Source organism: Streptomyces prunicolor NBRC 13075, from assembly GCF_000367365.1.
Classification (GTDB): Bacteria; Actinomycetota; Actinomycetes; order Streptomycetales; family Streptomycetaceae; genus Streptomyces; species Streptomyces prunicolor.
In genome coordinates, this window is sequence record NZ_BARF01000001.1 from 1 (window position 1) to 45279 (window position 45279).

The following is a 45279-nucleotide window of genomic DNA, read 5'->3' on the forward strand; positions in this document are numbered from 1 at the left end:
GGCGGGTGCGGGGGGTTGCTCCGCCGGCATCGCGGGCGGCGGGGTCGTAGCGGCGAAGGGGGCCGGGGTGGTGCCGGGCGCCCCTGGACCTCGTACCGCTGCCCGCGCGGCGGCGGCGCCACCGCCCGGTGGGACAGGGGCGGCGGCGACATTGTGGGCGGGAGCCTGGACCTGAACGTGCGCCTGCGCCTGGGAGTGGGCTTCGGGTCCGGGGACGTAGCCCATGGCAGGCGCACCGCCACCACCCGCGAAGTTGACGCCCCGTTCCAGCCGGTCGAGGCGGGCCATGACCGACTGTTCGTCGCCGTAGGCGGCGGGGAGCATCACTCGGGCGCAGATGAGCTCGAGTTGGAGGCGGGGGGAGGTGGTGCCGCGCATCTCGGTCAGGCCGGTGTTGACGAGGTCGGCGGCGCGGCTGAGTTCGGCGGCGCCGAAGGTGCCGGCCTGGGCCTGCATACGTTCCAGTACGTCGGTGGGGGCGTCGATGAGGCCTTTGTCGAGGGCGTCCGGGACGGCGGCGAGGATCACCAGGTCGCGGAGGCGCTCCAGCAGGTCGGCGACGAAGCGGCGCGGGTCGTTGCCGCCATCGATGATGCGGTCGACGACCTCGAAGGCGGCGGCGCCGTCACCGGTGGCGAAGGCCTCGACGACGGAGTCGAGGAGTGAGGCGTCGGTGTAGCCGAGCAGCGAGGTCGCCATGGCGTATGTCACACCGTCGGTGCTCGCCCCCGCGAGCAACTGGTCCATGACGGACATGGAGTCACGCACGGAGCCGGCGCCGGCGCGCACGACGAGGGGCAGGACGCCGTCCTCGACCGGGATGTTCTCCTGCCCGCAGACCTGGCCCAGGTACTCGCGCAGGGTGCTGGGCGGCACGAGCCGGAAGGGGTAGTGGTGGGTGCGTGACCGGATCGTCCCGATGACCTTCTCGGGCTCGGTGGTCGCGAAGATGAACTTGAGGTGCTCCGGCGGCTCTTCGACGACCTTGAGAAGGGCGTTGAAGCCGGCCGACGTGACCATGTGGGCCTCGTCAATGATGTAGATCTTGTAGCGGCTGCTCGCGGGGCCGAAGAACGCCTTCTCGCGCAGCTCACGGGCGTCGTCCACACCACCGTGCGACGCGGCGTCGATCTCGATGACGTCGATGGAACCCGGTCCGTTGCGCGCGAGGTCCGTGCAGGACAGGCACTCGCCACAGGGGGTGGGTGTGGGTCCCTTCTCGCAGTTCAGACAACGGGCCAGGATGCGCGCGCTCGTGGTCTTGCCGCAGCCTCGCGGCCCGCTGAACAGGTACGCGTGATTGACCCGGTTGTTCCGCAGCGCCTGCTGCAACGGGTCGGTGACATGTTCCTGCCCGATGACCTCGGCGAACGACTCCGGGCGGTAACGGCGGTAGAGCGCGAGAGACGACACGCGTACGAGGTTATAGGCGCCCACTGACAACGGGGGCCGTCCACAAGATCCACAGGGGCGGTCCCGACCCCGGGAACGCAAGCGCCCCCCACGCACCCGCCAGAGCCAACCTACCCTTGCTGCCTTCCGGCCCTGGGGGAGTTCAGTCAGATAGCGCCGCGTGAGGGGCTCCGCACAGGCTACAGGATCTGAGCGGGGGGAACGAGTTCGCGAGCACTCCTCAACGTCTTGTATTGTTTGCCGCGGAGGATTCGCCTAGTGGCCTAGGGCGCACGCTTGGAAAGCGTGTTGGGGGCAACCCCTCACGAGTTCGAATCTCGTATCCTCCGCCAGTGCCTCACCGGGCACGATGTCGAAGGGCCTCACCGTTCGCGGTGGGGCCCTTCGTCGTGCACCGGTTGCATTTCTGGTTGCACTTACATGATTCCATTTCCGACATTTCACTGACCTGTCGGCCCTCTCGCGCCGCAATTGAGGCGGCCCACAAGCCGCCGACGCCCACCAAGGGGGAACTTGCCCCTTGCGGCACCCGCGGATCACGGGGATACGCCATCCTTGAACCCGGCCCCGCTACGAAGCTCCCTGGTCTGACGAGGTGCACGTCGCATGAAGTCCCGATCCACGCTGGCGACATGGCTCGGCAGCCTCGACAGTTCTCGTCTGGCACGCGTGCTCGGGGCACGGCAGGACGCCGTGTCGCCTCCGGAGCCGCGTTCACTGGGGGAACTGGCGGATCGTCTTCAGCGCCCGGGATCGGTGGCGCTGGTCCTGCCGCGGCTCGCGCTGCCACACCTCCAGGCGGCCGAGGCGCTGGCGGCACTGGGGGTGCCCGCATCGCGCGATGCTCTGGTGAAACTGCTGGGAGTCGTGGACGACGCAACCACCCGCGAACTCGACGCCGTACTGGAGGCGCTGGCCGATCACGCTCTGGTCTGGCCGGACGGCGCGGGGCAGCTCCGTATGACCGGACCGCTGCGGCAGGCATGGGACACACCCCTCGGGCTGGATGCTCCGCTGGAGGAACTGCTCGCGGGCACGACCTCCGACGAACTGCGCGGCATGCTGGTGGCACTGGGCGTCAAGCCGCCTGGCAGCAAGTCGCAGCGAGTGACCGCCCTGGTGGAGCACCACAGCGACCCGGAGCAGATCGCCTCCGTGGTCGCACAGGCCCCTGCGGCTACCCGGGAACTGCTCGAACGCCTGGCGCGGGGCGCGGCGAGGCAGCCGGAGTTCGTCGTGTTCGGGTCTCCTGGGCCCGGCCTCGAACCGGGCGCGCGGTGGGCGCTGGACCGGGGGCTCCTGATTCAGGACCGGCATCGCTACGGGCCGGCCCGTATGCCCGCCGAGGTGGCACTCGCGTTGCGCGGAACCGGCCGGCACGCTCCGTTCGTGCCCATCCCACCGCGTCCCCGGCTGGTATCCGTCACCCGGGCGGAGGTGGATCGCGAGGCGTCGGCCGCGGCCACGACCTTCGTTGCCCATGCCGCCTCGGTCCTGGCGGTCTGCTCGGCAACCGCACCGGTCCGACTGAAGTCCGGCGGGGTGGGTGCGCGTGAGCTGGCGCGGATCGGCAAGGCCGCCCAGGCCGACGACACCGTCGTGCGCCTCACTCTCGAAACCGCGTACGCCGCCGGGCTGCTGGGCCGGGACGGCGATCGTGTGGCCGCCACCGAGGCGTACGACGCCTGGGCGGAGCAGGAACCCCCGAAGCAGTTCGCCGTGCTGCTCCGGGCATGGCAGAACCTGCCGCTCACCCCGACTCAGGCGCGCGACGAGGACAACAAGGCACTGCCCGCCGTCGCGGGAGCACCTCCCTGCGGCGGCTGTGTGCAGGCCCGCCTCGGGCTGTTGGCCGCAGCCGCACAGCTCCCGGCCGGGCAGGGCACCAGGGTCACCTCGGAGCTGGGGTCACTGATCGCCTGGCATCGCCCGCTCGCCGACTCACTACCCCAGGACGGAACGCCGTTCGCCGCTGTGCTCCGTGAGGCCGAGTTCCTCGGCGTACTCGCGCGTGGCGCCCTGTCCGGTCTCGGCATCCACCTGCGGACCGGCGATACGGAGGGGCTGAGCATCGAGTGCCGGCGGCTGCTCCCCTCGGCCACGGCGGTGGCTCGGATCGGCGCCGACCTCACTGCCGTCGTCACCGGCACGCCGTCCGCGCGGCTGGCCGCACTCCTGGATTCCGTCGCCGACCGCGAGACCAGCGGCACGGCATCGGTGTGGCGGTTCAGCGCCGGCGGCATCCGCCGGGCCCTGGACGCCGGCCGCATCCCCGAGGACATCACAGCCGACCTGGCCGCTGTCGCCGTCGGGCCCCTGCCACAGCCTCTGTCATATCTGATCGCCGACATCGCGCGCGGCCACGGACGCGTGCGCATCGCCCCCGCCGCCTGCGTCCTCCACGGCGACGAGCCCGCGCTCCTGGCCGAACTCGCCGCCCACCGCGGGCTCGCCAAGCTCGGACTGCGGCAGCTGGCACCGACGGTGCTGGTCAGCCGCAGCCCGATCGCCACGACCCTCGCCGCGCTCCGGGCCGAGGGATACTCCCCTGTCGCCGAAACAGCCGAAGGCACGGTACGCATCGAGAAAGCCCGGCCTCAGCGGGCCGCCGCTCCCGTTCCCACTCCACGCGGCAGCAGTGCGAGGGACCGCGGCCGGATCGCATCCGCACGCGCGGCGAAGGCAGCCGCCGCCGTCGACCCGAACACCTTGGCTACCCGGCTGCTGGCCGCCCCGCCCACGACTCCCGAGCCCGCGCCGTTCGACGGAGGAGTGCCCTTCGCCACGGACACAGAAGAGATCGTCGCAGGGTGGGCGAAGCGCCTGCCGTACAGCGACATCCGCCAGCTCGCGCATGCCATCGATGTCGGTCAACCCATCACCGTCGAATACGTCGCCACCTCGGGCAAGCAGACTGTGCGTACCCTCAGCCAGCTCGAACTCGACCCGCCCTACTTGGAAGCCTGGTGCCACCTTCGGGACGCCGAGCGCGTTTTCACCCTCTCCCGCATCCACAGCGTCATGCCCGAATGAAAAGGGTAATGGTATCGGTAGAGATAGTATCTCCATCGATACCATTACCCACGGAAGGCTGGTCGTGCGGCGCTTCATCGGGCGGGACCGCGAGCTGAACGTGCTCGACAACGCCTTGCAGACGGTTCACGATGCCGTCGGGTCGGTGAGACCAGGCCAGTGCATCCTCATGCGCGGACGGCGGCGGGTCGGCAAGTCCAGCCTCGTCGAGGAATTCCTCCGGCGCACCGAGACGCCGTACCTCTTCTTCACCGCGGCGGGCGGCACGGCCGACGACGAGCTGACGGAGCTGCTCGACGCCGTCGCCAGATCCACCCTCCCGGAGCGGGGACTGTTCTCGGAGGAGGCCCCGGAGCAGTGGAATGCGGCATTCAGGCTGCTTGCGGAGGTCCTGCCCGACGACAGCCCAAGCGTGGTCGTCATCGATGAGGTTCCGTATCTCATGGACCGAATCGACGCGTTCGAGGGGATGTTGCAACGGGCCTGGGACCGGCTGCTCAGCCGCAAGCCCGTGCTCCTCCTCCTGGTCGGATCCGACCTGTCGATGATGGAGGCGCTGAACAGCTACGACCGCCCCTTCCATCAGCGGGGCCGGGAAATGGTCGTGGGGCCGCTGAACCCGGCCGACATCGGCGAGATGCTCGACCTGTCGCCGGCGGTCGCCTTCGACGCCGCCCTGATCACGGGCGGTCTTCCGCTGATCTGCGCGGAGTGGCGGGCCGGAGCGGACGTCTGGGAGTTCCTCGGTGACTCGCTCGACAACCCGATCTCGGCGCTGCTGGTCTCCGCCGAGCGTTCACTTGCCGCGGAGTTCCCACCGCAGGCGATGAGCAGGGAAGTCCTACGGGCCATCGGAGCCGGAGAACGAACCTTCACCAACATCGCGCGCGCCGCCGGCGGCATCGCCCACACCACGCTTACCCGGGCAACGGACGTCCTGACCGAGAAGCGGGTGGTGGCAGCCGAACTGCCCCTCTCCCTGCGTCCGTCGAAAGAACGCCGCTACCGAGTGGCAGACCCCTACCTGCGGTTCTGGCTCGCGTTTCTGGATCCGCACATGGCTGAGATCGAGCGGATGCGGGGAGATCTCACACTGAGCCGGATCAGAGAGCAGTGGACGAGCTGGCGGGGCCGCGCGATCGAGCCCCTGGTCCGGGAATCCCTCGCCCGTCTCCTGCCGGACGGGCTCCTGCCCGCCGCCCCGGCGATCGGCGGTTACTGGACCCGCAGCAACGACGTCGAAATCGACTTGGTGGGCGCCGACCGGCAGCCGGTGGCCAAGCAGTTGCTCTTCCTCGGCTCGATCAAGTGGCTGGAGAACTCCCCGCTCGACAGCCACGACCTGGCCGCACTGCACAAGCACCGGGCGGCGATCACCGACGAGCCTGTGCCGCTCGTGGCGGTTTCCCGAAACGGAACCAGCTGTACTGGGCTTCATGCGTCGTACGGCCCCGACGAACTGCTCAGTGCCTGGCGCAGAGCATGAACAGCGGCTGAGGTGCCCTGGTTGCAGTTCTGGTTGCGTTCACCTGCGTACGGCACTGTCCAGAAGTCCCGAGCACCCCCGCTCCATCGCAGGTCGGAACGCTCCCGTACACCCCCGAACCCCCAGACGAACATTTGGAAAGCGTGTTGGGGGCAACCCCTCACGAGTTCGAATCTCGTATCCTCCGCCAGTGCCTCACCGGGCACTACGAAGTAGCCCTGATTCACGGAAACGTGGGTCAGGGCTTCTTTGCTTTGGGCTGCGTCGGGAACAGGCGGTCCGGTCGGTGCGGTTGCATCGGGCGAGGGACCGGCGCCGTAGCGGTACGCCGGTCCCGCCGCGTGGACCAAGACGTACTTCTGCAGGAGGACTGTTTTCATGACTGACCGGCCCTTGACGCTCATGGCGGTACACGCTCACCCCGACGACGAAGCGACCAGCACCGGAGGGGTGCTCGCGCGGTATGCGGCGGAAGGCATCCGTACGGTTCTCGTGACCTGTACCGACGGTGGTTGCGGTGATGGACCAGGGGGTGTCAAGCCGGGGGATCCCGGGCACGATCCGGCGGCTGTCGCGCTGATGCGTCGGCAGGAGCTGGAGGCGAGCTGTGACGTCTTGAAGATCAGCGATCTGGAGATGTTGGACTACGCCGACTCCGGGATGATGGGCTGGCCGAGCAACGACGCCCCCGGATCCTTCTGGCAGACCCCCGTGGAAGAAGGCGCGGGTCGGCTCGCGGAGCTCATGCGGCATTACCGGCCCGATGTGGTCGTCACCTATGACGAGAACGGCTTCTACGGGCACCCCGACCACATCCAGGCCCACCGCATCACGATGGCGGCGCTGGAGATGACGGCGCTGGACACGACCGCGCCGACACCGAAGGTGTACTGGACCACGATGCCCCGCTCGACGATGCGGCGGTTCGGCGAGATCATCCGCGAGTTCCATCCGGACATGCCGGAGCCGGATCCCGCCGAGGTCGCCGAGATGGCCAAGATGGGCCTCCCCGACGACGAGATCACCACCTGGGTGGACGCCACCGCGTTCAGCGACCAGAAGTTCGACTCGCTGGCCGCGCACGCCAGTCAGGGCGACAACATCTTCTTCCTCAAGATGGGCAAGGAGAGGTTCGGCGAGTTGATGGGCGTGGAGACCTTCGTCCGTGTTCAGGACGCCACCGGCGCGGCCCTGCCCGAGAACGATCTCTTCGCCGGACTGCGCTGATCCCGCGGCTCTTCGGCGTCCCCTCGCTCACCGCGCGGGATGCCACCGAAGCGACACATACGCCGGTGGTTCGTCCACGAAGGGCGGCTCCCCGCCGATCTGCCGGGCGCGGGTGCCGTCGGGATCGGCCATGTCGTACGCGGGCCAGCCGGGGTCGCCGTCCGTGAGGAACCCCGTCCACGCGGCGATCAGGGTGTCTCGGGCGGCGCGTTGCTCCGGGGTGTCGATGTCCAGGAGGGCGCGTTGGTCGAAGGCGTAGAAGCGTTCGCAGCCGTGGAAGGCGCCGTAGTGGGGGCCCAGGGGTTCGGCGGAGAAGAGGTAGGTGTGGGCGGTGCCGCCGGCCTTGGTCTGGAGTTCGGCCAGGTGCGTTGCCCGGCGGCGGTAGACGGCGTCGGAGAGGAAGCGGGTTCGTAGATCGGACAGTTCGGCGGACTCGTCATTGGACGGGGCGCTGGACATGTCGTTGGACCGGTCGTTGGACCGGTCGTTGGACCGGTCGTTGGACCGGTCGTTGGACCGGTCGTTGGACCGGTCGTTGGACCGGTCGTTGGACCGGTCGTTCGGCGCGTGCGGTGCTTCGTGGTTGCGGTATGCCTCCAGCAGGTCTCGCGGGTGTTGTACGCCTGCCAGTTCCATCTCGGACAGGAGGGCCTGTTCGTCTTTCGGGTGGCGGTAGTGCTCACTGGCGTAGAGGTACTGGAAGGTGCGGAACTCGTTCCGGTTGGCGCCGATCAGGAGGGGGATGTGGGTCGCCGCGCCCGCTGCGATGGCCTTGGCGGGGTCCTCGACGATCACCGTTCCGTCGTGGACCAAACCCCACGCTCGGCCGCCGGGGAGGTTGCGGGCGCCGAAGTCCTGGTCGATCACCGTGTGTTGGGCCTCGATGATGCGCGTGAGAGGGGCCGACTGAAGTTCGGTCATCATCTTGGCGCCGACCTGCGTCATGAGGTCCTCCGTGATGGAGGACGAGAGGTCGGGTGGGTAGAGGCGGCCGATGCTGCCGCTGTGCAGGATCGCCTTGTGGAAAGTGCCCCGGGCGGCGGGGTGGGTCAGCAGGGCGCCGATCGAGAAGGCGCCCGCCGAGTGGCCGGCGACGGTGATGTTGTCCGGATCGCCGCCGAACGAGGCGATGTTGGCGTGGATCCAGTGCAGTGCGGCGGTCTGGTCCTGGAGGCCCAGGTTGGCGCTGTCCCGCCACTCGTTCGCGTCCGGGCCTGCCGGGTTCAGCCAACCCAACGCTCCTACGCGGTAGTTGGGGGCCACCACCACCGCGCCGGTCAGGCGGGAGAGGGCTGCGCCGTCCGTCGTCGGCGGGGAGGCCGTGCCGAGTTCGAAGCCGCCGCCGTAGATCCACACCAACACCGGTCGCCTGCCTGCCAGTTCGGGCGTCCATACGTTCAGGTACAGGCAGTCCTCGGATGTCTCCCAGCCGCCGGGGCCGTCCGCGCCTCGCTGTGCGGGGCCCGCGGGGTACTCGGTCGCCTCGCGTACGCCCTCCCAGGGGGTGGGGGGTTGCGGTGGGCGCAGGCGCAGGGGGCCGATGGGTGGGGCGGCGAACGGTACGCCGGCGAACAGCAACGCTGACGACACATCGTCGGCCGTATTCGCCGTATTCGCCGTACGCGCTGTACGCGCCGTACTCGTTCCGCGTAGAACGCCGTGCGTGATGTGTGCGGTGGGGGGGTTTCATCGTCATCGGGTCAGTCATCGGGTCAGTCCTTCGCGTCTGTTGTCGGTGGGGCCGGTACGTCCATCTCCAGCAGGCAGGCCGCGAGGCTCTTTCCGTGGGCGTCCAGGCGGAGGGAACGGGTGACGCCACCGTCGAGGGCGTCGTGGAGGACGAACTTGAGGGCGTGGAGGGACGGGATCTCGTAGCGGTGGATCGGGCCTGGGGGGAGGTCGGGGAAGTGGGCGCGTATGCGGTCGGGGGTGAGGAGTGCGCGGAGGTGGGGGTAGTGCGCGGGCCGGTAGGCGATGACCGAGATGTCGGCCGTGGAGCCCTTGTCGCCGGAGCGGGCGTGGGCCAGTTCGTGGAGTTTCATGGTGTGGCTCCGGCCGTGTTCAGCTGAACTCCCGTTGCGGGCATGACCAGTTCGCGGGGCAGCAGGACCGAGGTGATGGCGATGTTCTCGCGGGCCTCTCGGGTGACGCCCGCGCCTCCGCAGGGGCCGTTCAGCCACAGGGACGCCACCTCTCTGCCCAACCGGCGTGCCTGGAGGAGGGTTTCGGTGCGGGCGGCCACGCGTAGGCGAACTTCGGCTGGTTCTACGGCAGTTGTGGGGTCGGTGCCGGTTCCTCGGTGTACGGCGTCGACGCCGATCAGGTCGTAGCGCGCCTCCGTGACCGGGAACTCGGCCCGGGTCAGGCGCTGTTGGACGATCCGTGCTGCCTCGCGGGCTCGGGCCACGGCGCCGGGGCCGGCGTAGGAGATCTCGCCGTGGGCGAGGAAACCGTCACGGTAGCCGACCGATGCCTTGAGGGTGATGGGGCGTTCGCGGCCGGTGATGCCCGTGACCGCGACCCGGTCCTCCGCGAGGTGGGTGAGGTGGGCGTGGGAGAAGTCGGCGGTGACGTCGGGGGTGAGGTAGGCGGCGGGGTCGTGGACCTCGTAGAGGAGTTGTTCGGTGACGGTGGCGAGCGTCAGGCGGCCGCCTGAGCCGGGGACCTTGGTGACCGTGAAGGAGCCGTCCTCGGCGACCTCGGCGAGGGGGAAGCCGAGGCGGGCGAGGTCGGGGACGTCCTTGGTGCCGGGGTCGGCGTAGTAGCCGCCGGTGAGTTGGCCGGCGCATTCCAGGAGGTGGCCCACGGCGGTTCCGCGGGCCAGGAGGGGCCAGTCGGTCGGGGGCCAGCCGAACTCGTGCATCAGCGGGGCGAGGAAGAGTGACGGGTCGGCGACCCGGCCGGTGACAACCACGTCGGCGCCCTGGGCGAGGGTCTCGATGATGGGGGTCGCGCCCAGGTAGGCGTTCGCCGATACGACGGTCTTGTGGAGGTCGCTCACCGTGCTTGCCGCCCTGCCGGGGCCGTCCAGGAGGGGGAGGTGAGTGCCTTTGACCAGGTGGAGTACGTCGTCGCCGGTGACCGTCGCGATGCGTAGGCCGTCGAGGCCCAGGCGGCGGGCGACCTCGGCGACCACCCTCGCGGCGGCCGTCGGGTTGGCCGCGCCCATGTTGGTGATGATGCGGGTTCCCTGGCGGGCGCAGGGTTCGAGTACGGCTTCCATGCGCTCCTCCAGCCACTCGTTGTAGCCGGAGTCCGGGTCGCGGAGGCGGTCCAACTGGGCCAGGGCGACGGTGCGTTCGGCCAGGCACTCGAAGACGAGGTAGTCGAGGCGGCCGTGTTCCGCGAGTTCCACGGCGGGGTCGACGCGGTCGTCGGCGAAGCCCGCGCCGCAGCCGATGCGGATCCGTCGCGCCGGCTTCTCAGGGGTCGGTGTCCGTCTCCATGTCCGGCTCCATGTCCGGCTCCGTGTCCGGCTCCATGTCCGGCTCCATGTCCGGCTCATGGGACCACTGTGGGGCGGTGCGGGGGCCCCGGGCAAAGATCAATCGCGCATGGATTGATGTGGCATCCGCATGGATGAGCCCTCCGCCCTGTACGCATGGGGCATGGACATCACCCTGCGGCAGATGGAGCTGTTCCTGAGTGTCGCGGAAGCCGAGCCGTTCACCAGGGCCGCCGAGGAGGTGTTGCTGAGCCAGCCTGTGCTGAGCCGTACCGTTCAGCAGCTCGAACACGCGGTAGGCGCGAAGCTCTTCGAGCGCACGACGCGGTCGCTGGCGCTCACCCCGGAGGGCACTGAGCTGCTCGGTGTCGCCCGCGACATCCTCCGGACGTATCACCGCGGCATGGAACGGTTCGCCGCGCTGCGTGCCGGGGAGCGGGGCACGGTGACGGTGGCCGCGCTGCCGTCGGTGGCGGCCGGGATGCTGCCCGGCGTCTTCCGGGCCGTGCTGGGCGAGCATCCCGCGATGCAGTTGCGGATCCTGGACGGGACCACGCGGGAGGTGATCGAGTACGTCCGTTCCGGGGCGGCGGAGTTGGCGATCGCGGAGGGCGGGAACGCGGACCCTCAGGTGCGCGGTCAACTCCTGTGCGAGGAACCGGTGTTGGCCGTGCTGCCGGCGGACCATCCGCTCACCGAGCGGGCGTCCGTGACCTGGCACGACCTCGCCCAGCAGCCCTTCGTCGCCTTCACCCCGTCCAGCAGTGTGCGGCGGCTCGCGGATCTGTCCTTCGAACAGGCGGGAGTTCGGCCGACGAACGTCATCGAGACCCGGGAGGTGGGTACGGCGGCGGGCATGATCTCGGCGGGGCTCGGCGTCAGTGCCGTACCGCGGCTGGTGCTGCCGTTGATGGCGTTCGGGCGACTGGTGACACGGCCACTGAACGGGCCTGGAACGGTACGGAAGTTGGCGGTGTATACGCCTCGTACGCCTGTGCTGCCGCCGGCGTCCGCCTATTTTCTGCATCGGCTTCTGCGTGGGGCGGGTGCTGAGCATGATGGTTCGGGGTCGGGTCTGTCGGAGACCGGCGAGCAGGGAAACAAGGGGGAGAGACGTGTCTGAAGAGCCCGGTGACGTCGTCATCTACTGGCGGCCCATGTGCACGTACTGCATGAGGCTGCTCACCCAACTCCGTTTCACCCGGCTCCAGTTCACCAAGGTCAACATCTGGCGGGACCCCGACGCGGCGGCATTCGTCCGGTCCGTCGCGGACGGGAACGAGACTGTGCCGACGGTGACTGTGGCGGGGCGGGCGATGGTGAATCCGTCGAAGCGGGAGTTGTTGGAGGCGGTGGAGGCGTATGCGCCGCATCTGTTGTCGGGGAGCGGCTGACAGAGCTGTTCATAGGGCTCGTCCGGTCCCCGCGTCGGCGCCTCGGGCTCCTACAGCGGTTGCCCGCCGCGGAGTTGGGCGTCGGACACTCGTTTCACCTCGGCGAACCGGTCGTCCTGGCGCCGTCCGCCCGCCAGGTCGCTCAGGGCGTACGCCGTGTACGTGAAGCCGTCCGTCGTATGGAACTGCGCTCCCCAATTGCCGAGGGTCACCGCCCTGACCTGCGCCCAGGGCAGGAGTTGGGTGCCCCAGGGGTTCACCATGACGATCATGTCCGTCGTGAGTTCCAGGCGTACGCGCAGCAGCACCCACCAGGCAAAGAGCGCGAAGAACAGTGCGAAGGCGGTCGCTATGCCGGCGGAGTCCACGTTCGCCATGTCCGGGTGGAAAAGCGCACCCCACCAGGCGGACAGCGCCCCGCACGCCGGGCCGACGGCCAGCAGATATCCCCCGAGCCGCCCGGACTGACTGACCCGCCAGACGCCTATGACACCGCCTCGTACACCGTCCACGGTACGAATGATGCCCGGCCGACTGGGCTAGCGGGGTGGGGTGAACGGGTTCCGTTCCGGGGTCGGTGGGGTGTTCCACCAGGCCGGTGGGGGTGTGATCGGGGTCCAGTCGGGGCCCCTGTGGGTGTGCCACCAGGTTTCTATGGTGTGGAGCTTTTCGTTGAAGTGCCGGTCCCAGGACAGGAATCCCGTGGTGGGTGCCCGGAGTTCGGTACTGCGGCCGTTCGCCTCGTGGAGGACGATCGACTTGGTGCCCGCGGTGGACTGGACCTGGATGGCTTGGATGTCGGCCCAAGGGATGGTTCGGCGGCGCACGTTGTGAACCACTGCCGCGGACGGGGTGAGGGTGATGCCGAAGCGGGAGGGGAGGACGCTTCCCAGCAACAGCAGGACGGCCCAGAATGCCACCACGCCAGGGACTCCGCCCGGCGGTGGCATCTCCGTCCCGGCCGTGGTGAAAAGGACCGCTGTCATAACGGCCATGGGCAGGAGGGGAGTTATCCATTGCCACACCGCCCTGCGGATGCGCACCTCGGCCGGCGACGGTCTCCCACTCTGCGGACTGTCCACCCCTGCCACCCCGTTGACCGGTCGTCCCGTTGCGCTGCTGTCCCGCTTGTCCGGTGCGGTGATCCATTGTCGCCGTTGTCGCTGTGTTTGTCGTTGAAGAAGTTTCCCGGGGCGTGACAACCCCCCTGTCCCGTAACCCCGTTCCTCAGACATGAAGTACTTCTCACCGTGCGCCGCGCCGGTGCCGGGTGGAGGTGGCCTGTGATCCGGACGCCGGTCTGGCAGGACGTCTCCGATGCCGGTGATGCCGGTGGTGTCGGCGGTGCCGGGCTCGACTTCGACGACTTCGCTCGGAGTCGGCAGGCGCATCTGCGGCGTACGGCTCATCTGCTGTGCGGGGACTGGCACTTGGCCGAGGACCTGACGCAGACGGCGTTGGCGAAGCTGTACGCGGTGTGGCGCCGGGTACGGCAGTTGGAGTCGCCGGACGGGTACGCGCGGCGGGTGCTGTACCGGACGTTCATCGACGAGACCCGGCGGCGGCGCTGGTGGGAGCGGACGGGGGCGGGGGCGGGAGTGGGAGAGGGCGAGGGGGCGTACCAGGAGGACTTGGTGGCGTCCGCTTCCGATCCGGATCTGCGGCTGACCCTGCTCGACGCGCTACGGCAACTGCCGCCGCGTGGGCGGGCGGTGCTGGTGCTGCGGTTCTGGGAGGACCAGAGCGTGGAGGCCACGGCGGCGGCGCTGGGGTGCAGCGTCGGCACGGTGAAGAGCCAGACCTCCCGGGGTCTTGGCACCCTGCGCACCATCCTGGCCGACTCCGGCAAGGATCTCGGCGCCGACTTCGGACCTGGCGGCGCGGGATCTGGAACCGGCTATCTGCGGGCGGAGTGGTGACCATGAGCGGGAAGGCCGGTGACGAGTTCACGGACCAGACGGGCCAGACGGGCCAGACGGACCAGACGGACCAGACGGACCAGACGGACAGGATCGACCCGCAGGTGTACGAGTCCGCGCTCGCGGATGCCCTCGGCGGGCTCGGTTCCGGAGCCGAACCGCCCATGCCCGACCTGGTGCCGGGTGCCGTCGCACGCGGTGCGCGGATCCGTCGTCGGCGGAGGGTCGGGGCGACGGTAAGTGCCGCTGCCATGGCGGGAGTTGTCGCCCTCGGCGGGCACGCGCTGCTCTCACCCCGGCCGGAACCCGCGCCGACGCTTCCCGCCGGGCAGCCGTCGGTCTGGTCCCCGTCACTGGAGTTGGTGCGGTCGATCCTCGCCGCCGGTGACGGCAACAGCGGCGGTGAGGGCACGACCGTCTCCGCCGAGCAACCCCGCCAACCCCTCCGCCCCGGGCGGTACTTCAAGATGACCACCGCCGACGGCAGCGTCAACGACCTTTACGTGAGCGTCAGTCGGACCGCCACCGACCCGTCGTACGAACACCCGACCCGGGCCTGCGCGGACAGCAACGGCCGGCTGCTCGCCTCCCCTTGGAACGGTCTGATCACCCGGTGCTCCCTGACCGAGCACGGGTCGGGCAGCCTGTTGTACTTCTTCGTGGCCGGCAGGTCCATGGCCACCGGTGTCACCTATCTGACCCCGGGCGGATGGACGGTGCAGGTCATCGCGGGCAGGCTCGACGAGGCCGCCACCGGCCGGAGCGGCAGCACTCCGCGCACGGGTCCGCTCACCCAACTCGCCACCGACCCCCGCATCTTCGACGCCGTGAAGGAGGGCGGCGGCGGCTGATCCGGGACCTCTCCGGCTGAGTGAAACACCTCTCAATCAACAACACTCTGATCAACCCTGAAGGAGCGCATGGCATGAGCATGCCCAAATTCGGCACGCCCAGAATACGTACGTCCGCCCTGGCCCTCACCCTCGGCCTGCTCCCCCTCCTCTCCGCCTGCGGCGCCGGCTCCGACAGCAAGTCGGCCTCCAGCGAAGGGAGTTCGTCTTCGAGTGCGGCCACGACGACAGTCAACGGCGCCACCCAACTCACCGTCCCGGACGGCGTGGACGACGCGACGAAGAAGGAGTACATCCAGGAGAACGCCATCGCGGTCTGTATGAAGAAGCAGGGCTTCACCTACACCCCGCACGTGCAGTCCTCGACCGAGACCGACGCGTTCGCCGCGGTCGACGGGGAGGACTACGCGCGGGCGAAGCAGTTCCGGCAGAAGTACGGCTTCGGGTACTACGCCGGTGCCGTCTACCCGAACGACTCCAACGTCCCGTTCAGCAAGGCCGCGACGGCCAAGCGGACCACACCCCAGGACCAGGACGAGGACGGTCTGACCGACGCCCAGAAGAAGGCGTACGACATCGCGCTGACCGGCCCCCCGGCCAAGACCAAGGCCGAGGAGAAGATCGCCGGGTGCTCCGAGGTGGGGCGGGTCGCGGCGCACGGGCCCGCGCTCAGCGCGGCGGCCGAGAAGAACGCGGAGAAGGCCCGCGACGACCAGAACCACGCCAACGGCCTCGCGCTCAACGGTGACGCCCAACTCGTCCAGCTCGCCCAGCAGTTCGCGAGCTGCCTGACCGGTCAGGGCATCTCGATCAGCACCACCCAGCCGACCGGCCTGGTCTCCATGGTCCGCCTCGACATCTCCCGCCAACTGCCGGAGAACTTCATGTCGTTGAGCAAGGAAGCCGCGCTGCCGCTCCTGAACAAGGACATCGGCATCGCCCTCAAGGACCTGGACTGCGGCAAGAAGTTCCGCGCCGCCTACTTCCCCAAGGAGAAGGCCAAGCCCTACTACGGGGAGAACGGATGAGCCACCCGGAGGGAGCAGGCCCGAGCCGCGTCGGCAGCCGTATCGGCAGCGGTCGTAGGCGACTTGGGGTCGTTGTCTCGGCGGTCGTGCTGGTCGGGGCGGGTGGGTGGTTCGCCGGTACGCAGGTGCAGTCGCCCGCGGACGCCGCCGCCTCGCACCGGGCACCGAAGGCCGGGCCGGTGACGGTCTCCGTCGTACGGCAGTCGCTCACCGCGAGTGTCGTGGCGACCGGGTCGGTCGAGTTCGCCTCGCCGCGGCCGTTGTCGCTGGCCGGGCCGGTCGGCAGCGGGGCGTCCGCCGGTGCGGACGGCGAGGGGGCCGAGCAGCGGGTCACCAAGGCGCCGGTGGCCGGGACGAAGATCAAGGAGGGCGATGTCCTGATGACGGTCAACGGCCGTCCGGTGTTCGCGCTCGGCGGTTCCGTACCGATGTACCGCGCACTGGGGCCCGGCACTTCGGGCGACGATGTGACGCAGCTTCAGAAGGCTTTGAAGCGGCTCGGGTTCGACCCCGGCGGCACCGGCGGGACGTACGGACAGGGGACCGCCACCGCCGTCGCCGACTGGTACAAGAGCAAGGGGTACGACGCCCAGGAGCCGAGCCCCACCGATCAGCAGCAACTCGGCTCGCTCGAACAGGCCGTATCCGCCGCGCAGGAGACGCTCCTCACCACCAACAGCGGTGCCGGCACGGCCAGTTCCAGTGAGACCGGGTCGTCCAGCAGCCCCAACCCTCAGTCCAGCACGGACAAGCAGGTCCACGAGATCCAGGTCAAGTCCGCCCAGAAGGCACTGGACTTGGCGAACGGCGCGCTCAGCAGCTTCAAGGCCACCTACGGTACGAAGGTCCCGGCCGGCGAGGTCGTCTTCCTGCCGAAGCTGCCCGCGCGGCTGGACAAGGTGAGCGTGAAGACGGGCGACACCCCGTCCGCCCAGATCGGCACGGTGACCAGCTCCGACGTGGTGGTGCAGGCGGCCGTCCCCGGCACCGACGCCCAGCTCCTGCGGCACGGCATGACCGCCCGACTGACCACGGCGGACGGCAAGTCGGCGCAGGGCACGGTGGACGTCGTGGCGGACGGTTCCGATTCCTCGTCGGGTACGGAATCCGCCGCTACGGCCCCCTCCACCACCGACGACACGAACTCCGCCGCCGACTCCACCGCCGCCGTCCAGGTGCGGATCACCGTCCCGGAACCGGGACCGCTCGCCGGTGAGGCCGAGGCCGCCGTGAAGGTGACCATCAAGGTCGGCGCCTCCGACGGCAAGGTGCTGACCGTGCCGATGGCCGCGATCCACACCTCGTCCGACGGGCGGGCCCGGGTCAAGGTCGAGCGCGGCGACGCCGTGACCGACGTCCATGTCACCGTCGGGCTCTCCGCCGCCGGGATCGTCGAAGTCAAGCCGGACGGGGGCACGTTGGAGGCGGGCGAGCGGGTGGTGGTGGGCGAGTGATCCCCCGGCCCGAACTCGAACTCGACTCCACCGTCCCCGACGCCGCGATCGACACCCCGATCGACACCGTGATCGACACCGTCATCCAACTCACCGGCGTGGAGCGAACGTTCCCCTCCGACCCGCCCGTACATGCCCTGCGCGACGTGCACTTGACCGTACGGCGTGGCGAACACCTGGCCATCGTCGGGCCGTCCGGATCGGGGAAGTCGACGCTGCTCAACACGCTCGGCCTGCTGGACCGGCCCACGGCGGGGTCGTATCTGCTGGACGGCGTGGAGACCACCGGCCTCGGCGACCTCGAACGAACCTCCCTGCGGGGGAGCCGGATCGGGTTCGTGTTCCAGTCCTTCCACCTGTTGCCGTACCGGACGGTCGACGAGAACGTGATGCTGGCCGAGGCGTACCGCAGGCCGCGGCCCGGACGGGGGCGGGGTGGGCGGCTCGCGCGGGCCCATCAGGCCCTGGAGCAGGTGGGGTTGGGGCACCGGGTGGGTTTCCGGCCCGACCGGCTGTCCGGCGGTGAGCGGCAACGGGTCGCCATCGCGCGGGCGTTGCTCAGTGACCCGGCGCTGCTGCTCTGCGACGAGCCGACCGGGAACCTGGACACCGAGAACACCCTCTCCGTACTGGAACTCTTCGACGACCTGTGCGCCCAGGGCATGACCCTGGTCGTGATCACCCACGACGACGCGGTCAGCCGTCGGGCGGGGCGGCGGGTCCGGATCACCGACGGGCGCCTGGCCGAGGAGGCCAAGTGAGCGTCGTGGAGAGGGAGTTGGAGGCGACGGCGCGGGTCGAGCGGCCCTGGATGGATCCCCGGGATCTGTGGACGGAGGCCCTCGCGGGGGTGCTCGCGCGGCCGGTGCGGTCCGCGCTGACCACGCTCGGCACGGTGCTCGGCATCACCACGCTCGTCATCACCATCGGGGTCGCATCGACCGCGGGCAACCAGATCGTCGGCCGGTTCGACGCGCTCACCGCGACCTCGGTGACCGTGACCGTGCCGGAACCGCTGCCTGGCGCGGAGGACGCCGGGCCGTTGGTGCCGTGGTCGGGGACCGATGCCGTGGCGCGGCTGGCCGGGGTGGAGTCGGTGGCGGCGCTCGCCGACTCGGACGCGACCGACAGCGTGCTGGTGCGGGCCAACGACGTGTCCGCGCCCGGCGATCTGTCCGGCCAGACCCTCGCCGTGGTCGCCGCCTCGGCGGGGCTGCCCGCGGCCGTGCACGGGCGGATGACCGCGGGACGGTTCTACGACGCCGGGGACATCGCCCGGCGCGACCACGTCGTCGTGCTCGGCGACCAGGCGGCCCAACTCCTCGGTATCAAGCGGGTGGAGGACGCGCCGGCGGTCTTCTTCCGCGGGCAGTCGTACACCGTCATCGGCATCCTCGGCGGGATCCGCCGCGAGGCGCGGCTGTCCACCGCGGTGCTGGTGCCGCCCACCACCGCGGCCGACCGGATCGGGCTGCGGAACATCACCCGTGTGCTGGTCAACACGGCGCTGGGTGCGGCCAAGCAGGTCGCGCGGCAAGCGCCGATCGCGCTCGCGCCCGGGCACCAGGACTCGCTCGCCGTCGTGGCGCCGCCCGACCTCTCCAAGGCCCGCGCCGGCGTCCAGAACGACGCCAACAGCCTCTTCCTCGTCCTCGGCCTCGTCTCGCTCGTGGTCGGCGCGATCGGCATCGCCAATGTGACGCTGGTGACAGTGATGGAACGGGTCGGCGAGATCGGGCTACGGCGCTCCCTGGGCGCGTCACGGCGCCAGGTGGCCGGACAGTTCCTGCTGGAGTCCACAACCATCGGTCTGCTGGGGGGAGTTGTGGGCGCGGCCCTGGGCATCGCGGTCGTGGTCTGCGTCGCCGTGTTCAAGGAGTGGACGCCGGTGCTGGATCTGCGGCTCGCGCTGGGGGCGCCGCTTGCCGGTGCGCTCGTAGGGCTCCTCGCGGGGCTGTATCCGTCGCTGCGGGCGGCTCGGATGGAGCCGGTGGATGCGCTGCGTGCACCGTCGTAGAGACCACGGCCGTAGAAATCACCATCGGCTGAGGCGAGTTGTCACCCAGGGCCCTCAACTCACCTTCACGGACAGCTCTGTTGAGCCCTTCAGCGGGAGGGTCACGGAGCGGAAGCCGTTGGCCGGGTCGCGGATGTAGTCGAGGTGGTCGGGTTCGGCGTTGTCGTTCATCACGAAGGCGCCGGTGCGGAGTTGGGGCGCGACGATCTCGATCACCTGGCGGGCCGGCGTCGGGCCGCCGTCGCTGATCGGCCAGCCGTCGATGAGCGCGAAGTCGACGGGGCCGCCGAGATCGCGCAGCGTCTCCCGGGCGTCGCCGACGCGCAGGTCGACGTACTTGTCCAACTCGGCCTCGGCCAGGTTGCGTTGGGCGGTGGCCGCCTTCTCCGGCACGATCTCGGAGCCGATCACCTTGCCGCCGCCGTTGTCGCGCACGGCGGCGGCGAAGTAGATCGTGGACACGCCGACGGAGGTGGCGAACTCGACGACCCTCGTCGCGGCGATCGCCCGGCAGAGCAGATAGATGAGGTCGCCCTGGTCGGCGTGGATCGAGAAGCCGATGTCGGCGTACGCGTGCGGATCGCGGGTGTCCGCGCCGCCGCGCGGGCCTCCGCCCGCGGGGCGCCGGCTTTCGGCCCGCAGTCGGTCCAGTACGGCCGTGATCTGCGGGTCCTGCAAGGGGCTGGTGGAATTCTGCGCGGGCATCATCACTCCAGTTGTTGTATCGCCGATGTCGACGTCGACCTTCAAGGTCACCGACCGCACGGTCACGAAGGTCTACCCGAACCGTTCCGCCGACCTCGCCGCGCACGGCAGCAACGGCCGCTACGTCATCGTCGAACTGTCCCCGGACGACAAGGCGGCGGCCCTGTGGGTGACCCAGCAGGGTTCCGGCACGGCGTCCGGCTCCGCCTCACTCAGCCCCTCCCCCTCGGGTACCTCCAGCGCGGCCCCCGGCGGAGGCGGCCCGAAGGTCGGCGACAGCACCCCCGGCGGCACCGTCGTCGCCGCGAAGGCCACCCTCGAGTACTACGGGGCTGACGACCGACGCGGTGAAGAACCTGATCGTCGACGACCCAAGCACTACAACCCGCGCAAGAGCTACCCGCTGGTGCTGTTCATGCACGACGCGGGCGTGGTCAACGTCGCGACCGAGGGCCCGCTGGTCCAGGGCCTGGGCGCGGTGTGCTGGGCGAGCCCGGAGGACCAGGCCCGGCACGAGGCGTTCGTCCTCGCACTCGAGTACGGCTCCGTCGTGATCGACGACACCTACCTGCCGTCGACCCTCTTCGACGCCACCGCCAACCTCGTCGAGTCCGTCACCGGGCAGTACAGCATCGACCCCAACCGCCGCTACACGACCGGTCAGTCGATGGGCGGGATGATGTCCCTCGGCCTGAACATCAAGTACCCGGACCTCTTCGCGGCGGCGTTCGTCGTCGCCGGGCAGTGGCCGGAGGCGCAGGCGGTACCGCTCGCGAAGAAGAACCTCTGGATCCTTGTCTCGGCCGACGACACCAAGGCGTACCCGGGCGAGCAGGCGATCACCGAGGTCATCCAGGAACAGGGCACGAAGGTCAGCACCGCGCTGTGGGACGGTCAGTCCACCGCCGCCGAGTTCGCGGCGGACGTCCGCAGCATGAAGGCCCAGCGGACGCCGGTGAACTTCGCCGCGTACAAGACCGGCACGACCGTACCGACCGGCTCGACCACCAGCGCGCACATGGGCACCTGGCAGACCGCGTACTCGATCCCCGGCATCCGGGACTGGATCATGCGGCAGTCGCTGTAGGGGACGGGCGCGCGGGGGCGGGTCCTCGCCGCGGTACTCCGAGGCATAGAGTGCTGCGGCGGAACCGGCCGCCCGCCCGTGGAGGTAGATCGCGATGGAGACCCCGCCGCAACTCACCCTGGGTCGGCTGTTCTCCTCGTGGCAGGCGGACGTCCCCGCGCTGCTGGTCGTCGTACTCCTCGGCGGCCTGTACGGCTGGGGCGTCCTGCGCCTGCGGCGGCGCGGCGAGGCCTGGCCGGTGGCGCGGACCGCCGCGTTCGCGCTGCTCGGCCTCGGCACGATCGTCGTCGCGACGATGTCCGCGCTCGCCGTCTACGACCGCGTGCTGTTCTGGCCGGCCGCCGTCCAGAACGTCCTCCTGGACCTGATCGCCCCGCTCGGCCTGGCCCTGGGCGATCCGCTACGGCTGGCTCTGCGCGCCCTGCCCGAACGTGCCGCCGCCCGCGCACAGGGGGCGATGACCGGCCGACTGTTCCGGCTGCTCACATTCCCGCTGGTCAGCACGGCCCTGGTGCTGGCGACGGAGCTGACGATCTACTTCACGCCGTACTTCGAGACGGCCCTGGCCGACAACTGGCTGCACCAGCTGATGTATCTCCATCTGCTGCTCGCCGGGAGCCTGTTCGTGCTGCCGGTGCTCACCCGCGAGGAAGCGCTGCCCTCCTGGTGCACGCATCCGGTGCGGGCGGGGCTGGTGTTCGTCGACGGGATCATCGACGCGGTACCGGGCATCGTGGTGATGACCCACGGCACGCTGATCGCCGGGTCCTGGTATCTCAGCCACTCCCCGTCCTGGGCCCCGGACGTCCAGCACGACCAGCAGCTCGGCGGCGGCGCGATGGTCAGCATCGCCGAACTGGTCGCCCTCCCCTTCCTCCTCGCGATCCTGGCCCAGTGGGCCCGCACGGAACGCGCCGAGACGGTCGCGCTGGACCGGCGGCTGGACAGTGAGCTGGAAGTGGTCCGGGCGACGCCCGCGGAGGCCTCGACGGGGACGGCGACGAGGGCTGCGACGGGAGCTGAAACGGGGACTTCTACTGAAGGGCCCGATCTCGTACGCCCCTGGTGGGAGACCGAGAACAGCGAGGTCGCGCAGCGCATCCGGGGACAGCGGTAGGCGTTCCTCACACCACGTCGAGGGCGTCCAACTCCCTGATGAGCCGGGCCCCTTCGCGGGTCATGATCTCCGGGTCGCGCAACGCGTTGGAGAGCAACGACATGCCCTGATAGGCGCCGATCAGGGTCAGGGCGAGGCCCTCGGGGTCGGCCGCGCCGAGCCGGCGGTACTGCTCCGCCACCCAGTCCACCAACCGCCGTATGACCTGGCCCGCGGCGAGATCGAGGCCGTCCTCGTAGCGCTTGTCCAGCTCTACGGCGAGGGTGCCCATGGGGCAGCCGTGGCGTGCCGCCATGTCCTTCTGGTCGACCCAGCCGCCGATGAGGGCCTTGAGGCGTTCGCGCGGGTCGGGGAGCCGGTCGAGCTGTGCGGTCAGGGTCTCCAGGTTGCCGGTGTGCTCGGAGAGGGCCGCCTCGATCAGCTCGTCCTTGGTCTTGAAGTAGTAGTAGACGTTGCCCGTCGGGACGTCGGCGGCGCGGGCGATGTCGGCGATGGTCGTGCGCTCCACGCCCTGCTCGTGCAGGACCCGGGCGGTGGCGGTGGTCAGACGCTGCCGTTTGCCTACGGCGGCGACAGCGGCGGCGGGAGCGGGAGCGCCCGGACCGCCCGGACCGCCGGGCCGGGAATCTTTTGAGTCAGTCACCTGACTAACTATAGACAACCCACGGGTCGGTCGTGCTAGCTTCTTCTCGACGGAGTTAGTCAGCCAACTAACTCACACATGACGGGGGTGGCGACATGATCGTGGTGACGGGTGCGACCGGGAACGTGGGACGGGCGCTGGTGCGGCTGCTCGACAAGGAGGGCGTAGCGGTGACGGCCGTGGCCCGGCACATCGACGAGGCCCAAGTGCCGCCCGGGGTGCGGGCGGTGGCCGCCGACCTGGCCGAACCGGACGGTCTGCGGGGCGCGTTCGAGGGCGCCGAGGCGCTGTTCCTGCTGACGGCGGGCGAGCGGCCGTACGACATTCTGGACGTGGCCAAGGCGGCCGGTGTCCGCAAGGTGGTGCTGGTGTCCTCACAGGGGGCGGGGACCCGGCCCGAGGTCTACGCACAACCACGTCAATTCGAGGCGGCCGTACGGGAGTCGGGGCTCGACTGGACGATCCTGCGGCCGGGCGGGCTGGACAGCAACGCGTTCGCCTGGGCCGAGTCGATCCGCGCGGAGCGCACGGCGGCGGCACCCTTCGGTGACGTGGGCCTGCCCTTCGCCGACCCGGACGACGTGGCCGAGGTCGCCGCCACCGTGCTGCGCGAGGACGCCCACACGGGCGCTACCTACGTCCTGACCGGCCCCGCCCTGACGACACCCCGCGCGCGGGCGGCGGCGATAGCGGCGGCACTGGGCGAGCCGGTGACCTTCACGGAGCAGTCCCGCGCGGAGGCGCATGAGCTGATGGCACGGTTCATGCCATTGCCCCTGGTCGAGGGCACGCTGACCGTCCTGGGCACGCCGACCGAGGAGGAGCAGCGGGTGAGCCCCGATGTGGAGCGGGTGCTGGGGCGTACACCGGGTACGTTCGCGGCGTGGGCGGAGCGGAACGCGGTGGCGTTCCGATGACCGCGACGGTGACGGCGACCCACTCGACTCCCGTCCTCGACTCGACCATGTTCCACCGCGAGTCCGGCACCGGAGTGCCGATCGTCTTCCTGCACGGCAGCCCGACCTCGTCGCACCTGTGGCGGAACGTGCTGCCGGGTGTCGCTTCCGGGCGACTGCTGGCGCCGGACCTGATCGGCATGGGCGAGTCGGGCAAGCCGGAGATCGCGTACTCCTTCGCCGACCAGGCCCGGTACCTGGACGCCTGGTTCGACGCGCTCGGGCTGCGGGACGTGGTGCTGGTCGGGCACGACTGGGGCGGCGCCCTGGCCTTCGACCGGGCCGCGCGCCATCCGGACCGGGTGCGGGGCATCGCGTTCACCGAGACCATCGTCAAGCCGATGACCTGGGAGGAATTCCCCGATGGGGGACGGGAGTTGTTTCGCGCGATCAAGACGGAGGGCGTCGGCGAGGCCATGATCCTCGACCAGAACGCCTTCATCGAACAGGCGCTGCCCGCCGCCTCCGCGACCCCGCTCGCACCGGCCGACCTCGCCGCCTACCGCGAGCCGTACCCGACCCGGAAGAGCCGACGGCCCCTCCTGCGCTGGGCACGCTCGATGCCACTGGGCGGCGAACCCGCCGATGTCGTGGCCAGGATCGAGGCCTACGACCGGTGGCTGTCGGCCAGCCCGGACGTGCCGAAGTTGCTGCTCACGTTCGCGCGCGGGGCGGGGGTGATGATGACCCCGGACATCGTCACCTGGTGCGCGGCCAACATCGCCGGCCTGGAGATCGAGCACTCCGACGCCGTCGCCGGCCACCACACACCGGAGGACCAGCCGGAGGTGATCGCGGGCGCGATATCGGCATGGGTGGAGCGGCTCGGCCTCCACCTCTGATCCACGGCCCGGCACCCCGCCTACCGCCTACCGCCTACCGCCTACCGCACGATCCGCACCTGCCGCGACACGCTCACCTGATCCACGTCGGTCGTCCTGACCGTGACCTTCATCGTCCAGGTCCCGGCGATCGGCAGGTTGAGGGAGTTGGTCCCCCAATAGCCGCCCTCGTCCTTGACGTCGGCGTCGAGCGGGCCGATCTTCTGGGCCGCGAGGGTGAAGGAGAGGCGGAGTTCGGGGACGGTGGCGAAACCGCCGTCGGGGCCGTAGACCACCGCTTCGACGGAGTTCAGGCCGACGCGGCCGGGGTCGAGGGTGATCTGCACCTTGCCGCCGGCGTTGCCGACGCGGAAGGGGACGATGGTGACCGAGGCCGCCGGTATGCCGGCCGGTGTCGCCGTCTGCTGCGCGTCCGCCGCGGCCCGGCCCGGGAGGGTGTTGGTCAGCAGGGTGGTGATCACCAACACCACGACACCGACGCCGACTTCGAACAGCACCGAGCGACGCAGACCGCGCCGGTACCGGTCCTGGGAGTCGTCGCCCTGGTAGCGATTCTGGGAGCCGTCACCCCGGTCCTGCTCCTGAGATCCGTCACCGGGATTCGAGGCGCCCTCGCCGTCACCATCGCCATCATCACCGGCACCGGCACCGGCACCGGCACCGGTGGAAACCGTCACCGCCCCGTCCGCCCCCGTCGCCGCCCCCGCCCGCACCAACTCCGGTACCCGGAGCCGCACATCCGCCCCCACCATCCGCCCCGTCCACTGCCGCGACCAGCCCGCCACCGCGAGCAGCAGCACCACCGCGCCGAGCTTCACCAGCAGGATGCGGCCGTACGACGTGCCGGTCAGGGCGTTCCAGGAGCCGAGGCCGCGCCAGGACTGGTAGACGCCGGTGACGACGAGCACGGTCACCGAGGCGAAGGCGAGGCGGGAGAAACGGGCCACCGGAGCCGCGTCGAGGTCCGGTGAACGGTAGAGGACGGTGAGCAGGGCCGTCAGACCGCCGAGCCACACCGACATCGCGAGCAGATGCAGCACCGCCGACGTCATCGCCACCGGCACCTGGATCCCGGCGGACGCGTGCTCCGCCGACGCCCAGGTCAGCGCCAGCCCGACCGCGAGGACGGCACCCGTCCCCAGGGCCACCCGTCCGAACCGCTCCCGCCCCCGAAGTCGTAGGAGAAAGAAGGCTGTTGCGGCGGTCAGCAGCACCCGGGCCGCAAGTGCCAGGCCGGGGCGGGAAGTCAGCGTCTTCGGGATGGCGGAGGGTTCGAAGGCCGTGGCCAGGCCGGTGCCCGCCTCGTAGGGGGCCCGGAGGATCAGGAGGACGACCGTGGCCGCCAGCAGGGTCCACCAGCCCATCAGGATCGGCTTGTTGAGGACCGACGGGTTCGGGGGGCGGCACAGGGCGACGAAGGTGGCCGTGCCGATGAGGAGGGCCGCGGCTATGTAGGCGAAGTAGCGGGCTATGTCGTACAGGCTGGCCGTGAGGGGGTCCTCGGTCGGGGCCGTGGCGATCGGGGTGGTCGTGGCCGAGGGTTTGCCGATGGAGAAGGTGAAGGCGCCCGAGACCGGGTGGCTGTCCGCCGAGACCACGCGCCAGGCGACCGTGTAGGTGCCCGTGCCGAGCTTGGCCGGGAGGGTGACGCTCGCCGTGTCCCCGGCGTCCTTCGCGTGGTGCGCCGAACTCGTCCTCACCCGCCGGTTGTCGGGATCGTAGACGCGGAAGGAGTCGTCGAGCAGGGCTACGGACTCGGAGAAGGTCAGGGTGACGGTGCGGGGGGCGGACTTGAGGACGCTGCCGTCGGCGGGGTCGGTGGATTCGAGGGCGGCGTGCGCGGACGCGGTGCCCGCGGTGCCGAGGAGGAGCAGGACCAGCAGGGAGCCCAGCAGCACCAGCCCTTGAACTCCTCGCCGACCGACCCGGCCGGCCTGGTCGACCCGGCCGCCGCGTCCCCCGCCCTCGCCTCCGCCGCTGCTTCCGCCTCCGTCGTGTCCAAAACCCTGATCCTCATTCCGTCGTCGGCGCACGTCATATCTCCGTCTTCGGACTTGCAGGCCTCGGGTTACGTACGTATGTACGGCGCCAGTGACTCACCATGCGGGCCGCGCGGACACTCCGCCGTCCACGACCAGGTCGTGCCCGGTGACCCAGGACGCGAGGGAGGACGCCAGGAAGACGCACGCGTCGCCCACGTCCTCCGGCCGCCCCAACCGCCCCGTCGGTGCCGCCTCCCGCCACCTCCGCACGCCGTCCGGCCAGGCCTCCGCCAGCCCCTCCCGGTCGATCAGACCGGGCGAGACCGTGTTGACGCGGATGCCGTACGGGCCGTACTCCAGGGCCGCCGACCGCGCGTGCATGACGACGGCCGCCTTGGACGCGGAGTAGTGCGCGTGCAGCGCGGCCGGGGCGCTCGCCTCGATCGACGCGATATGCGTCACCGTGCCGCCGCCAACGCCCTGCTCTCTCATCACCTCAACCGCCGCCTGCGTGCACGCGAAGACGCTGGTCAGGTTGGTGTCGACGACCGCCCGCCAGTCCGCCGCCGTCATCCCGGGCAGGGGTTGCGTCGGCTGTACGCCCGCGTTGTTGACCAGCGCCGTCAGCCGCCCGCCGCTCCACTCGGCCGCCTCACGGACCAGCCCCCGGCAGGCGTCCTCGTCGGTCAGCTCGGCCTGCAGTACGACGGAACGGGCGCCCAACTCCCGTACGCGCGCGGCGACTTCACCGGCCGCCTCCACCCCCGTACGACAGTGGACCGCGACCCCCGCCGCCCCCTCCTCCGCGAACCGCAGCGCGATCCCCCGGCCGATGCCGCCGCTCGCGCCCGTGACCAGGGCGAACTGGCCCTCCAGCAGGCGGCTCACGGGCGGCACAGCCCGGTGATGCGGGCGGCCTCGGCCGGGGAGTGGGCGTAGCGGGCGGTCAACTCGCCCGCGTCGCCGTGCTCGTAGCCGCCGTAGGTGAAGCCGGGTGCCATCGTGCAGCCGAAGAACGTCCACGCGCCGCCCGCCGCCACCCGCGCCCCCATCCAGGTGCCGCCCGGCACGGTGAACTGGAGGTGCTGGCCGCGCAGGATGTCCGGCCCGAGGACCGCCGTGCGCGACGTACCGTCCGGGGCGAGGAGCAGGAGTTCGAGCGGGTCGCCGAGGTGGAAGTGCCAGACCTCGTCGCCGGGCAGGCGGTGCAGGGCCGAGTAGTCCGCCGCTGTCAGCAGGACGACGATCGCCGTGCCCGCCGGGCGGCCGTCGGGCAGCTCCGGGCCCGCCCAGGTACGGCGGAACAGGCCGCCCTCGCGGGGGATCGGCTCCAGGCCGTAGTGGGCGACGAGGTCTTCTGGGGTCACTCCGGTCACGTCGGCAGGCTACGGGAAGGCCACCTCGCGAGGGAGAAACGCCAGCTGAGCGCGCTTTTCGGGGATGAACACGTCCGGGATGTCGACCTCCGGCAGGACGACCCTCGGCCCCGCCACGAACCCCTGCCGCAGGAACCGCGCGATCGCCTTCTCGTTCCGTACATCCGGGTCGACCACGATCCGGCGCCGGCCCAGACCGAGCAGCACGTAGGAGGCGAGGGCGCCCATCAGCGCCGCCGACCAGCCGGGCCGCTCGCCGTCCGGTCCGGGGGGCGCGAGCAGGAGGTGGATGCCGATGTCTCCGGGTGCTACGGCGTAGCAGTCGCCGACGCGGTCGGCCGCGGGGTCGTAGGTCTGGAGGAGCGCGACGGGTTCGTCGTCCCGCAGCACCAGGTGGGCGTGGTGGGTGTCGAGGGTGTCCATGTGGGCGTAGATCTCGGCGACTTGGGCCTTTGTGAGGCCGTTCATGCCCCAGAACGCGGCGCGTTGCTCACTGACCCAGCGGTGGATCGTCCCGGCGTCGGCGGCCGGGTCCAGAGGGAGGACGCGGACGGTGCCGAAGCCGTCGATGTGTTGTTCGTGGAGGACGGGTCGGCGAGCAGGTGTGCCGGTTTCAGCTGTGCCGGTCTCGGGTTCGAGGCGGGTGAAGTCGGTGATCACCGGGACCAGATCTCCCTTGAGCCACAAGGGCAGTTGATCGCGGTGGTGCGGTGAACCGGGCACCCCCGACGCCCCGAACGGCACCACCCACAGGCTGTCCTCCCGCCGCGCCAGATCCCACACGAAGCGAGCCGCCGGGCCCCGCGCGCTCAGGTCGGTGAGCCCGGGGACGGAGGAGGTGCACAGCACGCAGTCGTGGTCGCCGGACAGGCCAGGGGCGGGAGTTGGGGTCTCGCCGAACGCCCTCCAGGGTGCGAGGCGATGAGTGTCACCCCACACACCGGCCGGTGTTGCGGCGGCGGCTTCCTCGACCGCGGCCCGTACGATTTCCGACCGGTCGATGCCGTACAACTCCCGTGCCCGCAGCAGGTGTTCGAGCGCGAAGGCGACGCGGGGCAGCAGTGCGAGCCACGGCAGGAACACCTCCGGGTACGCGGACGGCTCGGCCAACGCGGCGAACGCCGGGTGCGCCGCGAGCCGTCGTACGACCGCGCCGCGTACGGCCGCGTAGGCGGCGGCGTCGGTGCTGTCGGCGTCCATGCGGCGGTCCCAGTTCAGCAGCCGGTCGCGGAGCGCGGAGGCCTCGGGGGTGAGGTCGGTGAGTGCATCGAGTTGATCCAACAGGGGTGTGGCTGAACCGAGTTGGGTGTCCATGTGGATCGCGGGCATGTCGGCGGCGGACCAGTGCTCGCGCTCGGCGAGCAGTGCGGTGATGCGGTCGGCGCGGTGGTTCGGGGCGAACTCGACGCCGAGCGGGGTGGCCGGGCCGCGCTGGTTGGCCATGACGGCGACGCCGTCGTCCGACAGCCCTCCGCGAGGCGGCCGGTGCCAGCCGTTCCACTCATGACCGGGTTCCCAGGCGGGGACGAGCCGGGTGCGGTTGGCCTCGGCGCGGATCGGCACCCGGCCCGCGACCCGGTGCAGCAGGCCGCCCTCGGTGTCGGCGGCCTGGACGACGTTGACGGGTTCGGCCCAGTCGTCGAACGCCCGGTCCACGTCGGCGACTTGGCGGGCGCGGAGGAGGGGAAGGAGTGCGGTGAAGCCGAGGTCGTCGGTGACGCGGGGCGGGTAGCGGAGGCTGATGGCGAGGGGCGGGATGTCAGGCGGGGCGCTGATACCTCCGTCGAGTCCTTCCGGCCCGCCGATGATGCCTCCGTCAAGCCCTTCCGGCCCGCCGATGACGACCGGCCCGCGTTCGGTCTCGATCACTTCAACCTCGACGGGCTCCTCTCCGGCTACCTCGATGGTCTCCGTGTGCCTGGCGGCGCGGCGCCAACTCCCGTCCGGGCCAAGGGCTTCCACCCCGGCGCCGGTGCGGCGCAACCGTTCCCGGTAGAGGTCCTGGTAGTCGGCCATGGCGTTGGTGATGGCCCAGGCGACCGTGCCGGTGTGTCCGAAGTGGGCGATACCGGGGACGCCGGGCACGGTGAGGCCGACGACGTCGAACTCCGGGCAGGAGAGGTGGACTTGCTGATAGACACCGGGGTCCTCGATGAAGCGGTGCGGATCCCCGGCGAGCACGGCCCGCCCGGTGGTGGTCCGCGCCCCGCTCACCAGCCAGCCGTTGCTGCCGGAGGTACCGGGCCCATCGGTGGCGAACAGCCCTACGGCATCCGGCCCGAGGTGCCGTACTGCTTCCTCGCGCCAGAGCTTGGAGGGAAACCCTGCGAACAGGATGTGGGTGGCCAGCCAGACTCCGAGGGGGGTCCAGGGCTCCCAACGGCCGGGAGTGGGGCCGGACTTGGCGAACTCGGGAGCAGCGCTCGCGGCCAACCCCTCGTTGACCCCGTCGACATACGCCCGGACCCAGCGCGCGGTCTCCGGGTCCCGCTTCTCCAACGCGGCGAAGCACCGCCTGGCCGTGTTGTCGAGGCGGACGCGGCGGGCGAAGAGATCCCAGGGCAGGGCGCCCGTACCGAGAAAGGCGGCCGAGGTGCCCCGCGCCCGATGCCGTTCGACCTCGATCTGCCGGCCGCGGTCGAGGGCGGTGACGCGGCCCTGGGCGTGGGCGAGCTCGTCGGCGCTGTCGGCGCGCAGGTGGGGGATTCCCCAGGTGTCGCGGTAGATCTGGGTCGTCACCCGGTGGCCCTTCTCTTTCAAGACTGCCTGTCTCGCGGCTGCCTTTTAGGTTAGCCTTGCCTAAGTTACTGGTGCGGAAAGCGTACGCGAAAGGTGAAGAGACCATGGCGCAGGGGCGCGGTTGGGAGGGCGCGGTTCTCAAACTGCTGCGCGCGAAGGACTTCGAGTTCACGGTGACGAGGGCGGAGGACGTCACCCCGCACTACCGCCGCCTACGCCTCACCGACGGCGGCATGCTCGCGGCGACCGGCGTCCACCCCACGATGTGGGTCCGCCTCTGGTTCGACAACGCCGGCAGGCCGCACCAGCGGGCGTACACCCTGGTCGACCCCGACCCGGCGGCCGGCACGTTCGCCCTCGAATTCGCCCTGCACGAAGGCTGCGCCAGCGACTGGGCCCGCTCCGCGAAGCCCGGCGACACCATCGAGGCGACGGTCCAGGGCACGGGCTTCGAGGAACCCACCCCGCCCCCGACCCACCTCTTCGCGATCGGCGACCCGGCGTCACTGCCGGCCATCAACTCCCTTCTGGAAACGGTGGGTTCGGCGACCCCGGCGACGATCTGGTTCGAGAGCGGAACCGAGGGCCTGCCGTTCCGCACCGACCCGGCACTGCACGAGGTCCGCCACCTCTCCAGGGGCCAACTCGCCGACCAGGTACGGACGGAACTCCCCGACCTGCTGAAGGACAGCACCGACCCGTACGTCTGGATCACCTGCGACACGGCCACGACGCGGGGGCTGTCGTCGTACGTACGCAAGGAGCTGGGGGTGCGGCGGGAACGGGTGCACGCGCTGGGGTACTGGCGGGCTTCCTGAGCGGCAGGCCGCCCCTGCCGAACCTCTGTGACGGTGATCGGGCTACCCAAGAGGGTGCTGGTAGCGCAGCTTGTTGAGAGAGGCCCCGCCCGTGGTGTCCTCCACGGCTGCGCCGTCCGCGCGCCAGCCGGCGGCTTCGTAGAAGCGGCGGGCGCGTTCGTTGTCCTCCAGGACCCACAGGGTGGCTTGCGTGTAGTCGGCCTGTCCGAGCGTCGTCAGCGCGGCCAGCATCAACTGCTTCCCGATCCCGGTGCCCCAGACCTCTGGGGTCGCGACAGCGTGCCGATTTCGGCGGTGGCAGGGGTCTCCTGGGACGGGCCGAAACCTGCGAATCCGACGACCCCCGCCTCGGTTTCGGCCACTCGTGCGGAGTTCGCGCAGCCCGCGGGTCAGGGCTCCCCACGCCGGTATGCCGAGCGGCCACGGTCCACAGAACACCGCAGATGCCCGCACTCCAGCATCCGGACTCCAACGCCACGTGCGCCCACCGGCAGGCACCCCCCGCCCGCACGCGCCATCATCGACCCATGGACGCAACCCTTCACCTCGCCCAGGACCCCGCCGCCGACGAACTCCTCGGCCGTTCCCCGCTCGCCGCGCTGGTGGGGATGCTGCTCGACCAGCAGGTGCCGATGGAGTGGGCGTTCAAGGGGCCGCGGACGATCGCCGACCGGCTCGGGGCCGCCGATCTGGACGCGCACGAGATCGCGGCCCGTGACCCCGAGGCCTTCGCCGCGCTGCTCTCCGAGAAGCCTGCCGTGCATCGCTACCCGGGTTCCATGGCCAAGCGGATCCAGCAGCTGTGCCAGTACCTCGTCGAGCACTACGACGGGGACGCGAGCGGTGTCTGGGCGGGTGTCGGAACCGGGGCCGAGCTGCTCAAGCGGCTGGAGGAGCTGCCCGGGTTCGGGAAGCAGAAGGCGCAGATCTTCCTCGCCCTGCTCGGCAAGCAGCTCGGGGTCCAGCCGAAGGGCTGGCGCGAGGCCGCGGGCGCGTACGGCGAGGCGAGGTCCTACCGCTCCGTCGCCGACATCACCGGACCCGAGTCGCTGGCCAAGGTCCGCGCCCACAAGCAGGAGATGAAGGCCGCGGCCAAGGCGGCGAAGGCGGCGGGCGGCAAGTAGCCCCGGCGCCGAACAGCCCCGTCAGCCAGGTGGACCGCCTCCGGTGGCGGGCCGTCCGACGCCGGTCAAAACATGGACCATGACCGAGGCACCGAGCGGCCCCTCGTGGGGCCCGGAGTTCGACGACCGCCGCGCCCACGACACCCGTGTCCCGCGCGCCCCCCGTGACGAGCCGGAACCGGAATTCGAAGGGCCCCTCTTCGCCCTCTCCAAAGCCGCCTGGCAGGTCGTCCTGCTCACCGGCGTCGCGTCTCTCGTCCTCGGCGTGCTGGTCCTCGTATGGCCCGGCGCGTCCCTCTTCGCGGCCGGCATCCTCTTCGGCATCTACCTCCTGATCAGCGGCATCTTCCAACTGGTCGCCGCCTTCGGCACCCACCGGGCGACCTCGCTGCGCGTACTGGCGTTCATCAGCGGCGCGCTGTCGATCGTGCTGGGCCTGTTCTGTTTCCGCGGCCCGATGCAGTCGATCCTGCTGCTCGCCCTGTGGATCGGCATCGGCTGGCTGATCCGGGGCATCACCCAGACCCTGGCCGCCGTACACGACAGGACGATGCCCGCGCGCGGCTGGCAGATCTTCCTCGGGATCGTCACCTTCATCGCCGGCATCGTGCTGATCGACTCCCCCTTCCGCTCGGTCGCCGTCCTCACCCTCGTCTGCGGCATCTGGCTGGTCGCGGTCGGCGTCGTCGAGATCATCACGGCCGTCCGGATGAGGGGCCTCGCCAAGAAGGTGCCCCAGTCCCTGTGAGCCTCGTTGGTAGGCCGTGCGGGCGGTTTACCCGCCCGCCGCGATGAACGCCGTACGGCCGCTGGGAGATGACCTTCCATGAGCACGAGGGTGCGCCCCGCACACCACCTCCCCCGCAGCCACGTCTGGCTGCGGGCGCTCGTGCTGCTCCTCGCCCTGCTCGTCCCGGGCACGCACGCCGAGATGCGCGCGATGCCGGTCGCGTCGTCCGTAGAGACGACCATCGAGTACGACGTCCTCGATACGGCGGCTGCCCTACGGCCGTCCCTCTCGCTCACCGTCCACCGGCCCACCGCGCCCCTGCGGCCCGCGCCGGCGTCCCCCGCCTCCCGGGTGCGCTCCTTCCCCGCGCCGCCCTCACCCCCGTACACCCTCCGCGCCCTGCGCACCGTGGTCATGCGCTGCTGACGGAACGGCCCTCCCCCAGGTCAATCCGTCGGTACGACGTCAGGAGCACAGCCATGCCCATCGACCCGTACGCGGTCCTGCGCGCCCTGCTGCGCGCGGAGGCCGTCCGCAACGCGCCCAAGCCGGAGGTCCGCCGACCCGAGCCGCAGCGGCCCCCGGAGGAACGCGCGCGCTGACCCGCCGTAGGCAGAACGGCCCGGCGGGGGCTAGCGCTTCCGTCGGGCCGTGCCGAAGAGCGAGCGGGTGATCTCGCGGCCGATCTGGGTGCCGACCGATCGCGCCAGGGACTTGAACATCCCGCTGCCGACGACCTGTTGGACCATCGACTCGTCCTCCTTGGCCGACTTGGGGGACGACTTCGAGGCCGCCTTCGGTGTCTCCTGCGGCTCTCGCACTGCCGTCGCCAGCTTCTCGTACGCCGACTCTCGATCCACAGCCTGTGCGTAACGGCCGTAGAGGGACGAGGACTTGACCGCCGCGTCGAGGGTGGCCGCGTCGATCGGGCCCATCAGGGACTCGGGGGCGCGGAGGCGGGTGACGGCGACGGGCGTCGGGGCGCCGTTCTCGCTGAGGACCGTGACGACCGCTTCGCCGGTGCCCAGGCCTGTGAGGATCTCCTCCAGGTCGTAGGAGGAGTTCGGGAAGGTCTTCACCGTTGCCTTCAGGGCCTTCTGGTCGTCCGGGGTGAAGGCGCGGAGTGCGTGCTGGACGCGGTTGCCGAGCTGGGCCAGGACGTCGCCGGGTACGTCCTTCGGGGTCTGGGTCACGAAGAAGACGCCGACCCCTTTCGAGCGAATGAGGCGGACGGTCTGCGTGATGGAGTCCAGGAAGGCCTTGGACGCGTCGTTGAAGAGCAGGTGCGCCTCGTCGAAGAAGAAGACGAGCTTCGGTTTGTCGGCGTCTCCGACCTCCGGGAGGTCGTGGAAGAGGTCGGCGAGCATCCACATCAGGAAGGTCGAGAAGAGCTGCGGTTTGTCCTGTACAGCGGGGAGTTCGAGGACGGAGACCATGCCCCGGCCGTCCGACGCCGTACGCAACAGCTCGCTCGTGTCGAAGTCCGGCTCGCCGAAGAAGTCGGCCATGCCCTGCGCCTCGAAGGCGGTGAGGGAGCGCAGGATCACGCCCGCCGTGGCGGTGGACAGGCCGCCGATGTTCTTCAGCTCCGGCTTGCCCTCGTCCGAGGTCAGGAAGGTGACGACGGCCCGCAGGTCCTTGAGGTCGATCAGCTCCAGGCCCTTGGTGTCGGCGTAGTGGAAGATCAGGCCGAGGGACTGCTCCTGGGTCTGGTTGAGCTGGAGGACCTTCGACAGCAGTACCGGGCCGAAGCCGGTGATCGTGGCCCGGACCGGGATGCCGTGGCCGATACCGCCGAGGGCGTAGAACTCCGCCGGGAAGCCGGTCGCCGTCCACTGCTGCTTCACCTCGGCCGCGCGGCCCGCGACCTTGTCGTTCGTGACGCCGGGCGCGGAGATGCCCGACACATCGCCCTTCACATCCGCGAGGAACACCGGTACGCCCTGCGCCGAGAGCTGCTCGGCGATGAGCTGGAGGGTCTTGGTCTTGCCGGTGCCGGTGGCGCCCGCGACCAGGCCGTGGCGGTTGAGCATCGGGAGGGGGATGCGGATCTGCGCGTCGGGCAGACAGGCCCCTTCCCACAGCAGGGCCCCGAGGTCGAGTGCAGGTCCTGTGAAGGCGTAGCCCGCGGCGATCGACTCGCTGTCACTCATATCAGGCCCCTGTTCCCTTTTTGCCCTGCTTTGCTCCATCTTTTCCAGCGTCGCACTCCGTCTCCATGGCTGCGCCCGGAACGTCATGACCGGTAGGCTTTCCGTGTGATCTTCAAGCGCATCGGAAACGGCCGGCCGTACCCCGACCACGGCCGGGAGAGCACCCGGCAGTGGGCGGACGTCGCGCCGCGCCCGGTCCGCCTCGATCAGCTCGTGACGACCAAGGGCCAGCTCGACCTGGAAACGCTGCTCGCCGAGGACTCGACCTTCTACGGCGACCTCTTCGCGCATGTCGTGAAGTGGCAGGGCGACCTGTACCTGGAGGACGGGCTGCACCGCGCGGTCCGCGCGGCACTTCAGCAGCGCCAGGTGCTCCACGCGCGTGTGCTCGAGCTGGACTGAGCCGCACTCATCAGGTCCCGGGCACGGCCCCGGACGGCCGCCTTCCGGTAACCCGTTCGTCCTTTCGGGTTGGTCTCGGCGCTGTCGAATGATCATCTAGTAGGCATCGTCGCCCGGGCGCACTACGCTGCGCTCATGAGCATGCTGACTCCCCCAGGCATGGGCGGCCAGTACCGGATCACGGGGGACAAATACCCGCGCATGCGCCGTTCGCGGCGTCGCGGGCGGCTCGTCCTCATGATGGTCGCGTCCGTCGCCGTACTGGGTGTGGGCGGGTGGGGCACGTTGCAGCTCATCGACGTCTTCACCGGTGGCGGCAAGCAGGCCTCGGCCGCCGGTTCCAAGGCCGCCTGCGCGTCCAAGGCCAGCCCATCGGCGAGTGCGAGTACGCGCGCGGACTCCGCCCTGCCGAAGCCCGCCCAGATCACCGTGAACGTCTTCAACGCCACGCCCCGCAGCGGCCTCGCCAAGTCGACCGCCGACGAACTGAAGAAGCGCGGCTTCAAGATCGGCGACGTGGGCAACGCGTCCGCGCAGTGGGACAAGAAGGTCCAGGGCACCGGCGTACTGCTCGGTCCCGCCGCCTCGCTCGACACCTCGCTGCCGGTCCTCGCCACCCAGCTGACCGGCGCCGAGCGCCGCACCGAGGCCACCCGCAAGGGCACCACCGTCGACCTGATCATCGGCACCGCCTTCAAGAACCTCACGGCGAAGGCGGCCGCCGACAAGGCCCTGGCCACGCTGAGCGGGCCCGCCGCACCGACGGCCAGTGCGTCACCGAAGGCGTGCTCGTAGCCGTACGAAAGCGGTCGTAGGGCTGGCGGTCGTACGGCCGGCAGTCATACGACTGGCAGTCGTACGAAGGCAGTCGTAGGACAACGCCCGATTCCCGTACGGCGGGTAAGAGCCGTACGGGAATCGGGTGTTGATGGAGTCTTATCGGGTGTCGACGGAGTCCTACTCGGCCGCGCCGTAGAGGCGGTCGCCCGCGTCGCCGAGGCCCGGGACGATGTAGCCGTGCTCGTTCAGGCGCTCGTCGACCGAGGCCGTCACGACCGTCACCGGGGTGCCCGCGAGCTCGCGCTCCATGACCTCGACGCCCTCGGGGGCGGCGAGCAGGACCACGGCCGTCACGTCGTCGGCACCGCGCTTGATCAGCTCGCGGATCGCGGCGACCAGGGTGCCGCCGGTGGCCAGCATCGGGTCCAGGACGTACACCTGGCGGCCCGAGAGGTCCTCCGGCATGCGCGTGGCGTACGTGGACGCCTGGAGGGTCTCCTCGTCGCGCACCATGCCCATGAAGCCCACCTCGGCGGAGGGCAGCAGCCGGACCATGCCGTCCAGCATGCCGAGACCGGCCCGCAGGATCGGCACGACCAGCGGGCGCGGGTAGGACAGCTTGACGCCGGTGGTCGGGGCGACCGGCGTCGTGATGTCGACCTGTTCGGTGCGCACGTCGCGCGTGGCCTCGTAGGCGAGCAGGGTGACCAGCTCGTCGGCGAGGCGGCGGAAGGTCGCGGAGTCGGTGCGCCGGTCGCGCAGCGTGGTGAGCTTGTGGGCGACCAGGGGGTGGTCGACGACGTGGAGACGCATGTCCACAACAGTAGCCGCCCCTCCGTACCTGCTCGCGACCTGCTCGCGCTGGCATCAAACCGCCCGTCCGGGGGAAAGTGGGAGGGACGGAACGGGGTGGTGAACCGATGCCTGACCGTGAGTCCCACGAGGACCCGTCGCAGCAGGACAGCCGGGAAAGCGATGCCGAGCGCAGGCGGCGCCGGGCCCGGTTCCTGCGCGAGCTGACCGAGGCGCGCGAGCTGCGGGACCGGGTCCAGCCGCGCCGCGCGAAGACCGCGCGGCTGCGCCACGCCATGCGTATGCGCACGTTCCGCTGGTAGTTGAGGCCTGTCTCACAGCACTTTGTAAGGCCAACCGGGTGCGTGTGTAAGGCGATCGCCGACTACGATCCCGCTGGTGGTCGATCAAAACGGGCGGACACAGGGAGCCGAAGACGTCCCCTGCACGCCTTGTTTCTGCCACGATTCCGAGTGGGTGGGGCTCGGAGCACGAGCTCTCCCCGCCCGCAACCTCCGCCGGGGGGACCCCCAACCGGCACACCTATGACCAGTGGGAGAGTCACGGTGTACTTCGCCGCACTGCTCGCGCGCACCGAAGACGGGTGGGAAGCGAGCGACACAGAGCTCGACGATGTCGAGAGCCTGTCGGATCTGGCCGAACTGGCCCGTGAAGCCTCGCCCGAGGACGACACGGTGCTGGTGCTCATCGAGCAGGAGGACGCCTGGTTCGGCGTCGTCCGCATCGACGGCGAGGACGACCCGCGGATCTACGTCTCGGACGCAGCTGCCGCAGCCCGCAGCTCGTACGGCGAGATCCTGCTCACCGACGAGCTGCTCGGACGGGATCCGGACGACGACGATGTCGTCGACCTGGACTCCCTCGACCTCGACGGTACTGAGGACGGTGATCCTCAAAGCGAGGACGAGGAGGACGACGACGAGGACGGCACCTCCTCGGCCGAGGCCGTTCCGCACAGCCCGGTCGGTGACCGCCAGATCCTGGACGACCTGGGCGTCGGCGAGAAGGAGCTGCTGCTCCTCGACGCGGACGACGCGCTGAACTCCATCGCCGAGGCCCTGGGGGCCTCGGAGGTCCTGGAGACCGTCCGCTGACCACAGCACGCACAGAAGGGACTCCGGACCCGGTACGCGACCCCTGGCGGGCCGCGATGCGGCTCGCCCTCGACGAGGCCGAAGCGGCCGCCCGGGGCGGCGACGTCCCGGTCGGCGCGGTCGTACTGTCCCCGGACGGTACGACCGTGCTCGCCACCGGGCACAACGAACGCGAGGCCACCGGCGATCCGACGGCGCACGCCGAGGTCCTCGCGATCCGGAGGGCCGCCGCCCACCTCGGTGAGTGGCGGCTGTCCGGCTGCACGCTGGTCGTCACCCTCGAACCCTGCACGATGTGCGCGGGCGCGCTGGTGCAGTCCCGGGTCGACCGGGTCGTCTACGGCGCCCGCGACCAGAAGGCGGGCGCGGCCGGCTCGCTCTTCGACGTCGTACGGGACCGGCGGCTCAACCACCGCCCCGAGGTGATCGAGGGCGTCCTCGCGGACGAGTGCGCCCACCTGCTCACGGAGTTCTTCCGGGACCGGTAGCAGCACCGGTGGCAGCCCGCGTCTCGGGCCTCCGATTACCGATTTCAAACCACGCCCCACCTTGTTGTAAGGTCTCTCTCGGTAGCGTGTCCGAGCGGCCGAAGGAGCTCGCCTCGAAAGCGAGTGTGGCGCAAGTCACCGAGGGTTCAAATCCCTCCGCTACCGCAGGTAGACGAGGGGCCCGGTCCGATGGACCGGGCCCCTCGTGGTGCTCCGTCTCAGTTTCCGTCTCACTTGAGGCCCGTCAGGCCTCCAGAGCGCCCTGATGCGGAACGGCGCACGCGCCAGCGTCCGATGGAGCACAATCCCCGTGAGGGGACTGTGCGACTGCCCCAGTCGCACACCCTTCCCCAGGGGAAGGTGGGATGTGAACTACGGCTTGGCCTCTGTGATCATGGGCGTGGCTGTCATTGCCACACTAGTCAGTGACGCCTGGCGTAGCGTTCTGCGTGCGATCTTCCGGCATCCACGTAAAACCTCAGTGATCGTGCACATGGACGGTACGCACCTGGAGGTCAGTGGCTCCAGTCCAGAAGAGATTCAGAAAGCGCTGGATGAGCTACTCAGCAAGACCGCAGAAGGCAATGAGCCGACTCGTGAAGGCAACGAAGACGAGGCCGACTCGCAGCCCATCGTGAACCAGGGCGTATGGGTAACTGGCGGCGCCATTACATTGCACAACTCAGCGATGGGGAACTCGGCCAAGGTCGAAGGACAGCAAAGCAGTCCGACAGGGACAAACGGCGCTCACCCGACCTCAGGGGATGGGTCAGGTGAGTGAGGGTCTCGCAAACACTGGCACTGATGTCGCTACCAGTTCAGCACCCACCGCAAGCCAAGCACCCGTAGCAACCGTTGCTGCGCCAGAGGTCACCACCGTGACCGCTCACTTCAAATTGGTGTTTATCTGCGTAACATTGATCACGGTCCTCACTCTCATAGCCAGCCTCTACATCGGCATTTTCGTGAAGAACCCGACAGATGCCGCGAAATCGGCAATGGACACATGCGCCACCCTCGCAAACCTAGGCTTCGGTGCCATGGTTGGGCTCTTGGGCGGCAAAGCTGCCAACTAACGGGGGCGGGCTGGAAGCCTTTTTTCGCTAGCAATTCAACGAGTCTGCACGGATACCCCGACAAACCCATTGTCTCGGTCACCGGGTCCGACTCCTTCTAGCTTCCAAATTCAGTCCGTCGACCTGTCGAGCCACATCATTCCGAACGGAATCCACCATGTGCTGGTAACTCGCGGCCATAGCCGTTTTGGACCATCCCATGCGCCCCATGACGGTCCGTTCGGAGACTTCGAGGATCAACAGGACCGTAGTGGCGGTGTGTCGAGCGTCGCGCAGCCGACCGTCCCGCACCTTCGCGTGGTCAAGCAACTCCTTCCAGGCGTCCCCCCACCGCCGCGCGTTCGGCCTCCTACTTGGTCCGGTGGGCCGGAACAGGTCGGCGAGCTGTGTGTGCAGTCCAACCGTCCGGGGTCACCGCATCCATGAGCACAACGCGGCCGACGGCGGCTCCGACGGACCATCAGGACACCCTGGTCCAGATCGGCATCGGCTTACTTGAGGCCGAACGCCACGGCCCACATGCGGAGTTCCGATGGCACCGGAATTGGCCCGCCGTCAGATGACCGTTCCGACTGGTCCGGTCTGTTTCCTTGCCCGACTCGCCTTCGGTACCCCCGATCAGGGCACGAGGTTGGTGAGGCCGATGTCGAGGTCGAACGGAGTGGAGATCTTCAGGTGGTTTCGGTGGATTCCGGTGGGTACGTAGGTGCTGGTCATGAGGTCGAGCTCGTAGGTGTGGACGGCAGGCGCTCCAGCCTCGTCCTCGATGCGCCAGAAGTGGGCGATCTTGGCCTGGGCGTACTTGAAGGGCTTCAGGGATCGGTCCCGGTCGGCTGATTCCTCCGAGACGACTTCGATGACGAGAGTGACGTCGACGGGTGCGTACCAAGTCCGGTCGGCTTCATATGCGGCGGTGGTGACCAGGATGTCGGGCTCGGGACGGCTCTTGTTGTCGAGACGGACGGTCATCTCCCGCTCGACCTCGAACCCCGCAGGAGCCGCCTGACGTAGAGCGAACGTCATGTTCTCCACCAGCCGTGAGTGCCAGGACCGCTGTGGCGACATCATGAAGATCAGGGCTCCGTCGATCAGTTCGGTGTGCCGCGGTGCTTGGGGGAGGTGATCGAGGTCATCGGCTTCCCAGCCGCTGGGCCTGGGCGGGATCATCCAGTCGGGGAGTCCGGCGGTCACGGCTTCCTCCAAGCGCTGCGTAAGGAGCGACCAGGGGCCTTGGTCCCGGATCACGAACACGGGCCATGCACCTGTCTTCAGCGTAGTTGACGCCGCTCCTCGGCGAGCGGCATGAAGCGCAGCGTAATGGCCGGGGCCCCCGGACACGCAGCAGGTCAAGGCGTCTCCGGCCTCGACCAGTGAGATCTGTCAGCATCGTGGTCGGTCCACCGACCTGCCGCGGAATGTGAATCCGAGCAGACCGCAGGTGAGAGACGTGGCAACAGCCCTTCACCTGCGGGCCGTTGGTCCCTGGTTGATCCCTGATTGATCCAAAAAGGGGCCGTAAAGGTTACACTCACCGCCGGCAACAGGGGGCCCACGGGCACAAAATGACAGGGGAGGCCGCGATGGCGGTGAACGCGAAGAAGATCGCCGTCTATTTGCTCGTGGTCTTCGCGCTGTACGTGATCATCACGGACCCGTCCAAGGCGGCCGACTACGTCCAGATAGGCTTCGAGGGCATTTCGGACGCCGCGAAGGCCATCGGCGACTTCATGACCTGGCTGGCCGACGGGGCGCAGTAGCCGACCGCGGTAGCCAACTACCCACCAGGAGCGCGCAGATGATCCGGCACCTCGTCCTCTTCAAGCTCAACGAGGGCGTCGAGCGCGACGACCCGCGCGTCCTGGCCGGCGTCGAGGCCTTCCGTCCGCTCGGCGACCTGATCGACGAACTGCGCTTCTGGGAGCTGGGCTGGAACATCAGCGACCGCCCCATCGCGTACGACTTCGCGATCACCTCGGTGGTCGACGACCCCGACGCACTGAAGCGGTACGTCGAGCACCCCGCGCACCAGGCGGGGGTCGTGCTGTGGCGCGAGTTCGCGACCTGGGTGATCGCCGACTACGAGGTCTGAGGCCCCCTCTTCAGCAGCCCTCCGCCGGAACGGCGGGGGGCTGTTATGCGTCTTATGAACCAATTTGCCATTCAACACGGCGTAACACGGTGATATGCGGTGCTTGCACACAGTGCACATGTGTTGTGATGCTATGACCGCTATTGACGGATGAGTTGACCGATGAAGAGGTGGCGTTGACCGTGTCGGCCAGTACTGCGCCGCCCCAGGAAGTCACGGAAGCCCCGCCGGCCGCGCCCCGCAGCCGCGGCGCGGACACCCGGGCCCTCACCCAGGTGCTGTTCGGCCAGCTCAAGGGACTCCAGCCGGGTACGCCGGAGCACAACCGCGTGCGTGGGGCGCTCATCGAGGCGAACATCCCGCTCGTGCGCTACGCCGCCGCCCGCTTCCGCTCCCGCAACGAGCCGATGGAGGACGTCGTCCAGGTCGGCACCATCGGTCTGATCAACGCCATCGACCGCTTCGACCCGGACCGGGGAGTGCAGTTCCCGACGTTCGCGATGCCGACCGTCATCGGCGAGATCAAGCGGTACTTCCGCGACAACGTCCGTACGGTCCATGTCCCGCGCCGGCTGCACGAGTTGTGGGTGCAGGTCAACGCGGCAACCGAGGATCTGACGACCGCCTTCGGGCGCACCCCCACCACCGGCGAGATCGCCGAGCGGCTGCGCATCGGCGAGGACGAGGTGCTGTCCTGCATCGAGGCCGGCCGGTCGTACCACGCGACCTCCCTGGAGGCCGCCCAGGAGGGCGACGGACTGCCCGGCCTGCTGGACCGGCTCGGTTACGAGGACCCGGCCCTGGACGGCGTGGAACACCGCGACCTCGTCCGGCACCTCCTCGTCCAACTCCCCGAGCGGGAACAGCGGATCCTGCTGCTGCGCTACTACAGCAACCTCACCCAGTCACAGATCAGCGCGGAACTCGGCGTCTCCCAGATGCATGTCTCGCGGCTCCTCGCCCGCAGCTTCCAGCGACTGCGCTCCGCGAACCGCATCGAGGCGTAGCACCGCGTCACCGAGGTGCGTAGCACCGCGTCGTCGAGGCGCGGAACCGTGCCTTCGCGGTAACCGAATGCCCGAGCGAGCTGTCACCGGTACGAACGAATCGCCTATCGGGCACTTTCCCGGCAGTTCTGGGCTGAAAAACCGTCAGACCCCCTTTTTCCAGGGCTGATTCGTAACAGACATGTCGACATGTCACTACAGCGTGTTGCCGACATGTGACATTCTGCGGGAAGCGCGTTTGCCGAGGCCCAGGCTCCGGTATTCAGGTGAAGGCACCGCTCCCCAGACGGGGGCGATCGCCGCGACCGTCCCGCGACCCAAAGGGGGTGGCATGTCCGCAGACCAGGGCAGCTCGAAGGTGCTCACGCTCACCAAGAGCGACGCTGAGCCCGCACTCGACGCCGTTACGGTCCTTGAGGCCGTACCCGCCGTACCGGCCCCGGCCCTCCCGACCACGGGAGCCATCGACACCCGCACCCTGTCCCGCTCCCTCTTCCTGCGGCTCGCCGCACTCGACGAGAACAGCCCCGAGCGTGGTTACGTCCGGGACACCCTCATCGAGCTCAACCTCCCGCTGGTGCGGTACGCCTCGGCGCGTTTCCGCTCTCGCAACGAGCCGATGGAGGACATCGTCCAGGTCGGCACGATCGGCCTGATCAAGGCGATCGACCGGTTCGACTGCGAACGCGGGGTGGAGTTCCCGACGTTCGCGATGCCGACCGTCGTGGGCGAGATCAAGCGCTTCTTCCGCGACACGTCGTGGTCGGTGCGCGTCCCGCGGCGCCTCCAGGAGCTGCGGCTGGCCCTCACGAAGGCCAGCGACGAGCTCTCCCAGAAGCTGGACCGGTCGCCGACCGTCCCCGAACTCGCCGTGGTCCTGGGCGTGTCCGAGGAGGACGTCGTCGACGGCCTCGCGGTCGGCAACGCGTACACGGCCTCCTCGCTCGACTCCCCGGCTCCCGAGGACGACGGCGGCGAGGGCTCGCTGGCGGACCGTCTCGGCTACGAGGACACGGCGCTGGAGGGCGTGGAGTACCGCGAGTCGCTCAAGCCGCTGCTCGCCAAGCTGCCGCCTCGTGAGCGCCGGATCATCATGTTGCGCTTCTTCGCCAACATGACCCAGTCGCAGATCGGCGAGGAGGTCGGCATCTCCCAGATGCACGTCTCCCGGCTGCTCACGCGCACCCTCTCGACCCTCCGCGAGGGCCTGATCTCGGACTGACCCCCAACAGGGTCACGAGGGTTCCTATTTGACGGAGTGTCAGCCACCATGGCGCGATGCCTCGTTCGACATGGACAGCTGGCCGCCGAGGCGCCCTGTTGGGCGCGTCGGCGGCCGTCGTCTGCGCGACGCTGACCGCATGCGGAGACACCGGCGGCGACAGCTACGCGGCGGTCGGCCCACCCCGGCCATCCGCTACGGCGGCACGCCCGACCGGGAGCGTCACGCTGGTGCCGCTCGACGCCCCGACGCCGTCGTCCGCGGCCGGCAAGTCACCTGACGGCGAGGGGACTTCAGCCTCCACCCCGGCCGCCCCTTCACCCACGGGCGCCAAGTCCGGTCGTAGCAGCGCGCATTCACCGTCACCGACCTCAACTGCCGCTTCTACGACGGCTCCCAGCACCCCCGCCGCCCTCAGCTGGGGCGCGCCCGCGCGCAAGGCCACGGCCCACCGCTGGTGCGAGGACGTGACCCTGGCCTTCCGCAACTCCGGCGGCACGGCGGTGCGTTCGGGCACGGTGACGTTCGGGACGCACATCATCGGCGCCCTCGGGATCGACTGGGCGACGATCGAGTCGACGGAGCAGCTTCCCGTGCCGATCGCGACCCATGGCCACACGGACAAGACCTGGACGGTGTGCGTCGACGCGTGGCGTGTGCCGTTGGGAATGCACATCGAGACGCGGGACGTGTCGGTGGAGTGGCAGTAGGCGGCGCCGGCATAGGGGCCGCGATCTGCCGTCAGCCTTCTGCAGCGCCGTCGTGGCTG

General features: G+C 69.8%; 47 protein-coding genes, 2 tRNA genes, 1 other RNA gene and 1 pseudogene. 33 read left to right on the forward strand and 18 right to left on the reverse strand.

Annotation, left to right across the window (positions count from 1 at the left end):
* Together SPR02S_RS00005 and ffs are read right to left on the reverse strand one after the other, a co-directional pair.
* On the reverse strand, window positions 1–1413 hold a 1413-nt coding region (locus tag SPR02S_RS00005; RefSeq protein ID WP_026150066.1), incomplete at its 3' end, for a DNA polymerase III subunit gamma and tau.
* A 74-nt stretch (window positions 1414–1487) separates the two neighbouring features.
* An RNA gene (ffs, locus tag SPR02S_RS59485) (signal recognition particle sRNA small type) lies at window positions 1488–1586 on the reverse strand.
* 71 nt (window positions 1587–1657) lie between these two features.
* Between ffs and SPR02S_RS00010 the strand changes: the two genes are divergently transcribed.
* The 4 genes from SPR02S_RS00010 (at window position 1658) to SPR02S_RS00025 (ending at window position 7159) form a co-directional block, all read left to right on the forward strand.
* Window positions 1658–1745: transfer RNA gene (locus SPR02S_RS00010), tRNA-Ser, on the forward strand.
* Window positions 1746–2019: 274 nt separating this feature from the next.
* Entirely contained in the window at window positions 2020–4446 is a 2427-nt protein-coding gene (locus tag SPR02S_RS00015) for a helicase-associated domain-containing protein (protein ID WP_019054874.1), read from the forward strand.
* A gap of 64 nt (window positions 4447–4510) precedes the next feature.
* Window positions 4511–5932, forward strand: a complete 1422-nt coding sequence (locus tag SPR02S_RS00020) for an ATP-binding protein (protein WP_019054875.1) — start codon at window positions 4511–4513, stop codon at window positions 5930–5932.
* A 378-nt stretch (window positions 5933–6310) separates the two neighbouring features.
* Window positions 6311–7159 (forward strand): PIG-L family deacetylase, encoded by an 849-nt coding sequence (locus SPR02S_RS00025; RefSeq protein ID WP_026150067.1) that lies wholly within the window; start codon window positions 6311–6313, stop codon window positions 7157–7159.
* Between the two features lie 27 nt (window positions 7160–7186).
* Here the strand turns inward: SPR02S_RS00025 and SPR02S_RS00030 are convergent, their stop codons facing one another.
* The 3 genes from SPR02S_RS00030 to SPR02S_RS00040 form a co-directional block, all read right to left on the reverse strand.
* Complete coding sequence (locus SPR02S_RS00030; protein ID WP_245607462.1) at window positions 7187–8749, reverse strand: carboxylesterase/lipase family protein; 1563 nt, start codon at window positions 8747–8749, stop codon at window positions 7187–7189.
* 122 nt (window positions 8750–8871) lie between these two features.
* Window positions 8872–9201 carry an AtuA-related protein gene (locus tag SPR02S_RS00035; RefSeq protein WP_019054878.1) on the reverse strand — a complete coding sequence of 110 codons (330 nt, stop codon included), beginning with the start codon at window positions 9199–9201 and terminating at the stop codon, window positions 8872–8874.
* Window positions 9198–10664 carry an acyclic terpene utilization AtuA family protein gene (locus SPR02S_RS00040; RefSeq protein WP_078622764.1) on the reverse strand — a complete coding sequence of 489 codons (1467 nt, stop codon included), beginning with the start codon at window positions 10662–10664 and terminating at the stop codon, window positions 9198–9200. The genes SPR02S_RS00035 and SPR02S_RS00040 overlap by 4 nt, the downstream gene beginning before the upstream one ends.
* 70 nt (window positions 10665–10734) lie before the next feature.
* On the opposite strand from SPR02S_RS00040, the gene SPR02S_RS54795 reads away from it, so the two are divergent.
* Window positions 10735–11727, forward strand: a complete 993-nt coding sequence (locus tag SPR02S_RS54795) for a LysR family transcriptional regulator (protein WP_019054881.1) — start codon at window positions 10735–10737, stop codon at window positions 11725–11727.
* Window positions 11720–11998: a glutaredoxin domain-containing protein gene (locus SPR02S_RS00050; protein ID WP_019054882.1), complete on the forward strand. Its 279-nt coding sequence runs from the start codon at window positions 11720–11722 to the stop codon at window positions 11996–11998. Before SPR02S_RS54795 ends, SPR02S_RS00050 begins: the two co-directional genes overlap by 8 nt.
* A gap of 50 nt (window positions 11999–12048) precedes the next feature.
* On the opposite strand, the gene SPR02S_RS54800 is transcribed toward SPR02S_RS00050, so the two are convergent.
* Together SPR02S_RS54800 and SPR02S_RS00060 are read right to left on the reverse strand one after the other, a co-directional pair.
* On the reverse strand, window positions 12049–12510 hold the full coding sequence (locus tag SPR02S_RS54800; RefSeq protein WP_245607463.1) for a PH domain-containing protein: 462 nt from the start codon (window positions 12508–12510) through the stop codon (window positions 12049–12051).
* 27 nt (window positions 12511–12537) lie between these two features.
* Window positions 12538–12921 carry a hypothetical protein gene (locus SPR02S_RS00060; RefSeq protein ID WP_019054884.1) on the reverse strand — a complete coding sequence of 128 codons (384 nt, stop codon included), beginning with the start codon at window positions 12919–12921 and terminating at the stop codon, window positions 12538–12540.
* 360 nt (window positions 12922–13281) lie between these two features.
* Between SPR02S_RS00060 and SPR02S_RS00065 the strand changes: the two genes are divergently transcribed.
* The 6 genes from SPR02S_RS00065 to SPR02S_RS00090 all read left to right on the forward strand — a co-directional run bounded on the left by SPR02S_RS00065 (window position 13282) and on the right by SPR02S_RS00090 (window position 19267).
* On the forward strand, window positions 13282–13917 hold the full coding sequence (locus SPR02S_RS00065; RefSeq protein ID WP_019054885.1) for a SigE family RNA polymerase sigma factor: 636 nt from the start codon (window positions 13282–13284) through the stop codon (window positions 13915–13917).
* Window positions 13918–13919: 2 nt separating this feature from the next.
* The gene (locus SPR02S_RS00070; RefSeq protein WP_245607464.1) at window positions 13920–14768 is read left to right on the forward strand and encodes a hypothetical protein; all 849 of its coding nucleotides are present in this window, start codon (window positions 13920–13922) and stop codon (window positions 14766–14768) included.
* Between the two features lie 74 nt (window positions 14769–14842).
* A complete protein-coding gene (locus SPR02S_RS00075) occupies window positions 14843–15796 on the forward strand; it encodes a hypothetical protein (protein ID WP_019054887.1) in 954 nt (317 codons plus the stop codon).
* Window positions 15793–17250: a peptidoglycan-binding protein gene (locus SPR02S_RS00080; protein WP_063746227.1), complete on the forward strand. Its 1458-nt coding sequence runs from the start codon at window positions 15793–15795 to the stop codon at window positions 17248–17250. Before SPR02S_RS00075 ends, SPR02S_RS00080 begins: the two co-directional genes overlap by 4 nt.
* Window positions 17247–18011, forward strand: coding sequence for an ABC transporter ATP-binding protein (locus SPR02S_RS00085; protein ID WP_019054889.1), 765 nt, complete (start codon window positions 17247–17249; stop codon window positions 18009–18011). Before SPR02S_RS00080 ends, SPR02S_RS00085 begins: the two co-directional genes overlap by 4 nt.
* Window positions 18008–19267: an ABC transporter permease gene (locus tag SPR02S_RS00090; RefSeq protein ID WP_019054890.1), complete on the forward strand. Its 1260-nt coding sequence runs from the start codon at window positions 18008–18010 to the stop codon at window positions 19265–19267. The genes SPR02S_RS00085 and SPR02S_RS00090 overlap by 4 nt, the downstream gene beginning before the upstream one ends.
* A gap of 54 nt (window positions 19268–19321) precedes the next feature.
* Here the strand turns inward: SPR02S_RS00090 and SPR02S_RS64600 are convergent, their stop codons facing one another.
* The gene (locus SPR02S_RS64600) at window positions 19322–20023 is read right to left on the reverse strand and encodes an O-methyltransferase (protein ID WP_245607465.1); all 702 of its coding nucleotides are present in this window, start codon (window positions 20021–20023) and stop codon (window positions 19322–19324) included.
* Between SPR02S_RS64600 and SPR02S_RS00100 the strand changes: the two genes are divergently transcribed.
* Together SPR02S_RS00100 and SPR02S_RS00105 are read left to right on the forward strand one after the other, a co-directional pair.
* Window positions 19998–21059 (forward strand): alpha/beta hydrolase-fold protein, encoded by a 1062-nt coding sequence (locus SPR02S_RS00100; RefSeq protein WP_019054892.1) that lies wholly within the window; start codon window positions 19998–20000, stop codon window positions 21057–21059. The two genes, SPR02S_RS64600 and SPR02S_RS00100, sit on opposite strands and share 26 nt — an antisense overlap.
* Window positions 21060–21153: 94 nt before the next feature.
* Entirely contained in the window at window positions 21154–22176 is a 1023-nt protein-coding gene (locus tag SPR02S_RS00105; RefSeq protein WP_019054893.1) for a cytochrome c oxidase assembly protein, read from the forward strand.
* 7 nt (window positions 22177–22183) lie between these two features.
* Here SPR02S_RS00105 and SPR02S_RS00110 read toward each other — a convergent pair whose 3' ends face one another.
* The gene (locus SPR02S_RS00110) at window positions 22184–22819 is read right to left on the reverse strand and encodes a TetR/AcrR family transcriptional regulator (protein WP_373283230.1); all 636 of its coding nucleotides are present in this window, start codon (window positions 22817–22819) and stop codon (window positions 22184–22186) included.
* A 95-nt stretch (window positions 22820–22914) separates the two neighbouring features.
* Here SPR02S_RS00110 and SPR02S_RS00115 point away from each other — a divergent pair, with 95 nt between their 5' ends.
* Window positions 22915–23736 (forward strand): SDR family oxidoreductase, encoded by an 822-nt coding sequence (locus SPR02S_RS00115; RefSeq protein WP_019054895.1) that lies wholly within the window; start codon window positions 22915–22917, stop codon window positions 23734–23736.
* Window positions 23733–24617 carry a haloalkane dehalogenase gene (locus SPR02S_RS00120; protein WP_019054896.1) on the forward strand — a complete coding sequence of 295 codons (885 nt, stop codon included), beginning with the start codon at window positions 23733–23735 and terminating at the stop codon, window positions 24615–24617. The genes SPR02S_RS00115 and SPR02S_RS00120 overlap by 4 nt, the downstream gene beginning before the upstream one ends.
* Before the next feature lie 41 nt (window positions 24618–24658).
* Here the strand turns inward: SPR02S_RS00120 and SPR02S_RS00125 are convergent, their stop codons facing one another.
* The 4 genes from SPR02S_RS00125 to SPR02S_RS00140 form a co-directional block, all read right to left on the reverse strand.
* The gene (locus SPR02S_RS00125; RefSeq protein WP_019054897.1) at window positions 24659–26515 is read right to left on the reverse strand and encodes a copper resistance CopC/CopD family protein; all 1857 of its coding nucleotides are present in this window, start codon (window positions 26513–26515) and stop codon (window positions 24659–24661) included.
* 198 nt (window positions 26516–26713) lie between these two features.
* The gene (locus SPR02S_RS00130; protein WP_019054898.1) at window positions 26714–27496 is read right to left on the reverse strand and encodes an SDR family NAD(P)-dependent oxidoreductase; all 783 of its coding nucleotides are present in this window, start codon (window positions 27494–27496) and stop codon (window positions 26714–26716) included.
* Entirely contained in the window at window positions 27484–27966 is a 483-nt protein-coding gene (locus SPR02S_RS00135; protein WP_026150074.1) for a cupin domain-containing protein, read from the reverse strand. The genes SPR02S_RS00130 and SPR02S_RS00135 overlap by 13 nt, the downstream gene beginning before the upstream one ends.
* An 18-nt stretch (window positions 27967–27984) precedes the next feature.
* A complete protein-coding gene (locus SPR02S_RS00140; RefSeq protein ID WP_019054900.1) occupies window positions 27985–30714 on the reverse strand; it encodes a GNAT family N-acetyltransferase in 2730 nt (909 codons plus the stop codon).
* A 104-nt stretch (window positions 30715–30818) separates the two neighbouring features.
* Here SPR02S_RS00140 and SPR02S_RS00145 point away from each other — a divergent pair, with 104 nt between their 5' ends.
* Window positions 30819–31532: a siderophore-interacting protein gene (locus SPR02S_RS00145; protein ID WP_019054901.1), complete on the forward strand. Its 714-nt coding sequence runs from the start codon at window positions 30819–30821 to the stop codon at window positions 31530–31532.
* 42 nt (window positions 31533–31574) lie between these two features.
* On the opposite strand, the gene SPR02S_RS64605 is transcribed toward SPR02S_RS00145, so the two are convergent.
* Entirely contained in the window at window positions 31575–31763 is a 189-nt protein-coding gene (locus SPR02S_RS64605) for an N-acetyltransferase (RefSeq protein WP_019054902.1), read from the reverse strand.
* Between the two features lie 296 nt (window positions 31764–32059).
* Here SPR02S_RS64605 and SPR02S_RS00155 point away from each other — a divergent pair, with 296 nt between their 5' ends.
* The 4 genes from SPR02S_RS00155 (at window position 32060) to SPR02S_RS65620 (ending at window position 33988) form a co-directional block, all read left to right on the forward strand.
* The gene (locus SPR02S_RS00155) at window positions 32060–32656 is read left to right on the forward strand and encodes an HhH-GPD-type base excision DNA repair protein (protein WP_019054903.1); all 597 of its coding nucleotides are present in this window, start codon (window positions 32060–32062) and stop codon (window positions 32654–32656) included.
* Window positions 32657–32735: 79 nt separating this feature from the next.
* Window positions 32736–33404: an HdeD family acid-resistance protein gene (locus tag SPR02S_RS00160; protein ID WP_019054904.1), complete on the forward strand. Its 669-nt coding sequence runs from the start codon at window positions 32736–32738 to the stop codon at window positions 33402–33404.
* 78 nt (window positions 33405–33482) lie between these two features.
* Window positions 33483–33812 carry a hypothetical protein gene (locus SPR02S_RS00165; RefSeq protein ID WP_026150075.1) on the forward strand — a complete coding sequence of 110 codons (330 nt, stop codon included), beginning with the start codon at window positions 33483–33485 and terminating at the stop codon, window positions 33810–33812.
* A 53-nt stretch (window positions 33813–33865) separates the two neighbouring features.
* Window positions 33866–33988 (forward strand): hypothetical protein, encoded by a 123-nt coding sequence (locus tag SPR02S_RS65620; protein ID WP_019054906.1) that lies wholly within the window; start codon window positions 33866–33868, stop codon window positions 33986–33988.
* 30 nt (window positions 33989–34018) lie between these two features.
* Here the strand turns inward: SPR02S_RS65620 and SPR02S_RS00175 are convergent, their stop codons facing one another.
* Window positions 34019–35539: a helicase HerA-like domain-containing protein gene (locus tag SPR02S_RS00175; RefSeq protein ID WP_019054907.1), complete on the reverse strand. Its 1521-nt coding sequence runs from the start codon at window positions 35537–35539 to the stop codon at window positions 34019–34021.
* A 105-nt stretch (window positions 35540–35644) separates the two neighbouring features.
* Here SPR02S_RS00175 and SPR02S_RS00180 point away from each other — a divergent pair, with 105 nt between their 5' ends.
* Both SPR02S_RS00180 and SPR02S_RS00185 read left to right on the forward strand, forming a co-directional pair.
* The gene (locus SPR02S_RS00180) at window positions 35645–35941 is read left to right on the forward strand and encodes a type II toxin-antitoxin system VapB family antitoxin (protein ID WP_003999914.1); all 297 of its coding nucleotides are present in this window, start codon (window positions 35645–35647) and stop codon (window positions 35939–35941) included.
* A 159-nt stretch (window positions 35942–36100) separates the two neighbouring features.
* Window positions 36101–36736 carry a LytR C-terminal domain-containing protein gene (locus SPR02S_RS00185; RefSeq protein ID WP_019054908.1) on the forward strand — a complete coding sequence of 212 codons (636 nt, stop codon included), beginning with the start codon at window positions 36101–36103 and terminating at the stop codon, window positions 36734–36736.
* Window positions 36737–36898: 162 nt separating this feature from the next.
* Here the strand turns inward: SPR02S_RS00185 and upp are convergent, their stop codons facing one another.
* Window positions 36899–37534: a uracil phosphoribosyltransferase gene (gene upp, locus SPR02S_RS00190; protein ID WP_026150077.1), complete on the reverse strand. Its 636-nt coding sequence runs from the start codon at window positions 37532–37534 to the stop codon at window positions 36899–36901.
* Between the two features lie 107 nt (window positions 37535–37641).
* On the opposite strand from upp, the gene SPR02S_RS00195 reads away from it, so the two are divergent.
* The 5 genes from SPR02S_RS00195 (at window position 37642) to SPR02S_RS62745 (ending at window position 39897) form a co-directional block, all read left to right on the forward strand.
* The gene (locus SPR02S_RS00195) at window positions 37642–37836 is read left to right on the forward strand and encodes a hypothetical protein (protein ID WP_019054910.1); all 195 of its coding nucleotides are present in this window, start codon (window positions 37642–37644) and stop codon (window positions 37834–37836) included.
* 243 nt (window positions 37837–38079) lie between these two features.
* On the forward strand, window positions 38080–38628 hold the full coding sequence (locus tag SPR02S_RS00200; RefSeq protein WP_019054911.1) for a tRNA adenosine deaminase-associated protein: 549 nt from the start codon (window positions 38080–38082) through the stop codon (window positions 38626–38628).
* 56 nt (window positions 38629–38684) lie between these two features.
* Window positions 38685–39116 (forward strand): tRNA adenosine(34) deaminase TadA, encoded by a 432-nt coding sequence (gene tadA, locus SPR02S_RS00205; protein ID WP_019054912.1) that lies wholly within the window; start codon window positions 38685–38687, stop codon window positions 39114–39116.
* 80 nt (window positions 39117–39196) lie between these two features.
* Window positions 39197–39281, forward strand: a tRNA-Ser gene (locus SPR02S_RS00210).
* Window positions 39282–39483: 202 nt separating this feature from the next.
* Complete coding sequence (locus SPR02S_RS62745) at window positions 39484–39897, forward strand: hypothetical protein (protein ID WP_158697754.1); 414 nt, start codon at window positions 39484–39486, stop codon at window positions 39895–39897.
* 330 nt (window positions 39898–40227) lie between these two features.
* Here SPR02S_RS62745 and SPR02S_RS64610 read toward each other — a convergent pair.
* A pseudogene (locus SPR02S_RS64610) lies at window positions 40228–40680 on the reverse strand (site-specific integrase); the annotation flags it as partial.
* A 130-nt stretch (window positions 40681–40810) separates the two neighbouring features.
* On the reverse strand, window positions 40811–41359 hold the full coding sequence (locus tag SPR02S_RS00215) for a Uma2 family endonuclease (protein WP_043257971.1): 549 nt from the start codon (window positions 41357–41359) through the stop codon (window positions 40811–40813).
* A gap of 413 nt (window positions 41360–41772) precedes the next feature.
* On the opposite strand from SPR02S_RS00215, the gene SPR02S_RS63885 reads away from it, so the two are divergent.
* The 5 genes from SPR02S_RS63885 (at window position 41773) to SPR02S_RS59490 (ending at window position 45220) form a co-directional block, all read left to right on the forward strand.
* Window positions 41773–41949 (forward strand): hypothetical protein, encoded by a 177-nt coding sequence (locus SPR02S_RS63885; RefSeq protein ID WP_019054914.1) that lies wholly within the window; start codon window positions 41773–41775, stop codon window positions 41947–41949.
* A gap of 38 nt (window positions 41950–41987) precedes the next feature.
* On the forward strand, window positions 41988–42281 hold the full coding sequence (locus tag SPR02S_RS00225; protein WP_019054915.1) for a Dabb family protein: 294 nt from the start codon (window positions 41988–41990) through the stop codon (window positions 42279–42281).
* A 143-nt stretch (window positions 42282–42424) separates the two neighbouring features.
* Complete coding sequence (locus SPR02S_RS00230) at window positions 42425–43288, forward strand: RNA polymerase sigma factor SigF (RefSeq protein WP_078622765.1); 864 nt, start codon at window positions 42425–42427, stop codon at window positions 43286–43288.
* Between the two features lie 331 nt (window positions 43289–43619).
* Window positions 43620–44510, forward strand: a complete 891-nt coding sequence (locus tag SPR02S_RS00235) for an RNA polymerase sigma factor SigF (RefSeq protein ID WP_019054917.1) — start codon at window positions 43620–43622, stop codon at window positions 44508–44510.
* A 56-nt stretch (window positions 44511–44566) separates the two neighbouring features.
* Window positions 44567–45220: a hypothetical protein gene (locus SPR02S_RS59490; RefSeq protein ID WP_063746228.1), complete on the forward strand. Its 654-nt coding sequence runs from the start codon at window positions 44567–44569 to the stop codon at window positions 45218–45220.
* Window positions 45221–45279: the final 59 nt, after the last annotated feature.

Excerpts from the sequence above, each read along its gene's own strand:
- SPR02S_RS00015 (WP_019054874.1), top strand. The coding sequence starts at position 2,020 with ATGAAGTCCCGATCCACGCTGGCGACATGGCTCGGCAGCCTCGACAGT.
- SPR02S_RS00025 (WP_026150067.1), top strand. The coding sequence starts at position 6,311 with ATGACTGACCGGCCCTTGACGCTCATGGCGGTACACGCTCACCCCGAC.
- SPR02S_RS00035 (WP_019054878.1), bottom strand. The coding sequence starts at position 9,201 with ATGAAACTCCACGAACTGGCCCACGCCCGCTCCGGCGACAAGGGCTCC.
- SPR02S_RS00040 (WP_078622764.1), bottom strand. The coding sequence starts at position 10,664 with ATGAGCCGGACATGGAGCCGGACATGGAGCCGGACACGGAGCCGGACA.
- SPR02S_RS54795 (WP_019054881.1), top strand. The coding sequence starts at position 10,735 with ATGGATGAGCCCTCCGCCCTGTACGCATGGGGCATGGACATCACCCTG.
- SPR02S_RS00070 (WP_245607464.1), top strand. The coding sequence starts at position 13,920 with ATGAGCGGGAAGGCCGGTGACGAGTTCACGGACCAGACGGGCCAGACG.
- SPR02S_RS00075 (WP_019054887.1), top strand. The coding sequence starts at position 14,843 with ATGAGCATGCCCAAATTCGGCACGCCCAGAATACGTACGTCCGCCCTG.
- SPR02S_RS00080 (WP_063746227.1), top strand. The coding sequence starts at position 15,793 with ATGAGCCACCCGGAGGGAGCAGGCCCGAGCCGCGTCGGCAGCCGTATC.
- SPR02S_RS00100 (WP_019054892.1), top strand. The coding sequence starts at position 19,998 with ATGTCGACGTCGACCTTCAAGGTCACCGACCGCACGGTCACGAAGGTC.
- SPR02S_RS00105 (WP_019054893.1), top strand. The coding sequence starts at position 21,154 with ATGGAGACCCCGCCGCAACTCACCCTGGGTCGGCTGTTCTCCTCGTGG.
- SPR02S_RS00115 (WP_019054895.1), top strand. The coding sequence starts at position 22,915 with ATGATCGTGGTGACGGGTGCGACCGGGAACGTGGGACGGGCGCTGGTG.
- SPR02S_RS00120 (WP_019054896.1), top strand. The coding sequence starts at position 23,733 with ATGACCGCGACGGTGACGGCGACCCACTCGACTCCCGTCCTCGACTCG.
- SPR02S_RS00145 (WP_019054901.1), top strand. The coding sequence starts at position 30,819 with ATGGCGCAGGGGCGCGGTTGGGAGGGCGCGGTTCTCAAACTGCTGCGC.
- SPR02S_RS64605 (WP_019054902.1), bottom strand. The coding sequence starts at position 31,763 with ATGCTGGCCGCGCTGACGACGCTCGGACAGGCCGACTACACGCAAGCC.
- SPR02S_RS00155 (WP_019054903.1), top strand. The coding sequence starts at position 32,060 with ATGGACGCAACCCTTCACCTCGCCCAGGACCCCGCCGCCGACGAACTC.
- SPR02S_RS00160 (WP_019054904.1), top strand. The coding sequence starts at position 32,736 with ATGACCGAGGCACCGAGCGGCCCCTCGTGGGGCCCGGAGTTCGACGAC.
- SPR02S_RS00165 (WP_026150075.1), top strand. The coding sequence starts at position 33,483 with ATGAGCACGAGGGTGCGCCCCGCACACCACCTCCCCCGCAGCCACGTC.
- SPR02S_RS65620 (WP_019054906.1), top strand. The coding sequence starts at position 33,866 with ATGCCCATCGACCCGTACGCGGTCCTGCGCGCCCTGCTGCGCGCGGAG.
- SPR02S_RS00175 (WP_019054907.1), bottom strand. The coding sequence starts at position 35,539 with ATGAGTGACAGCGAGTCGATCGCCGCGGGCTACGCCTTCACAGGACCT.
- SPR02S_RS00185 (WP_019054908.1), top strand. The coding sequence starts at position 36,101 with ATGGGCGGCCAGTACCGGATCACGGGGGACAAATACCCGCGCATGCGC.
- upp (WP_026150077.1), bottom strand. The coding sequence starts at position 37,534 with ATGCGTCTCCACGTCGTCGACCACCCCCTGGTCGCCCACAAGCTCACC.
- SPR02S_RS00195 (WP_019054910.1), top strand. The coding sequence starts at position 37,642 with ATGCCTGACCGTGAGTCCCACGAGGACCCGTCGCAGCAGGACAGCCGG.
- tadA (WP_019054912.1), top strand. The coding sequence starts at position 38,685 with ATGCGGCTCGCCCTCGACGAGGCCGAAGCGGCCGCCCGGGGCGGCGAC.
- SPR02S_RS00215 (WP_043257971.1), bottom strand. The coding sequence starts at position 41,359 with ATGATCCCGCCCAGGCCCAGCGGCTGGGAAGCCGATGACCTCGATCAC.
- SPR02S_RS63885 (WP_019054914.1), top strand. The coding sequence starts at position 41,773 with ATGGCGGTGAACGCGAAGAAGATCGCCGTCTATTTGCTCGTGGTCTTC.
- SPR02S_RS00225 (WP_019054915.1), top strand. The coding sequence starts at position 41,988 with ATGATCCGGCACCTCGTCCTCTTCAAGCTCAACGAGGGCGTCGAGCGC.
- SPR02S_RS00235 (WP_019054917.1), top strand. The coding sequence starts at position 43,620 with ATGTCCGCAGACCAGGGCAGCTCGAAGGTGCTCACGCTCACCAAGAGC.
- SPR02S_RS59490 (WP_063746228.1), top strand. The coding sequence starts at position 44,567 with ATGCCTCGTTCGACATGGACAGCTGGCCGCCGAGGCGCCCTGTTGGGC.